Here is a 57671-nt window from a genome sequence, read left to right on the forward strand (position 1 = left end):
GTTTTGCAGACTATATTATAGCTCTGAAAGATGGTGAAGTCGTGAAAGCTGGAAATTGCGAAGAGGTTGTTAATCACGAAATATTAAAGGAAGTATTCAATATTAATGCTGAAATTGGTAGAGATCCTCGAACTAAAAAACCAATGTGTATAACATATGATCTATTAAAAGGAGAGTCAAAAAATGAAAAAAATATTAATTCCTATTATGATAATATTTGTTCTAATTACTAGTGCTTGCAGCAAACAATCAGCTGCAATAGAGAATAAATCACAAAATATAACATATCAATCTGAAAATGGACCTGTTCAAGTTCCTGCAAAACCAAAACGTATTGTTGTTTTAAATTCTTTTGTATCTGGAAGTGTTATGGCTTTGGATGGCAATATTGTTGGCATAGATTCGTGGTCTAAGACTAATCCACAATATGAAAAATATATTAAAAATGCTGTAGAAGTATCCGACGAAAATTTGGAAAAAATTATTCAGTTAGAACCGGATCTTATTATTGCTGCATCAACTAATAAAAACATTGATAAATTAAAGAAAATTGCGCCTACTGTCGTCTATACATATGGAAAGGTAAATTATCTAAATCAGTTCTTGGAAGTTGGTAAGCTGATGAGTAAAGAAAAAGAGGCACAAGCTTGGATTGACGATTTTAAAAAACGTGCGCAAAAGACTGGAGAAGAGATAAAAGAAAAAATTGGTGCTGATACAACTGTTTCAGTTATAGAAAGTTATGAAAAACAGCTTTATGTATTTGGCGACAATTGGGGTCGTGGTACAGAAATTCTTTATCAGGAAATGAAATTGAAAATGCCTGAAAAAGTAAGAGAAATGGCTTTGAAATCCGGTTATTATGCATTATCAACAGAGGTTCTTCCTGAATTTGCAGGGAACTATGTGATCCTCAGTAAAAATCCAGATGAAGATAACTCATTCCAGCAAACAGATACATACAAAAATATTCCTGCTGTAAAAAATAATCGTGTATTTGAAGTTAGTTCTAAAGAATTTTATTTTAATGATCCAATTACACTTGATTACCAACTAGACTTCTTTAAGAAAAATTTACTAGGTAACTAATCTTATGAGAGGAATTCTTACCTGAAGAGTTCCTCTTAATTTATTCTATAAAAAGAAAGGTGAGAGATTGAACATGAGAGAAAATCAGCAGTTAATTCCATTTGGATTGAAACTATTTTTGGCGATGATGACATTTATTTTAATGTTTGTTGTGTCAATGATTCTAGGGGCTGCAGATATCACAGTTAAAGATGTTTGGCTTGCTATTACTTCTAATCCAACGGAGAATAAAATTTTGATTATGCGTGAGATCCGTTTACCACGTGAAATTGCAGCAATTTTCGTTGGAGCTGCACTCTCTGTGTCTGGCGCTATCATGCAGGGTATAACTAAAAATCCACTTGCAGATCCCGGTTTGCTTGGATTAACAGCAGGGGCAAATGCTGCACTAGCAATTACAATTGCATTTTTCCCTTCAGCTAATTACTTTGTAATTATTATTACTTGTTTTATTGGTGCAGCTATTGGTGTTTTTCTCGTTTTTGGGATTAGTTTCATAAAAAAAGGTGGATTTTCAACATTTCGAATTGTTTTAGCCGGTGCGGCAGTTTCAACATTTCTATATGCGGTTGCAGAGGGAATTGGTATCTACTGCAAGATATCAAAGGAGGTGTCCATGTGGACTGCAGGAGGATTGATTGGCACTTCCTGGAGCCAACTTCAAATGATTGTCCCCTTTATTTCAGTTGGAATAATTGCTGCACTTATGCTTTCAAGACAGCTTACCATTCTTAGTTTAAGTGAAGAAATTGCGGTTGGGTTAGGGCAAAAAACAACACAGATAAAAATTATGCTTTTTATAATAATCATTTTGCTGGCAGGTGCTTCTGTTGCACTTGTTGGAAATATTGCCTTTATAGGTTTGATGATCCCTCATATAGCTCGTAGCATTGTTGGGACAGATTATAGGTTTGTCCTACCTATGTCGGCTTTTCTAGGAGCTACTTTAATGCTTTTTGCAGATACACTTGGCCGTACAATCAATGATCCATATGAAACGCCTGTAGCAGCCATTGTTGCAATGATGGGATTACCATTCTTCTTATTTATTGTACACAAAGGAGGGAAAGCATTTTCATGATTAATCCAGCTTTAATAAAAAGACAACGATTGATTTTATGTACTTTACTAACACTAACTATAATTACAATTATTATAGGAATGGGTATGGGATATTCATCTTTATCCTATGATAGACTTATTCCTGTCCTTCTTGGACAAGGCACTCTTAAAGAGAAATTTGTATTATTTTCTATCAGATTGCCTAGAATTATCATTACACTGCTAGCAGGTATGGCACTTTCGTTATCCGGTGCTATTTTACAAGGAATTACACAAAATGATTTAGCTGATCCTGGTATTATAGGAATTAACTCTGGAGCTGGCGTTGCCGTTACTATTTTCTTCTTGTTTTTTCCTTTAAATTCTGTCTCCTTTGTTTATTTACTTCCTATAGTTGCTTTTATTGGCGCTCTAATTACTACTAGTGTCATATACGCATTTTCCTATCGCAAGCATCAAGGACTCCAACCTATAAGATTGGTTCTTATTGGAGTTGGATTTTCCATGGCACTATCTGGACTTATGATTGTGCTTATTTCATCTACAGATCGTATAAAAGTAGAATTTATAGCAAAATGGTTATCTGGGAATGTTTGGGGTACGGATTGGCCTTTTATTTTGGCAATCCTTCCATGGCTAGCTGTTTTAATTCCATTTACATTATACAAAGCAAACTCTTTAAACCTTCTTCGACTTAGTGAATCCGTAGCAGTTGGAGTTGGAGTATCTGTTGAAAAAGAACGCATTCAGCTTCTATTAACAGCGGTGGCACTAGCAGCTTCAGCAGTTTCAGTTACAGGAGGAATTTCATTTATCGGATTAATGGCTCCTCATATCTCTAAGGCTTTAGTAGGTCAAAGAAATCAATTATTTATACCTGTTGCCCTTTTAATTGGAGGATGGCTGCTGTTATTTGCGGATACAATTGGACGTAATGTGTTTGAGCCCAATGGAATTCCAGCAGGTATTATGGTTGCTTTAATTGGTGCACCATATTTTATGTATCTATTATTGAAAAAATGATTGAGCTTATAGATAAATAGCTTCAGTCAAAAATTTCCCTAAGTTGAAAAACTGTTAAGTATTCAGTGTTTCAATTTAGGGAAGCTGAGTTTTCATATAAATTAACTTTCAGACTAGTAACCCTGTATATAGGGAACACCATTAATGTTAATAGTTAAATTAAGAATAGTTTACTTTCAAATAGTAATATAGAATTTTTATTACTCTATAATTGTAAGTCCCCACCTCTTCAATTCTATAAATACAGCTTCTAATTTTTTACCTTTTTCAGTTAATTCATATTCAACTTTTGGAGGAACTTCTGGATAAACGATTCTATTAACTAAACCGAATTTTTCTAATTCGCGAAGTCTAAGAGATAGGGTTTTTGGGCTTATTCCTTCTAGAGAACGTAACAAATCACCAAATCTTATTGTTCCGTCTATTAATAAATCTCTTATTATTAGAAATGTCCATTTGCTACCTATGATATCTATTGCCGCTTCTATAGGACATTTATCAGAAGGATTTCCACGCTCAAGTTTAATTTCTGACATAAATAAAATTCCTTTCATCTATTGATTTATCACATTACTTACTTTTTTGAAATTATATGAAAAAAATATCACTACTTTTCAAAGTATAGTATATAAAATATAATAGCAATAAGCAAGAAATTTAAATAAAAGGAGATTAAAATTATGAATACCTTCAAAAGTTATATTTTAAAAAATGCAAATTTAAAGAACAGGATTGTTATGCCACCGATGTGCATGTATTCTTCTGATGAGACTGGTAAAGCAAATGAATTTCATTACAATCATTATGTTACAAGAGCTATTGGCGGAGTTGGTCTTATAATAGTTGAAGCTACAGGAGTAGCTAAAAATGGAAGAATAACAGATAATGATTTAGGAATTTGGGATGATGCTCACGTAGATGGATTAAAAAACATTGTTCATGGTGTTAAGAAGTATGGTTCTAAAATTGCTATTCAATTAAATCATGGTGGAAGAAAATACGTAGGAACAGCTGGTGAAGTTGTGGCTCCAAGTGCAGTTAAATTTGATGAAAAAAGTTCATTACCTAAAGAATTAACTAAAGATAAAATAAAAGAAATTATACTAAGCTTTAAAGATGCAGCTAAAAGAGCTGATGAGGCAGGATTTGATGCTATAGAAATACATGCAGCTCATGGCTATTTGATACACCAATTCCTATCACCATTATCAAACTTAAGAGTAGACGAATATGGCGGAAATATAAAAAATAGAACAAGATTTCTTAAAGAAGTACTACAAGCGGTAGTTGAAGTATGGCCAAAGGAAAAACCAATTTTGCTTAGAGTGTCAGCTTATGATTATAAAAATGGTGGAATAAATTTACATGACATGATTGAAATTATAAATGATGTCAAAGAATATATTGACATGGTACATGTAAGTACGGGAGGATTGGTTCCAGCAGAAATAAATACGTACCCAGGATATCAAGTTAATTTTTCAAATACAATTAAGACTAAATGTAATATTCCTACAATAGCTGTTGGATTAATAACAGATGTTAATATGATGGAGGAAATAATATCAAATGATAGAGCAGACTTAGTTGCAGTTGGTAGGGAACTTTTAAGAAATCCATACTTTGTATTAAATGAAGCAAAAATTAGAAATATAGATATTGATTATCCAGATCAATATAAAGGTGCTTTTAAATAATATACTGATATCAAAAGTCTATCTTAAAATTAACTGCGGTAAATCTTACCATAAATTTTCTTGACCTAAAAATTCAATATTTAGCCCATAAGTAAAGATAGATTATTCTTATACCTTCTTATAATACCTTACCTCTTAGACTGTTATAAATTGGTGAGAAATATTAAATTAAGTCTTTACTTGCAAATACGTATAAAATTATGTATAATTAGGTTATAATATATATTAGGAAAACAGTGTTGATAAAAGCTATGATTTATAAATTTCTTCAGAGAGCCGATGGTTGGTGGGAATCGGTGAAAGGTTAAATCGTTCCACTTTTGGAGCTGTCGGTGATGAATCGAAAGGTTGGTAGCCTTTATACTACTGTCGAGTGGCTGGTTCTTATTATAGATCAGCAATTTGGGTGGCAACGCGGATTCCTTCCGTCCCATATATAAATGTTTATATATGGGACGGAAGTTTTTTTTATCTTATGGTTTAAGACAAAATAATATTTACATTTAACTTAGGAGGGAAAATTATGTTAGATTTAAGATTTGTAAGAGAAAACCCTGAAATTGTTAAGGAAAACATGAAGAAAAAATTTCAGGATAATAAGTTAGGTTTAGTAGATGAGGTAATCGCTCTAGACCTTGAACTTAGAAACGTAAAGACAGAAGCAGATGCTTTAAGAGCCGATAGAAACAAGATTTCAAAGGAAATCGGCGGATTAATGGCTCAAGGCAAAAAGAAGAAGCAGAAGAAATGAAGAAAAAAGTTACAGCAGAGTCTGAGCGTTTAGCACAGTTAGAAGCAAAAGAAGGCGAATTGGAAGAAAAAATCAAAAAGAATATGATGACTATTCCGAATATAATTGATCCAAGTGTTCCAATTGGTAAAGACGATAGTGAAAATGTTGAAGTTCAGCGTTATGGAGAGCCAGTTGTACCTGACTTTGAAATTCCATATCATACTGACATCATGGAAAAATTCAATGGAGTTGACTTAGACAGTGCTAGAAAGGTTGCTGGTAATGGTTTCTATTACCTAATGGGAGACATTGCTAGACTTCATTCTGCAGTAATTTCCTATGCTAGAGACTTTATGATAAACCGTGGTTTTACATATTGCATTCCACCTTTCATGATTCGTAGTGAAGTTGTAACTGGGGTTATGAGTTTTGCTGAAATGGATGCTATGATGTACAAAATAGAAGGTGAAGATTTATATTTAATAGGAACTAGTGAACATTCTATGATTGGTAAATTTATTGATACTATATTACCAGAAGAATCTTTACCACACACATTAACTAGTTACTCACCTTGCTTCAGAAAAGAAAAAGGAGCTCATGGTATTGAAGAAAGAGGAGTATACAGAATTCACCAATTTGAAAAGCAAGAAATGATTGTTGTATGTAAGCCAGAAGACAGCATGATGTGGTACGATAAATTATGGCAAAATACAGTAGATCTATTCCGTTCTTTAGATATACCAGTAAGAACTTTAGAATGCTGCTCAGGTGACTTAGCAGACTTAAAGGTAAAATCAGTAGACGTAGAAGCTTGGTCTCCTAGACAGAAAAAATACTTTGAAATAGGAAGCTGCTCTAACCTAGGTGATGCACAAGCACGTAGATTAAAAATTCGTGTAAATGGTGAAAATGGCAAATACTTTGCACATACATTAAATAATACAGTTGTTGCACCTCCAAGAATGTTGATTGCTTTCTTAGAGAACAACTTAAATGCAGATGGTTCTATAAACATTCCAGTTGCATTACAACCATATATGGGCGGAATGACAGTAATTAAATAATAATAAGGGCTGCGTATTGATACGCAGCCTTTATTGTTAATTTGTTCCAATAAATTTAAAATCTATTTTCTTATTAGGTTATTTTGAGTTTATTATACTCTCGGCCATTTGTGACATTTGTTCAAAAGTTAATAATTTATTATTTTGATCAGTAAGTTGATATACTGCGCCATTATCTATCCATCTTAATGCATGTGCAGTTTTAAATTCCTCATTAAGCTTTTTACCGCTATTATCTCCAACAATAACTAAAAGTTCTTTTCCACTCTCAGAAGCTTTATCAAGTTCATCCTTTTGCTGTTTTGACATTTTATCCAACATATCATTAGGTAATATATGCAATGTATATTCTGTCCAGTAAGCAGTAGTATTTCCAATAGTTACTTTCTTAGCATTTTTAAATATTGGCGAATCTTCTTTTGCCTCTACTTTGGAAGCATCTAATGCTACGAACTCTTTTGGGACTTATCTTTTGAATATATTGCACCTGCTGCCTTCTTATCATATTGTTTCTCAGGTGGTAGAGAGCCATCAATATGACCAGTTATGTTACTATCAACTAATTTATATCCTCCTGGAAGGGAAGCAGGCATTTTTATTGCGTATCCCAAATCTTTCTTTAGAGTATCTTTTGATGGTGCTTTATCGTAATTCCTTATACTTGTATAACCATTAACATTTTTATCTATGATTTGAAGAGCTGAAGCCCTAATACTAGGTGAAAATGTAAGAACTGATCCTGCAATTATAAAGATACCGCATGATGCAGTAATAATAGATTTTTTTAAATTTAAATTTAGTGGTAAAAACTTTTCTTTTAACATAAATCTTTTTTCACTCCTATTTGATTGAATTTCATATTTAATACTTTCAAACATGTTATCCGATTGAGACGCTTCTTCAGCCTTATTAAGCAAAGCTGCTTTTACTATATCTTTAAATTGTTGTTGGTTTGACATTTTTATCTTGCTCCTTTCTAATAGAGTTATCAGCAAAAGAGTAGCCTTCAAATTTTTTACTACGCAATTCTTTTTCAAGCAATTTTCTAGCATTACAAAGTCTTGATTTAACTGTGCCTTGAAAACAGCCTAAGATTTTTGATATTTCTCTAATGGATAGTTCATTATAATAATAAAGAATAACAGTTGTTTTTAAAGGCAAACTCAGTTTGTTAATAGCTTCATTTACAAATTCTTTAAGTTCATCTCGCTCTGCTATATCAGATAACACTAAACTATCCGCAATTGTATCCTTATTATCATTAATACTTTCTATGTATAAATGATTTTTTTCTTTTGAACAATAACGCCATACTATTCTTGTAAGTAGACGATAAAACCAAGCTTGAAATGTTTTAGGATTTTTTAAGCTTTTTATTTCGCTATAGCATTTTATAAAAGCTTCCTGTACCACATCTTCTGCTATATCATTTCGTCCACTTATAAGATACACTGTCCTAAGGGCCTGTTTATTATATTTTTTAAATAAATCGTTAAAGGCATCCATGTCGCCTTCTTTACAGCGCTGTATCAGACTAATCTCATCCACGTCATTACCTCCTTTTTTAGGTGCACCTATTATATAAGAGACATCAAATACAAAAAAGGTTCAAAAGATTTTAATTATGAATTTTATTTTATCATCATATTTACATACGCAACCATTATTTTTAGAATAATATACAACTAGACTAGTCTACTCTCATGAAGTTTAGACTATACAACTTCTGATGAATCGTTCATTTCTTCAGAGAGTAATTCAATAAAACAATCTACTGATTCTCTTTTCATCTATATCAAGAAAATAACCTGCTAATTGGAAATAGGATTAGCAGGTTATACTCTATTTTAAAATAAATCGGGTTTTATTGACTGTTGGAATTTAAATATATTATCCGGGTCATAGATTTTTTTTACCTTTTTAAGATAATAATAATTTTTGCCGTAGTAGGCATATCCATAGTTTTCAAGCTCAGCATAAGGAAAGTTTACATAGGATCCATTTGTAAGTGGTTTGACATATTGAAAAACCTCTGCAACCCAATCTCTATAGAGATCTGCATCATCATCCTTTTCCCAATCCGCTGTTATACCAACGATATATTTTGCATTTCTATAGTAATATGCTGAATAACTACTAGGCAATTCTTTTATTGCACCACCCAAAGAATATACTCTAATATAACAACTGTCTTCTCCAGGACTATTGTCTACATATTTAACTAAGCTTTTGATATTTCTTTTAGATAAAGGACTGTATACAAATCTTCCAGTAGACTTAAATCTATCTGGTGGTCCATAAAAAGAACCAATGGCTCGCACAGCATCAATAAAAGGTACATATTCTATTAAAGAAGTCTCTAGTAAACCAGGAAGTAATAAAAAACTTTTTAAAATTTCCTCAGCCTCTGATTTGTTACCATAGAAAAATCCATTTAAATATATGCCTTCCTTATTAAAACCAGCGAAACAACTGATCTTTCTATCGGCAGTTCTTAACCAGCATTGCCATAGGTCTAAGAACTTTTCTCTTGAAGTTTTATTCCACCTAAGTTGTATAAGAGTAATCTTATACACTTTATAAACCTTAAAGATATAGCTGATTGCTACTCCAAAATTTCCTCCACCAGCACCCCTACAAGCCCAGAACAATTCAGGATTAGTATATCTATTTGCAGTTATTAGGGTGCCCTTTCCATTTATCATTTTTATTTCTAACAGATTATCTGTTACTAAACCAAAATTTCTACAGGACAATCCTATTCCTCCACCTAATACTAAACCAGAAATTCCAACTGAAGGGCATGTCCCACCATTGAAAGCATAACCATGCTGAGCTAGTTTTGAGTATATACTCCATAATCTTGATCCTGCTTGAATTTTTACAATATCCTTTTTAATATCAATATAAACTTTGTTCATAGGAGTTATATCTATTACTAAAACGCCTGTATCCGTTGAATAGCCCTCGTAGTTATGACCGCCAGTACGAACCCGGAGTCCAACATGATTCTTTCTACACCACTTTATAGCGTTAGATACATCCGTAGGATTATAGCAATAAACAATAGCCAGAGGAAATTTGTTTATAGCTCTGTTATATTCAAGTCTTAAAGTGGCGTACTCCTTATCAGAAGGAGTTATAACCTTACCTGTTAATCCATGAAAATTCATATTCTCACTCCTTTGTAAAATTAGGGTTTTGTAGTACATACATATGCTGCTAGGTACTAATTTGACAAAAGGTTTAAATATATTTTGCAACTTTACTGATATGTATTTATAAAAATAAAAATATATAATTCATAACATGACAGATCGTTGTCAAGTCATGATAGTTACAATGAATTTATAATTAATGAATATATTTCAATTTAAATGAGAGATAACTGCGAGTTGAAGTATCAAAATACATTGCTGGTGTGTTGGAAACTGGAGCAGCTATATGCTATGGATACTGATAACTACATAATAGAAACATCGAGAATATGAAAGTTAAGCCTGCATCCACTGTAAAATGTATCCTATAGATCAGACTTTTTTTATGTCTACTCTATAGGGTACATTTTACTGAGGATACAGGCTTTTTAACTATCAAATAAAGTGTGTAATTTATTCTTTATGTTTGTCTATGTATATATCAAGTGCTTTTATTCCTCTGTGTGCAAGTTTAACAAATAATACAAATCCATAAATGCTCATACCTAATGCTGCTAATAAAATAATTAAATTAAATAAAGCAAATGTAGTAGCCATCATCATAATAATATCCCCCTAACGACTTTTATATACTAAATTATACAGTTTTTACCGATTTAAATAAAGGAAAATCACATGATTTATAGAATTTATAGTACAGACAGAAGACTATCAAAAATTTTTTTCAGGATCTAAGTCACTTTGGTTGTGCGGATATGTATGTGCAATTAGTATATTACAAGATAGAAAATAATATTGTGGGGAAATTAAAAAATGGGAGTCATTATATAAACTCCCATTTTTGATCGTCAGGTAAAAAGTTATTTTGATCACTCTAAATTTGTCTTGCTATTTCGTAAGCATCCCAAATTGCATACATTATATTTTTAACATTCTTAGCATCGCCTAAAAGATATACTTCATCCGCTAAATTTTCAACTTTTTCGTAAAGACTGTTATTAGATCTATATCCAACAGCAAAGATAATAGTATCTGCGTCTATAGGTTTCTCTCCATCTTTAGTTTCTATAATAGCACCTTTTTCAGTAATTTCTTTAACAAGAGAAGAAGTTATGGTATTAACCTTATTGTAGTTTAAAAGATCTTTAAGCATATCATAATTCATAAAAGGCATTCCGCCATGAGGTCCACCTAGAATTTCAGGAAGTGCTTCCACTATAGTTACATCCTTACCCATCTGTCTTAGCCAAAGGCCAGTTTCACATCCTACAAGGCCTGCGCCGATTATTGTTACTTTATTTCCTGCCTTAGATGGATCCAACAACACCTTGTCCGCAGTCAATACATTATTTTTTTCTACTCCTTTTATATTTAGAATTATAGGTGTAGAGCCGGTAGCTACAATTACAGCATCTGAATTAGTTGATTTTATCATATCTTCACTAACTTCAGTGTTAAGGTGAATATTTACTTTTAAATCGCAAAGTTCATTTTCATACCATCTAAGGAGAGCATGGTCATCCTTCTTAAAGGAAGGTACTCCGCCTGGAACAACATTTCCTCCAAGTTTGTCTGCTTTTTCATATAGATGAACCTCATGACCTCTTAGGGAAGCAACTCTGGAAGCTTCCATTCCAGCTATTCCGCCTCCTATTATAGTAATCTTCTTATTTTGAAGTGCAGGAGTTAAACCGTAAATTTCTTCTCTTCCGCAGGAGGGATTTACAGCACAGGAAAGCACATTGCTATTTGCAATTCTTCCCATACATCCTTCATGACAAGAAAGACATGGGCGAATTTTATTAGCTTTGCCTTTTTTTATTTTATTTGGAATATAAGGATCTGCAAGTAGTGGTCTGCCAAGGCCTACAATATCACAGAAACCTTCTTCTATTGCCTTTGTTGCTAAATCAGGATCTTCCATTCTTCCTGCCAGTATTATTGGAACATTAACTGCTTCCTTCAATGCCTTACCAAAAGGCATATACATACCACCTTCGCCAAAATACATTGGCGGATGATTCCAATACCAGGAGTCGTAGGTTCCAGCATCAACGTTTAGTGCGTTATAGCCAGCATCAACTAAAATTTTAGCAGCTTCTAAGCCTTCTTCTGTATCTCTTCCCAGTTCTTCAAATTCTTCTCCAGGAAGTGCTCCTTCACGTATGCCTTTAACATAACTTTTTAAACTGTATCTTAATGATACAGGGAAACTGTCACCACAAGCAGCTTTTATTGCTTGAACTATTTCTATAGGGAATTTTAATCTTCCCATTAGATCTCCGCCGTATTCATCGGTTCTTTTATTGTATAAGCTTATTGTAAATTGATCTAGTAAATATCCTTCGTGTACTGCATGAATTTCTACTCCATCAAAGCCAGCCTGTTTAGCAATTGCTGAAGCCTCCGCAAATTTTTTAACAAAGGTTTTTATTTCATCTATGGTCATTTCTTTATGTTCTATTCTAGGATCCCATCTGTTAGTAATTGCAGAAGGGGCAACTGGATTTTTTATAACATGAGGTAAACCAGCACGTCCAAAACCTGCAGTTAACTGTAAGAAAATCTTTGAACCATAAGCATGTACTCTTTCTGTCATTTCTTTAGCTGTAAGAATAAAAGCACCTGGATTTATAGTTGGACATGGTAGAGTAGGTGTTCCTAAACCTTCTATTTCGTTATAGACACTGCAGATACCTGTGATAATTAAACCGGTACCACCTTTAGCTCTTTCTACATAGTAGTCTACTCCTCTTTGGTTAAAGGCACCTTCTTTATCTGCAAAGCCTATTGGTCCCATAGGTGCCATAGAGAATCTGTTCTTAATTTCAAGGTTTCCAATTTTGATACTTTTAAAGAGAGATTGATATTTGTTCATAAACTTTCCTCCCGAAATCAAAATATATAAGAATTGACCGAATGCGTTATGTGAAATTCTTATGATTTTAATATAATACTTTGATATATTACTGTCAATATAAATCGTGTGAATAATGTGAATTTAATTTGAATTTACATAGTCAGTTGTATTATATTAATATTAGTTATAAATTAGGGTTAAGCTTAAGGGAGAAGCAGTAATGAGCGAAAATAAACTAACTAAAAGAAAAATTCAAGCAATAAATACTAAAGAACAAATATTAAAAACTTCAATTGAACTAATTGCAAAAAAGGTTATGACAACGTCAGTATTAATGAGATTTGTAAAGAGGTAGGAGTTTCTGTAGGGGCTTTTTATCATCATTTTGGTGGTAAGGAGGATATTATAGTGGAAACCTATAAGGAATTTGATAAGGCCTTTGAAGATTTTGCTGACCAAATTCCCAAAAACGTAAAAGCTGTAGATAAACTTTTAGAGTTTATTAAATATCAAGTAGAATATGCAGAAAAGAGAGGCCTAGATATAATTAGGCAAGTTTATAAAAGTCAGCTTTATGCAGGAAGAGAATTTTTCATATCTGAGGAGAGAACGCTTCCAAGGCTTTTAAATGAGGTTGTAGAGGAAGCGCAAAAAAATGATGAACTTATAGCTGATGTTTCCTCGAAAGAAATAACTAAACAGCTTTTAAGATTATCTAGAGGTACTATATATGACTGGTGCGTGCATAATGCAAGCTATGATATTGTTAAGGAAACCTTAGAAGCAGTAGAATATTTTTTGTCAGCATTTAAAAAGAAATAAAATACATTTAAGTTGCTATGGCATGCTTTATTGTACTAGGCTTTTCAATAAAATTTTTACTTGTCGAAAGATCTCTCAATAAGATGCAAATAAACAAATGGACGAAAGAAGTGAGTATTTCGCCCATTTGTTTAGGAATTAATAAAAGTTTATTAGATTTAAGAAATAGTCAGATAGACTTTCTTTTTCTAAATATTTAACACATAACAATAATCTCATATGGCGTGGTTTGGGCTGGTATACTCATTGTGGTAGTACCATAGATAACAATTAGATTTCGGTTTGCAGGGTTTTGGGTAAAAGTTTGATCATTCTCAAGTAATATCTGAGTAGATGGGCCAATATTTAATTTTAATTGGTTATCGCTGCTCACTAACTGACTGTTAAAATAGTCTACTTTCACATTTTCATATTGTATATCTTTTGCCATAACAATTGCTCTATATTGTGGCGGAAAAATGAGAGGAACAGGTGCATTTGCATCATAAAATCCCGTTACCATATCTCCTACTTCCATCGTTACATGGTCTACAAAGTAAGTATTTGGTGCCACTACAAAATTTACTGTATTTCCAAATCCGTCTTCCACAGACATTAATTTATAACATCCTGGATTTTTTTCATTTGTAGCTATTGAAAAATCATTAATCATGGTAATCATACCATGGAAAGGTTGAAATTTTTCCACTTTTATTTCTCCACTTCTAATCAAATACATATTCTATATAGCCTATGCATTCTTAAGATTTTGTGTTACATTTGTTATTAAATAAATTATCTTTGAATTAAAAAAACAAAAACAATTTATAAAGCTTATGATACAATATAGGAACTGATAAATTTTAAAACAGTAAGGAGAATATATGGATAAAGAAATAGTATTAAATGACATCGAATTTCAAAAATTAACTGCACATGAAACTTGGGAAAGGTTATATAATAAGGAGCTAAATTGTAAAAAGAATATTCTAGAGTATATTGATATAACAAAAGTGCTTAAAAAGGAAAACGTAAATGAGGAACAGATTAAAGATACATATAATTATATTTATGAGCACATAGAGGGGTTAAAGGATTCAGTAAAACCAAATACACTGATGTACTTAAAGAATAACCTAAAATCACAGCTTGGAAAGTATGTTAAAGAAAAAGATCCAAAGCCAGTAAATCATTTTATAGAGTTTTTTAAGGCGGCATATCCTGAAGATACTAGAAGAAAAGATTTTACGTGGGTTTTAATGAATATAAATAGTATTTCAGAGGAGCAGATATGGACTACTTTAACCTATATTAATAGAGAATGTTTAAATAACAATCTTATTCTGAATACTAGCCAAAAAAAGATATAGTAGAAATGATTGAAAAGTTAGTTAGTAAGAATAATATTAAGTATATAAATAATCTTAGAAGTCTCAAACAATTAACTAATATATTAAATATAAGCATTGTAGGTGTTGGTGAAGTATTTAAGGTAAGACATAAGTAAAAGTTTATTAGATTCTTCAATTTCTGCAAGGGGATTCCCCTTGCAAAAATTGAAATACAATTAATGGAGTACATTGCTAGTGTATATCTATTGGTTAAGTTCAATTTTAAATTTTAAGTCTTCTCTAAACTCAACATTACTCATGTCATTAGTGCATATAGTATATTTTTTACTTGAATCTAACAATGGAAGCTCTAGTGTAAATTCATTAGGTTTCTGTTCGTCTCTATGCAGATTATAACTTTTAGGTGTAACGAATTCTCCTTTATTATCTTTTATATGAAGCGCTGTTGCTTGAAAATAAGGTGCTTTACCAGCGGCTGTAAATTTAACTACAGTTTTATCTTTTTCATTTCTTACATTATTTATTATAATTTTTCCCATACTGCCTTGAGGAAGTTCCTTTGGATAAACTCCATCCATAACTTGACTTACTTCTACAGCTTTCTTTCCTTTTATAGCAGTATAAGTTTCTTTTCCGTCCTTATCTACACTTACACTACCGCCGCCAGAAGGAGTAATCTTACAAGGAACAATAGTTAAATATTTTGGGACATTTTTAGGCTTAGCATACTGCATTTCACTCTGGAAAATTCCCGTATTAGTATCATGACTTCCAGCACCAATACCTTTAGGTATGAGCTCTACCCCTTTATCATCAAAAGCGATCCAATATTCATAATCAAACAGAGAACCTCCATTTACCTCCTTTTTATATTTATCTTTTCCATTTAGGAAAATAGAAGTATCTATAGGAGATAAAACTACCTTATCTATAGTTACAGTACTATCTGGAAAATCAATTTTATTACCTGGTTTAAATACCTTACTATTTTTAGTTAATTCTTCTTTTGACACGCTGAAGGCAAATTTCCAGTTACCTTTTATGTCCATTATTTCATCAATATTTAAGTCGATATTAAATTTATCAGAGGTTTTTGGCAAATTAGTATGAAATTCTTCATTACCTACATAAGTATAAGCATCAATATTTTCTCCATAGCCAGTACCATGTCCACCGTCTTGTTTTCCATTTACTTTTAAAAATCTAGATAAGTTTATACCGTGAAATTCCTTGAGTTCTTTATTGCTCTTTACTGTATAGCCTATAATTAATTTTGAATCATCTGCTAAAACCTCATTTATAGTGAGGGTTATACCTTTATCAGTAATACTTTTGTTTATTATTTGAGAGTATTCAACATAATTTCCACCTAGTCCGAGTTTATCATTAAGGGTTTGTGTTATGGAACTTAAAACTGGAATATTCTGAGCTAAGGCTGGAGAAACTGTACCTATAGCTATAATACTTACTAAAGCTGCAGCTGCTGCTACGGAACCCCTTTGAACATTTTAAAATTATTTTTGCTTTTTATTTTTTTATTTAGATTTTTCTTTATTCTTTCCTTTTGCATGTCGTCTACTTCTTCATTCATATTATTAAACTCACTTTCCTCAAGTTTTATGTGATTAAATAACTTGTATATATCTTTTTCTTCTAAATTAAAATCCTTATTATTCATTACACTACATCTCCCTTCAAAAGAGTAAGCTTTTCCTTTAAAAATTTACGCCCTCTCGAAAGTCTCTTATCTATAAGATTTCTATTTACCCCAAAAACTTCTGCTATGTTGTCTACACCTTCATATAAAAAATATCTTCTTATAAATATTTCCTTGTCTTCATCCTTCATATGGTTTATTGCTTCTAAAAGTTCTTCTTTATTCTCCTTCGATATTATTATTTTCTCTGTATTGAATTCGTCTGGTAATGTGTAATCATCTATACATTCAACATTAGTACTTTGATTAAAGAGCTTTCTTTGGTAATCTATAGCTTTGTATTTAGCTACAGCAGCAATCCAATATTTAAAATCTCCTTTTTCTTCATCAAAGCTCTTAATATTATTCCATACAGACCAAAATACATCATTTACACATTCTTCTACATATTGAGCGTGAAAATTTGAATTTAAAACGCTCCGCACAACTTTAAAAACTAAATTACTATAGTTGTCAACTACAAAATCTAATGCTTTTGCATTTTTATTTTGTAGTTGATTTATAAAGTTTGTTTCATTTATATTCATATATATCTCTCCTTTGAGAAGCTTCTCATAGATTAATACGAAGTAACTATTACTTTTCTGACATTAGGTAGCTTAAAAAAATAACTAGCCAGTATGCTAGTCTATTTTGTACAACTATTATGATAAAGTAAATTTCTATTTAAGTATAGTTTTAGAAGCATCGCAATTAGCATATCTAGAAAGGATGCCTAGATTTTTTTAAAGATATAAAAAAGGTGAGTGTAGAGCTCAACTTAAATTAGTAGCGCATTACAGCTGGTGCGCGATACTCACCATTAAGCACTCTTTGTTTTGGCCAGTACATTCGAAGCGTTAGATTAAATGGACCTGTAGGTGCTGGTAAACAATTAGATTCTTTGGATATACCTGGTGAAGTGTTTTGTATAAAATTCTATAAAATTGTTGACATGGAAACAAAAATATATTAATATTGTGTCTGAGGAAACAAAAATATGATATTATTGTTTTGTTGAAAATAACAGGAAGGTGTTTGAAGTGGATAATATTAACAATATCATGGAGAGTTTAAAAGAAATATATGAAAAAGAAGAAACTCTAGGAAGGATAGCCTTTAAAGGTGAATATGAAAAGTATGGAGTTTCAGAAATACATTGTCTAGATTGTATAGGAAAAATAAAAGATCCTAACGTTACTAAAATATCTCAAAGTATGAATATGACAAGAAGTGCTATAAGTAAGATTACAAAAAAACTTTTGAATAGTAATCTTATTGATAAGTATAAGAAGCCTGAGAATGATAAGGAAATATATTTTAAGTTAACAGAATTAGGGGAAATGTTATATAAAGATCATGAAATAAAACATAAGAAGTGGGAAGAAAGAAATAATAAATTTTTTAAAGATATAGACAAAGAAGAGCAGGAAGTTGTAGCTAGTTTTTTAAAAAAGTTTAATAATTATTTAGATAAGATAATAGAATTGGAAGGAGATATATAATATGAATTTACATTTAAAGGAATTTAATATTCCTCAAGAAATATTAAAATGGGGAGATTCGCAGCCAGCACATCAAAGACAACATATAGGAACTCATATAGATTGCTACAATCTATCAAGAATAGAATTACCATCAGAAATAGATGTTACTGTAGTAGATGTTAGAAATCTAGATATTATAGATATTAATATATTAGATAATATATCGGTTAAAGAAGATTCTTTTATAATATTTAGAACTGGGTATTTGGAGAAGTATGGATACGGAAGCGAAGAATATTTTAATTCTAAACCAAGTCCATATTTAACTAATGAACTTGTAGATAAATTATTAGATTTTAATGTAAAATTAATAGGAATTGATTTAAGTGGAATACAGCATGGAAAAGATCACGTAGCAATAGATAAATATGTTGAAAATAGAGGAGCTTATGTTATAGAGAATATATGTAATTTAGATAAGGTTGATTCAAAATTTAAAGCAAATTTAAAATGGCTTCAATTAGAAGGTGCTACAGCAATAAAAGTTGAAATTGAAACTTTATGAATTTATAGATAAATGCTCTTAAAAGTTGACTTATTCTTGGCTAAATACATTGATATACAAGACTTCTAATGAAGGAATAAGTCAACTTTATGGTTAACAAATCTACATTATAAAGTACATAAAAAACTGTACTTAATACCTGCTACGGTTAATTGTAACATAAATGAAGTAGACTTTTCTGTAAATATATATTAAAACATTGAAATTATAAAATGTTTATGGTATAATCTGGTATATGAATTTTGGAAGGAGTGGTTGAACATGATTAAGATAAACAGTAGATTTGTAATTGAATTTTTATGTCCAACTACTTCAAGTGAAAGTTATTAAATATAATTTTGATTTGTAACTATTGTTATCGTTATGATCAACATTATAAAGGCGATTTTATTAACCTTGAAGTAGTTAGGACAACTATTTCAGGGCATTTTTGCGTCCGAATTTTGATTTGAAGAGGTGTTTTAAAATGTCAGAAAAAATGTTAAATGAAACCGTTTCTTTAAAACAATATATATCAGAAAAGGAGTATAAAGAAATAAACCAACTTGAAGAACTTTGCTGTGCACAGGATAAAACAAATCTAAAGCTAGAATTAGACTATAAGTTAAATATAAGGAGAAATTCTGAAATAGGACTAAAAGAGATTAATGAGTTTCTATATTATGTTGATGATATTTTAGTAGCCTACCTGGGTATTTCAAGTTTTGGAGGTAGTAATATTGGTGAAATCAATGGAATGACTCATCCCGACTTTCGAAGAAAGGGGTTATTTAAAAAGATCTTTGAACTTGCAATGGAGGAGTGTAAGAAGAGAAACTTTAATAAGGTATTGTTATTATCCGATAGTAATTCTAACTTAGGTGTTAGATTTATAAACTCTGTTTGCAGTGAATATGATTTTTCAGAGTATAGAATGAAGTTACTTAACAAAACTACTTTAGAAAGCACAAGTTCTATTAAACTAAGAAAAGCTGAAAAGTTGGATGGAAAAGAAATTGGGAGACAAAATGCAATATTTTTTAACCATTCAGAGGAATGTGAACCCTTTCTAGAAGAATACGAGGAAGAATTAGATAGAAACACATATATGGTTGAACTAAATGAAAGGGTTATTGGAAAAATTGCGGTAAGCTATAGTGATGATTCAGCTTTTATAAGCGGTTTTGGAATATTGCCTGATTTCCGAGGTAAAGGATATGGAAAAGCAGCATTAAAAGAAGCTTTACGCTTAATAAATGAAAAAAATATCTATGAGATAGAATTGGATGTAGAGTGTAAAAACAATACTGCACTTAATTTGTACAAAGCTTGTGGTTTTGAAGAGCTGTCTGCGATGAATTATTATAAGTTACAATATTTTAAATAGCGAACTTGTAATAAAGGATGCAAAAGGACTTACATTAGGAAGTTAAATGCAAAGAACACATTTTCATAGAGGGGATAGGATATCAATGTATGATAAGTATTAATTGGAAACCAAATAAAAATTCTTCTATTCCGTTATATAAGCAGATTGTTGATTACATCAAGGAAAAAATAGCAACAGGTGAATGGAGTATTTCGAGCAAGCTGCCAACTCAGAGAGAACTGGCAGAAAGATTTGAAGTAAACAGGAGTACTGTTGTGGAGGCTTTAGATGATCTGAAGGCAGAGGGGTTAATTGAAGGAAAAAGCGGTGGAGGAACAACTATAGTTAATAATACATGGTCTCTATTAGTATCAACACCACCACCCAACTGGCAGAGTTATATTTCAAGTGGAATACATAAACCTAATTTATCTATAATTCAAGCAATCAATAAATTTGAGTATAAAGAAAATATGATACGGTTAGGTACAGGAGAACTTTCTCCTGAGTTATTTCCTAAAGAAATGATGAAAGTAGTTTTAGATAGTGTTGGAAATAAGATAGAATCTTTAGGATACGAAGAGCCAAAAGGATCATTGTATTTAAGACAAATTATAAGCCAATATCTAAAGAAATATGAAATAAACGTTTCCCCAGATTCAATATTGATTGTGTCAGGTTCACTACAGGCATTGCAATTGATTTCTCTTGGTATCCTACACCCTGGTTCTACTGTGCTTTCAGAAAAACTATCTTATATAAAATCACTTCATGTATTCCAATCAGCAGGAATGAGGGTAAAGGGAATAGCAATGGATAGCCAGGGAATTAAAATAAGTGAAATTATGAATAGCTTAAATAGAACAACCACGCTGCTCTATACTATACCTACATTTCATAATCCTACTGGAATTGTTATGCCGCAGCATAAACGAAATGAACTACTAGAAGTATGTGAAAAAGCAAGGCTACCCATTATTGAGGATGATGCATATAGAGAGCTGTGGCTTGATGCAGAGCCGCCACTGCCTTTAAAAGCTAAAGATAAAAATGGCAGTGTACTATACATGGGGACTATTTCGAAATCCTTAGCAGCTGGAATTAGAATTGGTTGGTTAATTGGACCGGAGCCTGTTATAGAGCGGTTAGGAGATATAAAAATGCAGACGGATTATGGCTCAAGTTCGCTTTCACAATGGGCTTTAGCAGAATGGATCTCAAGCGGACTTTATGAAAAATATCTTGAAGAACTTAGAGAGAAGCTAAGGGTTAAAAGACAGGTGGCACTAAATGCTCTTGAAAAGTATTTTTCTGATATAGCTACATGGAATAAACCTAGTGGAGGATTTTATATATGGCTAAAATTAAAAAAACAGATAGCAATGGAAAAATTGTTTTACCTGTGTTGCGACAATGGTATATTAATTAATCCAGGAAACGTATATGATTTTTCTAAAAATCTAAACCTTAGAATTTCTTATTCATACTCCTCTTTATATGATTTAGAAAATGGATTAAAAAGACTTTCGCAAATGATTAGGCTGTTAAATTAAATTTTAACAGCTTTTTTGGTTGGGTTAAAAAAATTTTCTTGGTTGGAGACAGAGAGTTTTTTAATAATTATAATTAGGATCAGAGAGTGTAGGTAAAAGACAAATAATAAGGGGGAAGAGGTATGTTTAAATATGTTATACAGGGGTTTCTATTGGGAATTGCTTACGTTGCGCCGATAGGTATGCAAAATCTTTATGTAATTAATACAGCCATAAGCAAAAATAAAATAAGAGCATATCAGGTGGCTTTAATAACAAGTTTTTTTGATATTTCCTTAGCCTTAGGATGTTTTTACGGAATAGGAATCTTAATGGAAAAATCCAAGATGTTAAAATTAACGGTTATGCTAATTGGAGCCATTGTAGTTGTAAACATTGGAATCCAGCTTATACGAAGTACATCCAATATAAAACAAGAAGTAGATGTAAATCAATCTATGCTGCAAGTAATTGTGAATTGCTTTATGGTAACTTGGATTAATCCACAAGCCTTAATTGATGGCTCATTACTGCTTGGTGGCTTTAGGTTAGCATTACCATATGAGGCTTTAGGGTTGTTTATTATTGGAGTTTGCTTTGCTTCAATAGTGTGGTTTACGGGAATAACAACCATTGTAGCCACTCTTAAACATAATTTTAATAATAAAGTTATTAAAATTATAAACGTTATTTGTGGTGGAGTGCTCGTCTACTATGGACTAAAGCTTGGATATAGTTTTTTAATTAGTATACATTCATAATGCAAACATATAAAACTTTATTGACACTATTATGCAAACGTGTTATTATTTTGGTGAACATATGTTCTGATTATCGTAAATTTAGCTACAAAATTAGCATAGGCGATTAAAGAATTGAAGGAGCAATTTTTATGAACAAGGAGAAAAAATAATGGAATGTAAGATGAAAAATATATCTGTAAACTATGAAGTAATAGGTAGTGGAAAGCCAATTATTATAATACATGGTTATCACGTAGACCATAGATTAATGACAGGATGTATGGAGCCTATATTTAATAATAGAGATGGATATAAGAGGATATATATTGACTTACCGGGAATGGGAAAAACCAAAGGTGAAGATTGGATTACAAATTCTGATACAATGCTGGACATTTTAATTAATTTTATTGAAAAAGTTATTCCAAATGAAAACTTTTTACTTGCAGGTGAATCCTACGGTGGATATTTAGCAAGAGGAATAGTACATAAAATGAAAGATAGAGTAGATGGGTTATTTTTATTATGTCCTGTTATTATTGCAGATTTTAAGAAACGTAACGTTCCATCACATATTATTTTAAAGAGAGATGATGAATTATTATCGCAGCTTGAACCATCTGATACGAAAGGTTTTTCTTCAATACAAGTAATACAAAGTAGAGAAGTTTGGGATAGGTATAGAGATGAAATTTTACCTGGTATAAGACAGGCAGATAGTAATTTTTTACTCAATCTTCAACAAAAAGGATATGCGTTTTCATTCGATGTAGATAGAATGAATGAAAAGTTTAATAAGCCAACTCTTATACTATTAGGACGTCAAGATTCAACTGTAGGTTATAAAGATACTTGGAGTATTTTAGACAACTATCCGAGAGCAACTTTTGCTGTATTGGATAGAGCAGGACATAATTTGCAGATAGAACAGGTACAGCTATTTAATTCATTAGTTAATGAATGGCTTGAAAGGGTTAATGAAGCATAATTAAGTTGTAAATAATTTGTTTTTCTATCTATTAATAGAAAAGGTTATTAATATAAATTATGATAAAGGAGATTGAATATGAAAAAAATAGGTATTATAAACTGTTATAATGAGAGTAAAAAGTGTCCAGGCACAGGTTGTTTTAATGCATTTAATGATAGAGCAGCTTCCTTTAAAGACTATGATTTAGAGTATGTTGTTTCGGGTTTTGTACATTGTAATGGTTGCAGTAAAGATTCAGCAGAATTAGTTTTGGAAAGAGCTAAGACAATGAAAGAAGCTGGGATTGAAGTAATTCATTTATCTACTTGTATGAAGAAAATGTGCCCTAGATATGATGAACACCTAAAAGTACTGTCAAAAGATTTTGAAGTTGTTGGATATACTCACGACTAAAGAGTGTGTTTAATAAAATTCATTGAAATATATTAGAAAGCCATAAAATTGCCGTCCTTTTTAGGATGGTCTAAAATTATCTTTATTAAATGGTTGTTGACAATAATAGGGTTTTATTATAAGATTAACTAGGAATTTAATTATAGAAAAAGGAGATTTAATCAGATGATCATAGTTGTTCTTAACTAAACTATTAAAATTAAATAGTTTGCATTGCTTTAAAAGTTCTAGAACAGAACTTTATTTAATCATGCATTTTAAGAACAATATTTTCTATTAAACTCTTTTCTATATAAACAAGATAACTACAAATACACACATATAAAAATATATGTTTATATTAGTTGCAATTAAAATATAGGCTATATATATTGTGTATTAAGTTTAATTTAAATATAATAAAAGAGCTTTATGTAAATAAAATCCCCGTGGATGATATTGTTCATCTGTGGGGATTTTTAATTTTTAAATTTAAGAAGAATTTAATTGCTAAGGAGATGATATATATGAATAAATTTGGACCAAATCCAGATAGTATTTACCCTAATGAAAATATAAAAAGCATTTGCTATATAAAAAATGTTATTAAAAATCCTAATATTAAGATTGGAGAATACACTTATTATAGTGATATAAATGGAGCAGAAAAGTTTGAAGAGCATGTTACTCATCATTATGAATTTATAGGAGATAAACTTATTATAGGTAAGTTTTGTGCCATTGCAAAAGGAATAGAGTTTGTTATGAATGGTGCAAATCATAGGATGAAATCCGTAACTACATATCCTTTTAACATTATGGGGAATGGATGGGAGAAAGTCACACCTACCCTTGAAGATTTACCCTTTAAAGGTGATACTGTAGTTGGAAATGATGTATGGATTGGACAGAATGTTACAGTAATGCCTGGCGTGCATGTTGGAGATGGTTCAATTATTGCTGCTAATTCCGTAGTAACAAAAGATATTCCTCCATACCATATCGCTGGAGGTAATCCGTGTAAAATTATAAAAAAGAGATTTAATGATGAATTAATTGATTATTTATTAAAATTAAAATGGTGGGATTGGTCAGAAGAAAAGATATTTAAAAATATTGAAGCACTTTGTAGTGCAGACTTAGATAAAATTAAGTCTATCAAATAACTTTTTAAAGTGAGTATAATTTTGATAGGAGAAATTATAGCAGAAAAAAGGAGGTAAGTAGTTATGAGAAAACTTATTATTAACGCATAGCAAAGGCTATTGTGTTAATAACATAATCAAGAAAATAGCCTTTGTTTAATCCTAAGTAAGAAAGTTAAATTTAGGAGGAACATAATGTGCTATATTAAAGCTGAAGATATATTTCCCCAAGAGATAATTGACCTAATCCATCAGTATGTGGATGGAGAATATATATATATTCCTAAAAAAGAAGGTAATAAAAAGAAATGGGGAGAAACAACTAATATAAGAAAAGAAATTGAAGTTAGAAATGCAGCTATTTACGAAGAGTTTAATAGAGGTATAGGTAAAGAGTATCTTGCTAACCAGTATTTTTTATCAAGAAAAAGTATAGACAGAATTATTTTACAGCAAAAAAGAAAATAACTAGGTCAATGAGTCATAAATTAATCTTATATAGTTTATGGCTCATTTTTATTTAGTAAAAGTTATTAAGGTTGTTCCATAAAAAATGCTAAGATAAGATATAAGGAGATAATGTAAATATAGGAAAGGAGAAGCCAAAAATGAGTGAAATTTTATCAATTAATAATAAAAAATATATTTATAGATGTAATTATAAAGATGACAGTGTGTTAAGAAATAGTTTTAATAGTTTAACAGAAAAAACTTATGGTTTTAATTTTAAACAATGGTATGAGGATGGGTATTGGGAGGACAAATATATACCATATTCTTTGTTAGATGGAGACAAAGTCGTAGCTAATGTTTCAGTAAATATCATGGATTTTTTGATTTTAGGGGAGCAAAAGAAATATATACAAATTGGAACGGTCATGACAGATGAGGAGTATAGAGGACAAGGATTAAGCAGAGCACTTATGGAGGCAGTATTAAAGGAGTGGGAGGATAGATGTGATCTTATTTATCTTTTTGCTAATGATAGTGTTCTTGATTTTTATCCGAAATTTGGATTTGATGTGTGCAATGAATATCAATACTCAATAAACAAAATTAAAGAGGACAAGTCAGAAAAAATAAGAAAGATGAGCATGGATAATTATAATGATAGAGAATTTGTTTACAATATTGTTTGTAATACAATATCTTTCTCAAAGGTCTCTATGAAAAATAATGCATCTCTTATAATGTTTTATTGTACATATTTTATGAAGGACAGTATTTATTATATTGAAGACTATGATGCTGTCCTTATTTGTGATTTTAATGAAGATGTTTTATATGTGCAGGATGTGTTTGCAATAAGAGAGATAAAGTTAGATAAAATTATTAATGCAATGATGAGCGAAAAAACTAAGAAAGTAGTTTTAGGATTTACTCCAAACAATATTTCTCATTATGAGAAATATTTGAAAAATGAGAAGGATACTACTCTTTTTACTAAGACGGGGAAAGATAATCCATTTAAAATAAGAGACTTAATGTTCCCAGTATTGTCTCATGCATAATGATAAATAAAAGGGGAAAGGATTCGATTTGTGTAAAGATTGTTTATGCTTTAGGAAAAAAGGTAGCTGGATTGCTGCCTTTTTCCAACTTTAAAATTGAATTTAGGCAACATCATACAAGAACTGTTAAATTATTTATGTTATCCTTAAACACAAATAGAAAGAAAGGATGAGAATTAATGCAAAACGAAATTCGGAATATTTGTTTTGATACAGAGTTGAATATAGAAGCTTATAATTTTAAAGGCATTATGCAGAAGTTCCCAAATCATTTTCATGAGTACTATGTAGTTGGCTTTATTGAAAGCGGGCGGAGATATTTATCTTGTAAAAATAAAAAGTATACCATAGAAACAGGTGATTTAATCTTGTTTAATCCTGGTGACAATCATACATGTAAACAGATTGACGGCAGAACACTTGATTACCGCTGTATTAACATTCAGCAGGAGGTAATGAGAAAAGCTGTGTTTGAAATAACAGGCAAGGATTATTTGCCTTATTTTAAAGAACCTGTCCTATTTCACAATGATCTTGTGTCTACTTTGCGTGAGTTGCATCTTATGGTGATGATGGAGGAAAAAGAGTTCAAAAAGAGGAGACATTTTTATTCATAATTCAACAGTTGATAACCGAATATGCCGATGCGGTTTCTGTAGCTGCTTCACAGGAGGCAAACTCAGAGATAAAGGCTGTGTGTGATTATTTAGAAAACAATTATATGAAAAATATTGCACTAAATGACCTAAGTGATTTAGCAGGAATAAATAAATATTATTTGATACGCTCTTTTACAAAACAAAAAGGGATATCCCCTTATAGTTATCTTGAAACCATCCGTATTGGCAAGGCGAAGAAACTATTGGAACAGGGGATTGCTCCAATAGACGTAGCGTTACAAACAGGCTTTACGGACCAAAGCCATTTCACAAACTTTTTTAAAAAGCTAATTGGACTGACACCGAAGCAATACATGAACATTTTTATAGATGACAAGGAGTGAAATAAATGATAACAGAACAGGATACAAAATGTGTTATGATCATAGATGAAAATCTTCCTTTAGGGATTCTTGCAAATACCGCCGCAATACTGGGTATTACATTAGGAAAGCATGCTCCTGAACTAGTGGGCAAAGATGCTACTGATGCTTCGGGGCAAAGTCATTTAGGTATTATTACAATACCTGTGCCAATTCTCAAAGGGAACAAGGAAATTCTTAGAGAATTAAGAGAAAAACTATACACTTCTGGCTATGACGATATTATTGTGGCTGACTTTTCTGATGTTGCACAAAGCTGCAATATTTACAGCGAATATTTACAGAAGGCATCAACCATATTAGAAACGGAGCATACCTATTTTGGTCTTGTCATCTACGGTAATAAGAAAAAAGTCAACAAGCTAACGGGGAGTATACCTTTATTAAGATAATGAGTATGATGTATAGTTATGTTTAATTTTTATATCTCTTATAAAGCGATGCAACTAGCATAATTGAAAGTACAAACGATGCTTTTGAAAATTGAATAATTCGGTGTTAGAAAATAGAAATATGTATATTTTATACAAGTGATAATATGATATATATGTTATAATTTTTATAGAAATTAGGTTGAAGCTGCAATTTAATTTAAAACAATAGTAAATAATGAATTTATCAAGGTTATATTTTATAAAATTATTAAATAATTAAAAGGAGGTAAAACATTGAATTGGGAACTAAAAAAATTTGAAGAATTAAAAGTTGAAGAAATATACAAAATTTTAAAAATAAGAAATGAAGTATTTATTGTAGAACAGCAGTGTGCTTACCAAGATTGTGACAGTAAAGACGAAAATTCATATCATTTATACCTTGAAAATAATGGTGAGATTATTGCATATTTAAGAATCTTAAAAAAAGGAGTTTCATATGATGAAATATCTATTGGACGAGTATTGGTACATAAAAAGTATCGAGGCAAAGGTATATCAAGAGAAATGATGTTAAAAGCAATCAAGTTCATAGAACTAAATTTAAATGAAAAAGAGATTAAGATTCAAGCACAATCATATTTGGTTAATTTTTATGGAAGTCTTGGTTTTAAGGAAACTTCAAATGAGTATTTAGAAGATAATATTCCACATATAGATATGCTATATAAAAAATAGAATAATATAATATGCTATAAAATAAAAATTGTATTATTCTTATTTTGTTGAATTTATACCTGTAATGATGTAATTAAATAGCTCTATATAAGGAGTGAATAATATGAGTCAAATCTTAAATTTAAGACCATCTGAAGAAGATATATTAAAAATTCGAAGAAAATTACAAGAATATAATTCCGATTTTTTTGAAATAAAAGATGAACCGTGTTTTACAATTTCAGAAATTAATGAATATAACGAATTAGTTGGAGGAATTGTATGTACTATTGTTGGACAATGGTTAGAAATTGACTTTTTATGGATTAGAGATGAGCAGCGTGGAAAAGGTTTAGGTAAAAAACTATTGTATGAAGCCGAAAGAATAGGAATGGAAAATAAGTGTAAGAAAGCATTTTTAACTACTATGAATTTTCAGGCACAACCATTCTATTTAAAATATGGATATAAAACAGTATATATACAAAAGGAATATCCAATAATAAATGAAAAGTATTTTATGGAAAAGGAATTAAATAAAAATGTATAAAATGGAAGGAAGTGAACTTTAGTGAGGGCTTGGTAGTTATGATATACTATCTCACTAAATATAAATAATGATTAAGGAATTAGAAAAATTTGAAATAGAAGAAGTTATGAATATATGGTTGAAAACCAACATTACTGCTCATAGATTCATACCAGAACAATATTGGACTAAAAATTATGATCTTGTTAAAAATGAATATATGCCTGTTTCTAAAACCTTTGTTTATAAAGAAAAGGATGTAATTAAAGGATTTATAAGCATCATAAACAATTCATTTATTGGTGCATTATTTGTTTTAGAAGAGTATCATGGACAAGGTATTGGCAAAGAACTAATAAATTATTGTAAATCTCTATATTCAAGTTTAGAATTAGGAGTTTATGTTGAAAATGTGTCCGCAGTTGATTTCTATAAGCATTGTGGTTTTAAGGTAAAAGAAGAGCAGATCAGTGAAGATTCTGGTTTTAGAGAATATATAATGTCATGGATAAAATAAATATAGAATGAGAGATGGTGAAATTTATTTAATATTCATCATCTCTCTATTTTTGAGGACAATCTTTAGAAATTCTTTAGATTTATCACAAGATTATCTTTAAAAAGTAAGTGTATTATGAAGGCAGATAAATGAGGGGAGCAGCAGAAAATGACTATGGAGTGAAAATTAACTATGATATTATATAATTTGGAACAATTTTATAGAAAGAGGTATGTGAATAAATGAATATATATAATATTTTAGTTGTGGAAGATGAAATAGACATAGCAATTGCAATAGAAGCTTATCTAGTGAATCAAGGTTATAAGGTTTTCATCGGACATAATGGATTTGAAGGTTTAGAAATAATAGAAAAAGAGGAAATACATCTAGCAATTATAGATGTAATGATGCCCAAAATGGATGGTATAACATTTATCATGAAGCTTAGAGAAAATTATGATTTCCCAGTAATAATGTTATCTGCAAAATCTGAGGAGGTAGACAAGATAATGGGACTAAACATTGGAGCAGATGATTATGTAACAAAACCCTTTAGACCTCTTGAACTTTTGGCAAGAGTAAATTCTCAGCTTAGAAGGTATACTAAGTTTTTAAATATGGTTAAGGGGACAAGTACTGCAGATAATGTCTATGTAATCGGTGGACTAGAGCTTAATATAGATACAAAAGAAGTAACTATAGATGGAAATTTTATAAAAACTACCCCCAGCGAGTTTAAGATTCTTACATTGCTTATGAAAAATCCAGGAAGGGTTTTTCCTGCAGAAGAAATATATGAAAGAGTTTGGAAGGAACAAGCCATAAACACAGATACGATAATGGTTCATGTAAGAAACATAAGAGAAAAAATAGAGATAAATCCTAAAAGTCCAAAATATTTAAAGGTGGTGTGGGGTGTTGGATACAAAATTGAAAAACAGTAAAAGTAAATATATTATAAACATAATTATTCTACTAGTGCTACTAGCTTCTTCCGTAGGAATGTATTCTACATATCCTATAATAAAGGAAGGTAGCAAAAAATATGAAGAAAATGTTTTTGAAAGAGGTGGGTTTTTTTCAAGTTATATAGCAAATAGCAATTATTGTATATATGTTGATATTTTAAATAAAAAAGAAAATAAAGATATTGAACCATCAAATATCTTGTTAAACCTTGATAAAAAATATGATAATTACACACAGGAAAGTGTAGAAGTTTATAAAGATACATTTAATAAAGAGATAAGTGAATATAAAAGAAACTTAGATGAAGGTTTAAAGAATTTAGAGTATTATGCAATAGAAAAAGATAGTAAATTAGTATTAAGAAGAAGTCAAGATGGCATAAACTCTCTGATAGAGGATAATGTTGTCATTAATCCTATTGAGCAAAGCCTTAATAAAAAATATAGCTTCTATATAGTTATTGACTATGATAATCAAGGGAATAGAACAATTAAAAAGCTTTATGGTGCAGATATGTTAAGCTTATCAAACCAGTTTAAAAATGATGAAGCAAACATCAGAAGTGCTTTAGAAATTAAGCCTATTAAGAATATGACTTATGTTTATGCTATTCCAAAAGAGTTAAAATATAAAGATTTAATATTTTCTCATATAGAGAATAGTGAAAGATACTCTTACCAAAATAAATTAACATTTTGTACGATTATAGCCTTTTTTATCTGCATAGCAATAGTTGCTTTCATGACTCCATATAAAATATCAAAGGAGTTAATTGGATTTAAAAAGATTGCTAAATTACCTATAGAGATAATTGGTTTTGTAATTTTTATGATATCTCTACTGACATGTGCAGCACCTGAGCTTATTACTATCAGCATAATAAATAAAGAATTACCTAAACTTTTACCAATAGATGTGAGTCAAGAACTTGTTTACAGGTCAATAAATATTCTTTATTGGTTCATATGCTTTGGGGCAGCGTTTGTTTCAATTATTATTATAAAGCATATTTTTAAAACTGGAATTAGAGAATATATAAAAGGAAATTCCTTGATATATAAAATTTTAAGAAGCATTTGGAGAGCTAGTGGGAGAGTCAATAAAAAGTTCTGCGGTTATCTAAGAAATATAGACTTAAAAGAAAAAAATACTAAAAAACTTGCAATATTATTAGGAATAAATTTAATTATAGTATCAATAATAAGCTGCTTTTGGTTTTTGGGAATTATAGTAGCAGTAATATACACTGTTATATTATTTGTAATAGTAAGAAAACATTATAATAATATAAGTAGTAAATATAATAAGCTCCTTGAAGCTGCAAACAAAATAGCAGAAGGTAATTTGGATATAATTGTTGAAGATGACTTAGGAGTGTTTAATGCTTTTAAGAAAGAAATAGAAAGTATACAGAAGGGCTTTAAGAAGGCTGTAAACGAAGAAGTAAAAAGCCAAAGAATGAAGACAGAGCTTATTACCAATGTTTCTCACGATCTAAAAACGCCTTTAACAGCTATTATTACTTATGTAGATTTGCTAAAAGATGAAAATCTCTCAGTGGAAAAACGTAAGGAATATTTAAATACATTAGATAGAAAATCACAAAGATTGCAAGAATTAATAGAGGATTTATTTGAAGTGAGCAAAGCCACAAGTGGGAACATAAATTTGAATATTGTAGATGTAGATGTAGTGGACTTAATGAAGCAAACCTTACTTGAATTAGATGATAAAATATTAAAAGCATCACTTATAATAAAAACAAACTACCCAAAATCAAAGATAATATTGCATTTAGACAGCCAACGTATCTTTAGAGTCTTCGAGAATTTAATAATTAATATAACTAAGTATGCCATGAAAGGTTCAAGGGTATATATAGATATTGTATCTAAAGAAGATAAGGTAGAAATAACACTAAAAAATATGGCAGCCAATGAAATAGATTTTAATGTAGACGAGATAGCGGAACGATTTGTAAGAGGAGATAAAGCACGTACTGCAGATGGGTCAGGCCTAGGACTAGCTATAGCGAAAAGCTTTGTAGAACTTCAAGGTGGAGAGCTAAATATAAGTGTTGATGGGGATTTATTTAAGGTTACTATAACTTTTCCGAAATAGATATATAATATAGCTGAATGAAATAAATAGTATAGTGTTGATTATTATAAGTTACCCTAAGCTAACTTTAATATAATTTATGCTTATAGTTCTAAAAGGGTGCTAATATAAATAAAATAATAAGTTAACCTGTTATGCCAATTAAATAAACGAATTCTGTTCATAATAGGAATTTATGATGAGACACAAGTCTCATCTTTTTTGTTTTTAATTTTAATTTTATCAATGTTATATCTTAAATATTTCATAAAAAATATTATTTTTTTGTAATGCATTGAAAGAAAATGTCTAAAATTATATAATTAATATATAAAATTTAGCGTTATTTGTAATATGTAGAAATTTAAGATATTTATTTGACGTTTTATGGTAAAAATAGAATTGCATTTGAAACAAAGGGGGACTGGGCTCGTGAATTTTAATTACGAAATAGAAAAAATAAATCCTATAAATATTAGTGATGAGGAATTTAACGTATATAAAATTCCCAATAATGTTCGAAAATCCATAGCCCTATATAACAAATCCGTTATAAATTTTAAAATAAGTTGTGTGGATTTAGCTATAACCGATCTAAAAAAGTCATTATCTCTTAATCCTGATTTTTCTGAAGCAATAAAGCTTTTAGGACTCTGTTATGTTTATAAAAAGGATTTTGACAAAGCTGAAAAGTTGTTCGAAAAACTAGCTAAATATGATATATATACTGTGGAGGCAAATAAGTATTTAAAGGAAATGAAAACTGACAGAACTGTCTCAAAGGCTCTTGATACCATAAAAAATGCTAGTTCAACTTCAGCTAATGACATGAAGAGAGAGAGTATTGCAAAATTGTCTGCATATAGAGATAAAATAAAGAAGACTAAAAAGTTTATTGTACCATTCTTAGCAGCTACTATAATAATTGCTATTGCAGGAGTGGCTTATTGTAATCGTTCTAATATCCAAAGTATGTTTAATAAATCTCAAAAGGTTGAGCTTGAAAAAAACAAAGAACTTGAACAGCAAAAAGCAATAAGTGACAAAAACAAGGAAATGGATGAGAAGCAGAAGAGATTGCAAAAGAACATAGAAGCTACAAAAGCAGAGCTTGACAATTATAAAAATAAAAATAATACTATTTCAATTCTTAACGATGCTGAGAAATTTTATTCTGAGGGGAATTACGAAGGGTCATTGGACAATTTGATAACGTTAAAGTCTTTAAAAATGGATGATGCAGAAAAATCAAGGTTTGATAAACTATGGAATAGAATAAAAACAAATGATGTATGGACTATATATAACCAGGGAAATAAATTGTATAAACAGGGAAATTACCGAGAGGCATTGCCAAAACTTTTAAAAGTTCAACAAGTTGCACCGGAATTAAATGTTATGCCATGGACTCTTTATCAGATAGGAAATTGTTATAAACAAACTAATGATACTAAAAATGCGATTGTATATTTTGAAAAAGTTAAAAATGATTATCCAAATACTGAATATGCAAGATACTCTGAAGGTATGATTAATGAAATAAATAGCAAGAAATAGCTAGCCTCCAAACTTGTAAGTTATATTATAAATCTATTGATATCACTAAGGATAATAAACACTATCCTTAGTTGGTAGCAATAGGTTTTTATATGTTATAATAATTTATATTGTTAATAAGTAGCTCCAAGAGCTTTAAAACTAACATAGAAATTGCAGAAGTATGAACTATTATGAAACGGAGTGAAAAAATGCTGCAGGTTATAATTTGTGACGACAATTTAGCTTATAGGGATAAGCTAAAAAAAATCATAGAAAATACTATTTTAAGAGGGAACTTAGATTTAGATACAACTCTTTGTACAGGGGAACCACAGGAGGTAATAAATTATATCGAGAAAAATAGCATTACCGGTATATATTTTTTAGATGTTGATTTGAAAAGCAATATAAATGGCATAAGGCTTGGTGAAAAAATTAGGGATTTGGACCCACAGGGATTTATAATATTTACAACTATACATATGGAAATGAGTTATTTAGCATTTAAATATAAAGTAGAAGCTATGGATTATGTGATTAAGGATGATGATGATTTTAAGTATAGAATAAATAGTTGCCTTATTAAGGCCTACAATGCTTACTATAAAAATAATTCTGCAGAAGAGTGCATAATAGTAAATGAAGATTCAAGAATAGTATACATAAAACTTTCTGATATTTTGTTTATAGAAACTACAGGTACAGCTCATAAAATAAGGGTTCATGAAGAAAACAGACAAATTGAGTTTTATGGTAATCTCAAAGATATGCAAAAAAGCTTACTTCTAATTTTTATAGATGTCATAAATCCTACATTGTAAATAAAGATAAAATTCATGAAATAGATAGAAAAAGCAATAAAATTATTATGACAAATGGAGAAGAATGTTATGTTTCTTTTAGGTATATGAGAGGGCTTTTGTTTTGAAATCCACAGTTTCTGTACATGCATTTCTAAGTTACATATTTGTTCCATCTGTATTAATGAGTATTTTATATAAAAATATAGTCAAAATAAGTGATATGAGAAAATATTTTTTTATATCATTTTTAACGGGAATAGTACTTTCAACTGGTTCATACCTTATAATACTTCCGTTACTCTCTATTATTACTATTGTTCAGTTAAACGCAGATGAGAACAAAATTAAGATATTAATAACTATTTATGCTATATATTTTGCAAATACAATATACACTTTTATATATACCTTTTATGGTGGAAAATTACAAAATATACCTTTTGGAGCTATATTGATACAGTTTATGATAATGTCATGTATTATTATTATGGTATCTCTAATAATAAATAAAATTAGTTCTATGAAAAGAGTACAAAGGAAATCTTCTTCATCTCAGATAAGACTTAAAATGATTTTAATAATAAATATACCACTAACAGTAATTATATATGGAATTTTTCTACTTACATATCCATCTCCAATAGGTAAGGAAAAGATGGATTTTATAGTGGGCAATTTTATTCCAGAAGCACTGCCTTTAATATCAATAATACTTACAAGTATCATAGTTTATAATCATGATAAGAGTGTTGAATATAGGGTAAGGTTAAAAAGAGAAATTGAAGAAAAACATGAAATAGAGGAATATTCACGTATAGTAGAAAATATGTATGCTGAAACTAGAAAATTCAAGCATGACTATATAAACATGCTTTTACCCCTTAAAGAATATATAGATAATAATGATAATGAGGCACTACGTGAATTTTTCTATAGCAATGTTATTGACATAGACAAAGATATAAAGTGGAGTGATAGTAATATAGACAAACTTAAATATGTTAAAATTTTAGGTTTAAAGGCATTACTATCTACAAAACTTATAAAAGCTGCATCTATGAGTATAGATATAAAAGTTGATATCGTTGAGGACATACAGTATATATCTATGAATATAATGGACCTATGTAGAATAATAGGAATACTGATGGATAACGCCATTGAAGCGGCAGAACCATGTGAACATCCTAAGATCTACATTTGTGTTGTAAACAAAAATGGTTATGTAATCATAGCCCTGCAAAATAATTTTAGTGGAGAAAAGCCAGTGATTTATAAGATATATAAGGAAGGGTTCTCTACTAAAGGTAGTGGAAGGGGACTAGGTCTTTATACTGTTAAAAGTATTATAGATAAAAAATATGATAATGTATTTCTAAATACCTCTATAGAAGAGAGTATGTTTATACAGGAACTATGGATTAAGAATATGTAAAGGGCATCCTAAAAATAGGGTGCCTTTTTCCTAACCGTAAATTTTTTAATCCTGAGCGTAAATAGTAATATTATTTAGGATTTTATAAACATGACTTAGGAAGTAGGAGCAAATAGCGTGAAAAAATCCTGCTAATATAAAATAAACAAAATGTTTTAGAAAAGCTGTTAAATTGATTTACTACTTATATAGAAAAGATAGCGTATTGTTTATTAAAATTCCTAAGGAAAGGATGAATATTAGATGGAACCAATTTTAGAGGTAAGGAATTTGAGCAAAGAATATAAAAGCAAGAAAATAATAAATGATATCAATATGAAGGTATTTAAAGGAGATATATATGGATTTATAGGACCTAATGGTGCAGGAAAAACTACTACAATTAAAACAGTTTTAGGATTATTAAAGGCATCTAAAGGCGAGATTTATATAGAAGGAAAAAGAATTCTTAATGATAATAATCCTTCAGATATTGGGGCAATGATAGAATATCCAAGCTTTTATCCATATTTATCAGGATATAAAAATCTATTGTTGTATGCAAATGTTTTAGATTTAGGTAAAAAAAGAGTAGAAGAGGTTTTAGAACTAGTTAAGCTATCAAATGATAAAAATAAAAAAGTAAGTGAGTATTCTATGGGCATGAAACAGCGACTAGCAGTGGCCAGGGCCTTTTTAAACCAACCTAAAATTGCCATACTGGATGAACCTACCAATGGGTTAGATCCAGAAGGAGTTAGAGATATGAGAGATTTAATAAAACACTTGGCAAAGGAAGATGGTACAACTTTTATATATTGTTCTCATATCTTAAACGAAGTCCAAAACCTGTGTAATAGAGTGGCTATTATAAATAAAGGGAAAATACTTGTGGAAGATTCCGTAAATAATTTATTGGGCAAAAATAATCATAGCTCATTAGAAGAGTACTTTATGAAAAAGGTTGGGCTTTAATATGATAAAAAACGAATTAATAAAATTTTTCACACCTTTAAAAGTATCAATATATGGAGGATTTATATTAGCATTTATATTGATATCTGATGTGATATTCGCGGATAAACCAGTTAAAGTGCAGGCCTTAGATGGGTTTTTAAATGATAATATGAAGATGTTAATATTTGTGCTCCCTTTAATTTTAGCAGCGATAATATCGGAGATTTTTACCTACGACTATGAATCAGGCTGTATGAAATTCTTTATTATTTATAAAAGGAGAGAAAGTGTATTTTTTTCTAAAATATTTGCTGGAATCATAATAACAGCATTACTCATTATTGTTACTTTCATTATTTTAATTTTAGTTTATGCTATTCAGAATCCAAATCAAATTAGTATATTAGAAAATGAAGCATCATTAATTTTGAAAATGATGGTAATATTTTTGGCTACTCTGCTGCCTATTTTACTTATATATATATTAATTTCTATAATCTATAAGAATAGTACAATGATATCGGTATTGACCTTCCTTCTAGTAATAATGTCTGATTTTTTTCCTAAATTCGTTGGAGATATAACTCCTAGAAGATTTTTTGTGGTATTTTTACTAAAAGATAAGCAGGTTGATAAATTTTCTATTATTTTATTTTTGTTATATCTAATAGCTTTTACAGTGATAGATACAAAATTATTTTCAAAAAGGAGATGATACATTGACAATTAAATTTTTAAAAAATGAAATTATTAAAATAATGCATTCAAAGAAAATTTATATATTATTGTCCTTTGTGATATTTATGGTTTTAGCTATCTCATATATTATGTATTCAGAAAAAAATAACATAATAAATAACGTACCTCGTACTCTAAAGTATAGTGAACAATTCAAAATGGAAGTTCTGCATATGAATAGTACTACATTCTTAAAACAGTATAGTATCGAATTCATTTTTAGAACGGTTGTACCATATTTTATATTTTTTATGGTGGCATTTTCGGTAGAGATCTTTGGTGAAGATTTTTTTAGTGGAAACATGAAGTATTTTGCAAGATTAGATAAGAATACTGATAGTATATTTAAAGCTAAAGTGCTAAGTCTAATTGTCTATTCATTTTTAATTGTAGTTATTAATATAATTTTAGGTTTTGTTATTAGTTCTTTTATTTTTGGAGTAAGTTTTTATGGACTAGCTAGAGTTATATTTATTTATTCGTCAGCGGTTATCCCGGCTGCTTCTTTTGGATTGATTATTGGGATAATATCCTTGTTTATAAAGAATAGAACTGTTAGTTTAACTTTAGGAATTGTTTTTTCTATATTTTTAACTATTACTGATAGATTGGCAATTACAAGCAAGTTTTCACCTATTGGGATATTAGGGATTATGGACAAAGCTAGAATAGAAAATATAACTGCAAAAACTTTAATTATAGCCAATATAACTTCTTGCATTTATCTAGTTGTAGCTTATTTTATAGGAAAAAGGATTTTTAAAACTAAAGAATTTTATTATTAGATCATCTTGGAAACTTCCTTCTACAGCATCTTTTATTACATAAACAAAGGTAATTTAAATAATATAGATAAACAGCTCAAGATATAAAAATGTTTTCAAGTATTCTTACAAATAAAGGTATTTTGATAAGAATGAAGAATATTTAAGTTGGGGGTGTTACTATGTTTAATTATCTTGAAGATAAGTTGAAAAGTTTTGATGGTACTGAAATATTTTACAGAAAGGATATGGTTGAGAATTCAAAAGCTGTGGTAGTTATAGTTCATGGCTTGTGTGAACATTTAGGTCGTTATGATTACTTTACTAAAAGACTAAATGAAGCAGGTTATACAGTTTATAGATTTGACAATAGGGGTCATGGTAAATCTTCAGGGGAAAGAGGTTATGTAGATAACTTCCAAGATTTTTTGAGGATGCAGATAAGATAGTTAATATGGCTATAGAAGAAAATAAACATGTTCCTGTATTTATGTTTGGTCACAGCATGGGAGGATTTATTACTGCTGGTTATGGTATGAAGTATACGAATAAATTAAAAGGTCAAATATTATCTGGAGCTGCAGTAATTGAACTTCCTATATTTGAGGACTTAAAGAGGAATAACTATTTTGAAGGTCATCCTTTGGAGAAGTCTCCAAATGCTCTTTCTAGTTTAATATGTAGAGATAAAAAAGTTGTAGAGGATTACGATAATGATCCGCTGGTATTAAAAGAAACTAACCTTAAACTTTTGGGAGAGGTTTTTGTAAAAGGGCCTATTTGGATTAAGAAAAATGTTGAAAATTACACTTATCCTTGTTTAATACTACATGGAGAAAATGATCAAATAGTTATAAAGGAAGCATCGAAATGGCTATTTGAAAATATAAGTTCCAAGGACAAAAATATAAAAATATATTCTAAGTGTTATCATGAAATACTAAATGAAAAAGAAGAGAAACACATTGTTATAGATGATATTTTGAATTGGATTGAAGCTAAATTATAAATATTGGTTATGTTAATAAATATTGTTGATAATATAGTGATTTTTAAGGGAAGTCATTTTGGACTTTCCTTAATTTATATCTCATATAAAAATGCAAATTAAAGATATTTTTAATTTACACGATTTAATACATACCTATGTTACTCATTTAGTTTAGGATAGCATAGATATCGGAGTAGGAATATTTTAATTAGAGGTGAAGAAAATGAAAAATAATATATCTAAAGATGATGTGTTGGTATAATTGCATAATAACAGTAATTCTCAATATTGTGGTAAGAAGTTTAAGTTAGAATTATAAGATGAAGGGGATTGTAAAATGAGATTTATGAAAAGTATTAATGCTATAGATACACATACAATGGGAGAGCCAACACGAATAATAGTAAACGGGATTCCTAAAATCATAGGAAGTACAATGTCTGAAAAAAAAGATTATATTGCTAAAAATATGGATTACATTAGAACTTCAACCATGCTAGAACCTAGAGGACACAAAGATATGTTTGGTTGCATTATTACTGAGCCAACTATGCCAGAGGCTGATATTGGGGTTATATTCATGGATGGTAGAGGTTATATGAATATGTGTGGTCACAGCATCATAGGCGTTGCTACAATTGCCGTAGAAACAGGTATTGTAGATGTAAGAGAACCTTATACTGAAATTAAAATTGAATCACCAGCAGGTCTTGTAATTGCAAAAGCTAAAGTAGAGAATGGTAAAGCAAAGGAAGTATCCTTTGTTAACGTTCCTGCATTTATATATAAGAGAGAGGCAAAAATTGATTTAGTAGATGTTGGAACTATTACTTTTAACATAGCTTTTGGAGGTAATTTTATTGCTGTTATAAAAGCAGAAGAGATTGGAATAGAGATTAATAAAAAAAATATAGGTCAGCTTATTGAAAAAGCAATGATATTGTTAAAGATTATCAATGAAAAGATACCTGTGGAACATCCTGAGAAAAAACATATTAAGTCTGTTGATTCAATTGAATTTTATGGCCCGCCAAAAACTCCTGAAGCCAATAGTCAAAATGTTGTTATTTTTGGAGCAGGTCAGTTTGATAGATCGCCTTGTGGAACAGGAACTTGTGCAAAAATAGCAATGATTTATGAGCAAGGAGAATTAAAAGCTGGTGAGACTTTTGTAAATGAAAGTATAACAGGTACTACTTTTAAAGGAAGAATCATTGAGGAAACAAAAGTGGGAGAACATAATGCAATTGTTGTTGAAATCACTGGAAGTGCATATATTATAGGATTCAATCATTTAGTTATTGATGAAGAAGATCCTGTTAAATTTGGATTTCAAATAGAATAGATTAAATTTAGTATAGTAAAAAGATAAAAATACTCTATTATTTAGAATTGAAAGAAATAGTCTTATTTCAAAGGCATTAGAAGATCTTAAGTAAAAATTCAAGTGTGTTTTATCTTCCCTCAAACTAAGAGTTTGAGGGCATTTTTCTTATAAAGAAATATAATAAATGCACAGAACTAAGGGGAAGCTGCGTAAATGCTTTGGGGTTTGCGTTGTTTTTTAGGCAATATAAGAATTTAAAGCTCTTATTACAAGATGGGAATGAAAGGGATTGAGTTTTTCTCTTAAAAAAGTAGAGTGAAAAGTAGAAATATATTGCAATTTTGTAATTAAATAAATTAAGGATTATTTAATGTTGAAGTTATTATCAGTTAAGGTTGTATATTTATAATAAAAGTAAATGATAATTAAAGAGATGACAATAAATAAAAGAAAAAATGCATTTATAATATGTTTATCTACTATATTTACCAGTAGAACTTATCCTTAAAGGGTTATTCTTTGAAAATTACAAGTGGATGATTATTTTTGCAGCAGCACTATTCTAATTGTATTTCTTAAATTGCTGAATATTGAGGAGGATTTTTATGCAAGAATATTTGTTACCTATAAAATATGCTTTTATCACATTCCCGTTTATAGCTTTACTTTTTACTTTTCCATTTGCGATTTATCAATATAAAAAGTACGGATATATAAACAAATTTAGAATTTTTATTTTATATTCTTTTTTATTATATTTAATTGCAGCTTATTATTTAGTAATATTACCTCTGCCAAAAACAAGAGATATAAAAAGTTTGCAAAGACCTGGTACTCAATATTATAGCCTAGTACCTTTTAGGTTTATTTGTAACATATTTAAAGAAACAAATGTAGTTCTAACTAAGCCCTCAACATATAAATATCTATTAACGGAAAGGGCTTTTTTACAGGCAGTTTTTAATGGAATTTTACTTACTCCACTGGGTATTTATTTGAGATACTATTTTAAAAAAGATTTGAAAAGAACCTTAGCTATTACTTTTCTAGTTTCACTATTTTTGAAATAACACAACTTACCGCATTATACGGTATTTACAATGCCCCTTATAGAATTTTTGATATTGATGATTTGTTTTTAAATACTCTTAGTGGTTATATTGGGTATTTGATAACTCCAATCTTTGCTTTTTTTCTTCCAGATACAAATGAAATTGATAACAATGTAAACTTTGAAGAAATAAGAGTAAGCTATTTTAGAAGAATTTTAGCATTTTCCATAGATATGTTTATAATTGGTTTAGTTCCAAACATAAAAGAAAATATTATTTTCGAAGGATTAATATATTTTATATACTTCATTTTAATTGTTTATTTTACTAATGGTAAAACCATTGGTAAATGGCTTACAAGTACAAGAGTAAAAGGACGAGAAAATAAGTTAAGCTTTAAAGAAGTATTTAAGAGATATGGTATTTTGTATTTTGGGGTATTTGGTTTAAACAAAGCTCTACTTACTGCATCTACATTAAATCTAAATAGTGCAATCAGTTATGTATTTGTTGTTATAACTCTAATACAATTTGTAATAATCTTCTTAATTTTAGTTCATGCAGTACTTTGTGTTATTAAGAAAAATAGATTTTTTTATGAAAAAATTAGCAATACTCGCATTGTTGTATCAAAATAATAATCTAAATAATAAAGGTGGATTGATTTACAATCTGCCTTTATTATTTTGTGAAATATCATCAATTAATAGGCGGTTTGTAATTGTAAGCTTTAATTAAGGTTAATGTTATCAAGAGGTAAGGATGGAGAGTTAAAATATTTTTGTAGTCAAGAAAATACAGGAGGAAGAAATAATGATTAACTGGGAAATAAAAAAAATATTTAAATCAAAAAATGGAATAATTGCTTTAATATTATTCTTTATCCTCTCTATGTCTATGGTATTTATGAAACCACAATTAGGAGGGGGAGGTGGTTATAAAGATATTACCTTTTGGAAGGTATTTAATTATAGGGCATTTCATCCACTTATGACCTCTATTATGCTTATTATAATAATAATAATTTTTTCTAATATCTATACAGATGAGGTCATATCAACTGTTGATAATTTAATTTTATCATCAAGAAATAAAAACAAGGTTTTATATTCAAAGTTAGCCTTAAGCATAGGAGTTCCAACATTTCTTTATACTGTGTATTTAGCAGTACAATTTATAATCACCAATATACAATATGGAAAACCAATTAATGGAGAATTACAGGCTATAAGAATATTTAATAATCCATTATTACTTAAAGATGGTTATACCATATACAAATTTGTATTACTTAAAATAGGTGTTATGCTTATAATCCTTATTTCATTAGGAGTATTAGCAAGCTTATTTTCATTCATTACCACAAATTCTATCCAATCTACAAGCGGATTTTTAATCTTTATATTTTTGGGTAAAGTAATAACTTTAATTAAATTTTTGCCAAAAGAAGTATTGCTTATATTTTCAAAAATTAATTTTATAGATTTGATATTTAATTTCAATGAATTTGCTGGAATGTATTCTGGGAGATTAAAAGTATTTACTATGAGTTTAGATGTAACAAATCTATGCTTGGGGATTATGATAGTTACTTTATTTATAGGAATATTTTCGTGTACAAGTATCTTTAGAAAATTTTTAACAAGATAAATTAGGAGGAGTTAATTATGAATAGACTTGAAATGAAAAATTTAACAAAAAGTTATGGAAATAAAAAGGCAAATAACAACATAACACTTACATTGGAAAATGGAGTATATGGACTTTTAGGGCCTAATGGAGCAGGTAAAACAACATTAATGAAGCAAATTGCTACATTAACTAAGCCTACAAGTGGAGAGATAATCTATAATGGTAAAAGCATTTATAGTATAGAAGATGAATATAGAGGGGTTATAGGTTACTTGCCACAAGAGTTTGGAGCTTATAAGAACTTTTCGGCTAAGAAGTTTTTGCAGTATGTATCAGCATTAAAAGGCATAGATAAAAGGGAGGCAAATGGAAAAGTAGATGAATTATTAAACTTAGTTGGATTGTACGATGTAAGAAATAAAGCTGTTGGAAAGTTTTCAGGAGGAATGAAAAGAAGAGTGGGAATTGCTCAGGTGTTATTAAATGACCCTAAAATTATAATATTAGATGAGCCAACGGCAGGGTTAGATCCTCAAGAGAGAACAAGATTTAGAAATCTATTATCAGAGATATCAAAAGACAAGATAATAATACTTTCAACTCATATAATTTCTGACATAGAGTCTATAGCAAAGGAAACTATTATGATAAAAGATGGCGGAATAATTATGAAGGGAAGCCATAGGGAAATTCTATCTGATATGAATGGAAAAGTATATAGAATAAGAACTAATGATGAAAATCAATTGGCTGAAATACAGAGTAAATATAAAGTAGTAAATCTCCAAAGGGGAATAGATTTTACTGAGCTTAGAATTGTAAGCGATAAAACCATATCATATGAAAATGCAGAGGTTATAGAGCCTAAATTTGAGGACGTTTATATGTTTTATTTCGATTTAGAAAATACAAAGGAGGTATAATAAATGGGTACACTTATAAAAGCAGAATTAAGAAAGATGCTATTTAAAAAAAGTATTTTGATAACTTGGGTAGCAGCCTTATTGCTAGGAAGCTTATTAGTTCACAATGGTACTGTAAATGATGTTTATGCAGATATTTTTTATAAAAGCTACGGATATACACCTATAATGGGGCTAATTATGTTTATGATTTTGTCTGGAGCCTATACCTTAGAGTATAATTCCAACATGCGTGATTTAATAAACACCACAAAGAATGGAAAGAAAAAACTAGTTATTGCCAAGGGAATAGGAGCTGGTATAGCCACTTCCATAGTAAATCTATCTATAGTAATTACAATATATTTGGATGGACTTAGAAAAGTAAACTTCAAAGGTTTGGACATGCCGTTAAAAAACCTTTGGTACTTTAAAGGAATAGATTCAAATTTAAATGTACTGCAAATGATGATAATAGTGATTATTACAGTAGTTATAGCTTCTTTTTTCTTTTCACAGATAGGTTTATATTTATCATCAATAAGTAAATCAGCCTCTATGCCGTTTATTTTTGGCGGTTTGATTATGGGAATTCCATATCTATTGGAAGCTATTATACCTAGTAAATTTATTGTTATGACTCCACTATGGGGAATGATGTCTTCACAGTTAATTAAGTATAATGCAAGCTCATCAATAATGGTAATTCAAGGAGTTATATTAATAGTGGGGTGTTTGATCTTCCTCAAACCCACATATACTGCATTTACTAAAGAAAGTAAAAGATAAAGTTTAAAATAAGAGTCAAATTAAAAATATTATTTGACTCTTATTTTATTTGGATATAATTAATATTAGAATATAATTAATATATAGTAGTGGGATATTGGACAAATAACAGGAAAATGTGATGGGAGTGTTTAATATGGAAACGTCATTAAGTAAAAAAAAGATATTAATAATAGATGATGAAGAAGATATATTAAAGTTATTATCTATGGTTTTAAGAAAAGAAGGCTTTGAAAATATATATACAGCTGAGGATGCAGAAAGTGGATTTAATTTGTTTGGAAGAGTTAATCCAGATATTATTCTTTTAGACATTATGTTACCTGATGAGGAGGGATATGAGGTTTGTAAAAAAATTAGAAAAACCTCCAATGTTCCTATTCTGTTTATATCAGCAAAAACTGAAGAAATTGATAGAGTGCTAGGCTTTGCCTTAGGAGGAGATGACTATATAACAAAACCCTTTAGCACTAAGGAAGTAGCCTATAGAATAAAAGCTCAGCTAAGAAGAAGCGGTTATAATGATGAAGAGGAAAATAAGAATACGGTACTTAATTTTGGAGCTTTTCAAATAGATGAGGAAAAAATAGAAGTTAGGAAAAATGGAGAACTAATAGAATTGAAACCAAAGGAATATAAAATGTTTTTGTACATGGCAAAGCATCCTAATCAAATTATGAGTAAGGAAAAATTGTGCAGTGAAGTTTGGGGAGAAGATTATATAGGCTTTGACAACACTATAATGGTACATATAAGAAGGTTAAGAGAGAAAATTGAAGAGGATGCGTCTAATCCGAAATATATTGTTAATGTAAAAGGTTTAGGATATAAGTTTGTTTTAAAGGATGAATAGATATGAATTGGAAAATAACAGGCAGGTTTATTATAACTGTAGTTTCAGTTGCCATTATTGTAATAGTTATTAATATCATTGGAGGGGCTGTTCTTATATTTAGTGGGGGTAGAAATAATATTGGTATAACAAAGGATATTAGCTATTCTTCGGCAGAGGATTTCACAAGGGAATTCCAAGAATATTTAATAGAAAACAACAATAAAATATATATCAATAGTAATGGAGAAAAAATTTTGAGAGAAAAAAAGGCTTGGATACAGGTTTTAGATGAAGAAGGAAATGAAATTTATAATTACCAAAAACCTGCTAAAGCTAAAAGCCACTATACACCTGCGGAACTAATAGATACATATAAATATATTTCAATTGATACTATGTCCACTATATTTGTATCAGAAAAGAAGCTTGGAAATAAAAATTACAGCTATATTATAGGATTTCCAGCTAAAAAGATACGGAGAAATATTATTTCTTATGATGTTTATAATTTAGGTAATGAATTAAAATTTGGAATATATATGATTTTGTTTATTGATACCATTATAGCTTTATTGTTTGGATATTTATTTAGTAGAAGGCTTACAAAACCATTGGTAAATATTATAAAGGACGTTAAAAACCTTTCAGAGGGAGAGTATAATTTAAAGAGAGAAGAAAGAGGAATTTATAAAGAAGTTTACTATAATATAAATAACTTATCTTCAAAGCTTAGAAGCAATGAAGAAGAAAGAAAAAAGTTAGATAAAATGAGGGAAGAATGGATATCAAATATCTCTCACGATATAAAAACACCATTAGTTTCAATAAAAGGATATGCTGAGATTTTATCCAGTGAAGATTATGAGTATACAAAAGAAGAAGTGAAAGAATACAGCAAAATAATAGAAGATAAGTCTAACTATATAAAAGATCTTATAGATGATTTAAATCTAAGTACCAGATTAAAGAATAAAGCTCTTGCGTTAAATTTAAAAAACACCAATATTGTAAGCTTAGCAAGGGGAGTTATAATAGATATTTTGAATAATCCTCAAACTAGCAATGTAAATATTGATTTTTCAACCTCAAGGGAAGTAATTGAAAGGGATGTAGATGAAATATTAATAAAAAGAGTTATTACTAATATTTTATATAATGCTATAGTTCACAATGATAAAAATGTTAATATTGAAGTTAAAGTAGAAAAAAGAGATAGAGTTCATATATCTATAATAGATAATGGAAAGGGCATTAAAGAAAAAGAGCTAAAACATATTTTTGAAAGATATTATAGAGGGACAAATACAGGAAAAAGACATAAAGGTTCTGGACTTGGAATGGCTATAGCAAAGGATATTGTAAAAGCACATAATGGTATTATAAATATTGAGAGCCAGCTTGGAGTAGGGACTAAAATTGAAATAATCCTTTAATCTGCTGCCAAGAACTCTGTTTATGTGAAAAATAGAAACTAAATATTCAACAATATGAAATCCAGTAGAAAGCTATTAACAAGGCTTACTACTGGATTTGTCATATCAAAGGGAGCTTAATGGTTTTATATAGGAATTTTTAACGCTTATGTAATTACTGAGCTAAACATAGTATATCTATAATTCTATCCTTATCTAATGGTAAATAGTGACCTACAGTACATGTATTGTTTTGAGTAGCTCTAAGAGCCATTTCTTCAAAGTGTTCATTTGTAATATTTAACTCTGTAAGGGTTGTCTTTAAATTAAGAGATTGGAAAAACTCTTTTAACTTCTTAGATAATATTAATGCCATTTCCTCTTCAGTATAGTCGTGATAGTCTATATTAAAGACACGATTAGCAAGTTGAGCCAGTTTTTTTGGTTTATGAGCTGTTGAAGCCATATAACGAGTCCAAGCAACGAGAACAACAGACATACCTTCACCATGAGTAATTCCATATTGGGCACTTAATTCATGTTCTATTCTGTGAGAGCCCCAATCGCTAACTCTTCCTGTATCAAGGAGATTGTTATGAGCAATGGATGCTAACCATTGAACTTCAGCACGTGCATTATAGTTATTTGGATCTTTCATAAGACGATAAGCATTTAAAATTAAAGCTTTTATAGCACCTTCTAATAAAAAGTCAGTTGTATCTACATTTTCTATATCTGTAAAATATCTTTCTAATAAATGTGAAAGAATATCTGCTAGTCCACATGATGTTTGATATGGAGGCAGCTCAATGGTGAATCTTGGATTCATAATAGCAAATTTAGGAATGATTAAATCACTTTCTACTCCAACTTTTAAAATACCATTAGAAATAATTGAACAGTTTGAGGTTTCAGAACCGCTGGAAGGCAAGGTAGTAATAACACCTATTGGCAGTGCTTTTTCTACATTATTTGTTCCATCAAAGAAATCCCATACATCTCCTTCATAAGGAATTCCAATGGATACAGCCTTGGCAGTATCTATTGAGCTACCACCACCTACAGCCAATATAAAGTCTACTTCTTTGGATTTTCCTAAGGATACTAAATCACGAACAAGCTCTATTTTAGGATTAGGGACTACGTTTCCTTCTTCATGAAAAGCAATATTTAATTTTTGACAAGCAGAATGTACAGTATCCCATATTCCTAGCTTCTTTATAAAGTCACCACTATAAACTAAAAGTAATGAGCTGACTTTATACTCTTTTAATAGATTCTCGATTTCATTTTCCGCACCATCACCAAATATAACTTTTGCGGGATTATTGTATTTAAAATTTATCATATATAAACCTCCTATAATTAAGATTGCAAAACTATGCTAACGAATACCTATATTAAATATAATCTACTTTAATATTCAACTCTGAGCATTTTCTTTCCCATTCAGAAGTAAGTTTTTTATCAGTAACTATAACATCTATGCTTCTTAAATCAGCAAATATAACATTTGTAGATTCTGAAAACTTTGTATGGTCAACAATTAAAAAACGCTCACGAGATTGTTTTAACATATAGGACCTAACCATTCCCTCATCGCTATTGTTATCTACAAGACCATGATTTATATCAATAGAAGGACAGCTGATAAAGCTTTTGTCCGCGATAAATGATTGCAATGTATCAATGGTTTTGTAGTCCACGAAAGAACTGTTTCTTGTACTTAGTGTTCCACCGGGACATATCAATTTAATATTTGAAGGTGTGTCATTACATAGATTACAAATCCTTAATGAATTTGTTATAATCGTAAGACTCATATTAGTTGACAATAATTCTTTAGCAAGTGTTAAACAGGTACTGCTGGAATCTAACATTATGAAGTCCTTCTCTTTTATGTAAGATTTAATAACATGCCTTGCCATAAGTTCCTTTTCTTTTACGAAATAGATTTCACGAAGTTGTATGGGAATTCCTTTAGTGTAGGTTTCAGGTAAATATGCGCCTCCATGAATTCTACATAGCTTGTTTGCTTGTTCCATTTCCTTTAAATCACGTCTTATAGTTTCTTCACTTACAGATAATTTTTCACTTAGGTGAGATATTAAGACACTACCCTTAGACTTAAGTTCCTCTTCAATTTTATTATGTCTATCAATTTTCAACATGTGTATCTTCTCCTTTATAAAGTGTTGTTAATTAGCCTATTTTAGAATGCTGTAATTTATAGATTAACCTCATTTATAATGTAGTATATTACTATTATAAATTGAATAACCTAATATTTTAAGTAAGTATGTGAATTAAATTTAAGTCATATATAAAATTTTGAGGCTTAAAGCAAAATTAAAAAACAATTCTAAAACATTTATGTTGAAATCAATAAACAAAAATTTCAAAATCAACCCATATTTTAAAATTTAAGAACTTACTAATTGAAAAAGAATACAACAACATTATACAACATTAAAAAAAATAAAACAACATATTCGTTCAAAAAACAAACAAAATTGCCGCAATTGTGTTGACTTTTGAGTGGATGTGTTGTATATTGTTATTATTGTAAGATATCTATTAGGAGGATTGACGATGAGAGAAACAGAAGTAGTATTAAATGCCGCTAAAGGTTTATATGAAGAAAAATTGGTAGCAGGAACAAGCGGAAATATAAGTATGAGGAAATTTGATGGAGATAATGAAAGTTTTTTAATTACACCAAGCGGATTTCCTTATCGCTTAATGACAGAGGAGGATATTGTAGAAATTGATGTAAACGGTATACCTAAAAAACCAGGGCAAAAGCCATCATCAGAATGGAGAATGCACTTAGAGGTATATAAAAAATACCCTAATATTAATGCCATTGTTCATACACATTCACCTTTTGCTACAGGGTTTGCAGTAAATAGACAAGACATTCCTTTAATTTTAATTGAGATGAAGCCTTTCTTAGGTGGAGAAATTAAGGTAGCACCATTTAAACCTGCAGGTTCCCTTGAATTAGGGCAAGCTATAATTCCTTATTTGGAAAAATCTAATTCATGTCTTTTGGCAAACCACGGTACTATTAGTTGTGGTAAAACTATGGAAGAAGCCTATACTGCAAGTGTATATGTAGAAGATGCTGCAAAAATATACTATTATGCAAAAACCTCAGGTAATCCAGTAATAATCGAATAATATTCGATTATTACAAAGAAGAGTTCTAGAGCATAAACATTTTTTCAAAAGGAAAAGGCAATAACGGATAAGACTAATTTCATTAATAATAGCGAGAAGTACAAGTAAATACAGCAAATAATAGAACAGAACCTTTAGTAACCCAGTATTATTTATGAATCCTTAATAATTGTTAAATGAATACAATAATTTTATATAAAAAGGAGAGTTATATTATGAATAATGATTTAAAGGGAAAAGGTAACTTTTTAGGACTAGTACCACTTATTGCTTTCTTAATTATTTACATGAGCACAGGAATTTTCACCAAGAGCTTTGACAATATGCCTCTTATGGTAGCAATTTTAATTGCATCAGGTATTGGATTAGCTTTAAAGAAACCTGGAGAAAAGAAACCAACAACCTTTGATGAAAGAGTTAATATGTACTGCAAGGGCGGTGGAGAACAAACACTTATTTTAATGGTAATTATCTTTATATTAGCAGGAGCCTTTTATGGGGTAGCAAATGCTATGCATGCTGTAGAATCTGTAACAAATTTTGGTCTTGCAATATTACCTACTAATATGATTTTGCCGGGATTATTTATAATAGGATGTATATTAAGCTTTGCTATGGGAACATCCATGGGAACTGTAGCAGCATTAACTCCTATAGCTGTTGATATTGCGCATAAAACTGGATTTGGGTTACCGTTGGTATGTGGTATAGTTATAGGTGGAGCGATGTTTGGTGATAATCTTTCATTTATTTCAGATACTACTATAGCTGCAACTCGTACACAGGATGTACCTATGAAAGCAAAGTTCAAAGCCAATATACTTATGGTGTTGCCTGCCGTTGTGATTAATTTAATTCTTTTATCTATGCAGCATGCACCAAATCTTAATTTAGCAGCTACACACAATTATAACATTGTAAACGTTATCCCATATATTTTAGTTATTATACTTTCATTAATTGGCATGAACGTTATGTTTGTTATGACTTTAGGTGTTGTTTCAGGTGTAATTATAGGAGTTATTCACGGAGACTTTACTTTAGTAGGATCTTTTACAGTTATTCACACAGGTATGACATGGATGGAGGATATGTCTATTATTGCTATACTTGTAGGAGGGATGGTAGCCTTAATGAATTACTTAGGTGGAATTGATTGGCTGCTTGAAAAGTTAACGAAAAAAACTAAAACAGCACGTGGTGGAGAGCTAAGTATAGCAGCTTTAGTAAGCTTAATGGATATTGCTACTACAAACAATACAATTTCCATAATTGCAACTGGCCCTATTGCAAAGGATATATCTGATCAATTTGGAATTGCAAGAGAAAGAGTAGCAAGTATTCTTGACTTATTCTCATCAGGATTTAACGGACTGCTTCCTTACGCAGGTCAAATGTTAGTTGCAGGTGGACTTGCAAAGATATCGCCAATGTCTATTATGCCTTATGTGTGGTATTGTATACTTATGCTTGTATTTGGAACTTTTTTCATATTAATTGGATGGCCTAAATTTCAATCAAGAGGTAAAAGTCCACAAGTAGAAGAAGGTATAGAGGTAGGAGGAATGTAAGATGAGTAGATATTCTAAACACTTTTTAATGGATACTGAGGAAGCAAAAATTTATTCTAAAGAGGTAGCAAAGTATTTCACCGCTGAAGAAGAACTAGAAGCTGTAGAAATCGGAGATGGAAATATCAACTACGTATTTAAGGTTTGGAATCCTAAGACTGGTAAATCATTAATTATAAAACAAGCTGATAAGTTTTTAAGATCCTCTGGAAGACCTTTAGACATTAATCGTAATAGAATTGAAGCTGAAATTTTAAAAATAGAAGGAACTTTAGCTCAATCTTTTGTACCTGAGATTTATCATTATGACGAAACTATGTGTGCTCTTTGTATGGAGGATATATCAGAATATAAGAATTTAAGAACAGAGCTCTTGAGCGGAAAAAACTTTCACCATTTAGCTGATAACATATCTACTTTTTTAGCAGATACTCTACTTCCAACTACAGATTTAGTAATTGACAGAGCAGAGAAAAAGGATAGGGTTAGTAGATTTACAAATAAGGAACTTTGTGATATTACTGAAGACTTAGTATTCACAGAACCCTATTACAATTATAAAAATAGAAATATAATTTTAAAGGAAAATGGAAGTTTCGTTGAAAACAACTTGTATAATAATGAAAGGTTAAAGGCTGAAGTTGGCATTTTAAGAGACAGATTTATGAACCATGCACAAGCACTAATTCATGGAGACCTTCATTCAGGTTCAATTTTTGCAAATGAAAAAGGAATTAAAGTAATTGACCCGGAGTTTGCCTTTTATGGACCAATGGGATATGATGTGGGAAATGTAATAGGTAATTTATTCTTCTCATGGGCTAATAAATACTATACTGAAGGCAGAAATTCAGAATTCTTATGCTGGATTGAAGAAGCAATAAGAGATACCTATGATCTTTTTGTGAAAAAGCTTTCAGAAAAGTATGACGCTATAGTTAAATTTAATTTATATAATTCTTATTTTAAAGAGCATTACATAAAAGAAGTATTAGCGGACTCTCTTGGCTATGCTGGCACAGAAATAATTAGACGAGTTGTAGGGGACTCTAAAGTTCTTGAGGTAACTAGTGTAAAAAATTTAGAGCAAAGAATTCCTATGGAAAGAGCTTTAATTAAAATTGGTATTAGTTTAATAATGAACAGATACAGATTTACTAAAGGAAGCGATATAACTGAGGAGTTTAAATTGATACTGTCTTAAGAATATAAATATAATAAAACTTCAAGGCAGCTTAATAGCTGCCTTGAAAGATAAAAAAGGTGATGTAAAATGGAAAGAATGGATCAAGACTTGGCTTTTATGCTGCAGTATGAAAATGTAGCTTGGTATGAAAATGGTACGGTAAGGATTTTAGATAGAAGAATTTATCCAAGAGAAATTAAATTTGTTGTTTGTAATACCTATAAAGAGGTAGCAAAGGCAATTAAAGATATGGTAACTCAGAGTGCAGGTCCTTATACCGCTGCAGGTATGGGTATGGCACTTGCAGCCTTTGAGGTAAGAGAAAAGAATGAGGCTGCACAGCTAGAATTTCTTGAAAAGGCAGCCTATGATATTTCTCATGCTAGACCTACTACGGCAAATCGTATGAGCATTGTAACAAAAGGCTGTTTAGAGGCTGCTAAAAAAGCTTTATCAGAAGGCAAAGATGCCTCAGAGGCTATTTTTAATACAACCATAGACTCTTTAAACAGACGTTACTCTACCATGGAGATGGTAGGAGAATATCTTGCTGATATGTTCCCTAAGAATGGAAGCATTATGACTCAATGTTTTGGAGAGACAATCATAGGGATGATGCTGAGGGCAGCAAGAAAACGAAATAATCAAATAAAAATTTACTGTGCAGAGACGAGGCCTTATTTGCAGGGAGCTAGATTAACTGCTAGCTGTTGTAGCGGAATGGGTTTTGACACAACAGTCATAACTGATAATATGGTTGCATATACTATGCAGCATAAAAATATAGACCTATTTACTTCTGCTGCAGATACCATAGCTAAAGATGGTCATATTGCAAATAAAATTGGAACCTTCCAAATTGCTATTTTAGCAAAGCACTTTGGAATACCTTATTTTGTAACAGGAATTCCAGATGCGGATAAAGAAAAAGGTTCTGACATTGTAATAGAGGAAAGAGATCCTAAGGAAGTACTATCCTATGGTGGTATGAAAAACACATTAGATGAAGTTAAGGGTATATATCCTTCATTTGATATTACACCACCTCACTTAATTAGTGGTATTGTAACGGATAAAGGAATCTTTTCAAGTTATGATTTAAAAAGATACTTCGAAACGAAAACTGAGAAGTTTTACTAGGATATATAATTTATATTTCAGACTGCTGACAAGCGTATTTTGTCAGTAGTTTTTTGCGCAACAGAGTTGAACATTTATATATTTAAATCTTAGACACAGAGCAAGAATTTAAAAAATACAACGTAAAATATGGAAAAATGGAAAAAGCAGAGATATAATGTATATAAATGTTAATGAATTAAATAAGAATTCCTTTTATTTAAATAGTTTTATGGGAAATGAGAGGGTTAATTATGGACTTAAAAAATGATTTTTTAATAAATGAACTGCAGAGGGTTGGGAAACTTGGAGTTTTCATATATGATATAAAAAAAGATATATGGACGAGTTCAGAGGAACTTGACAAATTAGCTGAGATTAGTGATAACCACGTGAAGAATAATGAAGGATGGTTAGATACTGTTCACCCAAGTCAGAGAGCAGAAATGGAGTCATATGCCAATGAAATAACTAAAACGGGCAAAGATTTTTATAAAGAGTATAGGTTAGCGTGTCAAAATGATGTAATTGAAAAATGGGTAGTAGCAAAAGGAAAAGTATTTTTTGATGAGCACGGTATGCCAGAAAAATTAGCGGGCACTATTCAAGATATTAGTGAACTTAAGAAAAGCGAAGAAAGATATAAAAAACTTTATGAGCAATTTCAGCAAAAACAAACCTTTTTAGTATCCCTTACTAATTTAATTCCGGACCTGATTTTCTATAAGGACGTTAATAGTGCATACTTAGGCTGTAATAAGGCTTTTGAAGCCTTTGTAGGAATTGAGGAAAAAGATATTATTGGGAAAACTGATTTTGATATTATGGATAAAGAAGCGGCAGAATATTTTAGAACAATGGATTTAAGAACGATGAAGCAAGGAATACACCTTAGAAAAGAAGAATGGATTAAGTATCCTAATGGTAAACGTGTTCTGGTAGATACAATAAAAACACCTTATTATGATGCCCAAGGCAAAATTTTAGGGCTTATAGGGGTGAGCAGGGATATTACGGAAAGAAGTAAAAAGGAAGAATTACAAAAAAGTATAGAAGAGGAAAGAAGAAGGCTAAATGAATTAGAAGAGACGGATAGAATTAAAACGGAATTTTTTACGAATATTTCCCATGAATTAAGAACACCAATAAATGTTATTTTTTCAGCACTACAGATGGAAGAGTTTATGCTGAAAGAGTATTCAAATAAGAATGTTTCTATAGATAAATTTAAATATATTAAGATGATGAAACAAAATTGTTATCGCCTTTTAAGATTGATTAACAATTTAATTGATATAACAAAGATAGATAATGGTTATTTTAATATAAATAAACGCAATAATGATATTGTAAATTTAACTGAAAGTGTTACTTTGTCTGTAGCGGATTATATTGAAAACAAAGGTATTTCTATTACATTTGATACTGATATTGAGGAAAAAATTATTGCCTATGATTCAGAAAAGATGGAGAGAATTATCCTCAATTTATTATCAAATGCGGTAAAGTTTACTCCACGAGATGGCAGCATAATCGTTAAAATAGAAGATAATATTAGTGATATATGTATAAGAGTAAAAGATACTGGGAGAGGTATACCAAATAACAAACTGAATTCTATATTTGAACGTTTTGTACAAGTTGACAAGTCTCTTACAAGGAATCATGAAGGAAGTGGAATAGGGCTCTCAATTGTTAAATCATTAGTTGAGTTACATGGTGGAAAAATATCTGTAAAAAGCAAAGAAGGACAAGGAACTGAGTTTATTATATATATCCCATGTAAATTAGTTGAAAATGAAGCTTATGATGAAAGTGCCTGTGATTCTCAAGCAGATAAAAGTTACATTGAAAAAATCAATATAGAATTTTCAGATATATATAATTAAAAATAGTAAGAAGTAGGCAAATAGATATAACAAGATTAAAAAGGTGTCTATTTGCCTACTTTTTGCTAACTATTGCTTGAATTTCATAGATCCATTTAAACATTCCCGTAAAAATAACCGATTGAACAATATATTGAACATCTATATCATAATTATCTTTGCAATAATGAATGATATTTTGGATGGTAGAATCTCTCTGCTGTTCGGAGCAATATGAGCAAATATATGTTCCTTTTGGAAGAAAGGTTATACAATTTGAGTTTTTGGGACAATCCTTACATTCAGCAAAAAAAGTGGACTGACTACATGAGGAATTCATTGTTGTGAGGATGCTTACTTTATTGTCAAAAACAAAATCGTCTATCGAATCTCTCCCAATCTGCTCATACAGGATATCGAACATCTTATTAAAGTTTTCGATGCTTGCCTTTTCAAGAGAATTAATTTTAACGATTGCACGTTCTTCTAAATTCTTTTTGGTAAAAATTATCTTTGATAAATCTACATTGTGCAAAGATGGTTGTCTCAAAAATTCCATTTTTAATCTATTAATATGTTGCTTGGTACTTTTAAGCCTATCTATCTCCTTGTCTATCTCCAGTTCTTTTTCTTGTAAAAAACCTACTATATATTCGAAGTTATCATTCTCAAAAACTTTTTTTATGCTTTCAAGAGACATATTCTTTTGCTTACAAAAATTAATTACATTTAAATAAACCAGCTCATTATCCTGAATAGTACCGGTATCCAGAATGTTCATCTATCTTAGCAGGTTTTAAAAGTCCAATTTTATCATAATAGTGTAGTGTAGCAATGGTGGTTCTTGCTAATTTTGAGGTTTCACCTGCAGAATATAATTTTTTCATTTTTATATAATCTCCTATTGACCCTCATGTTACATGATGGTTTATATTTGGTATTGTACCATGATACCTATATAGAAAACAATAGAAAGCTGTGTAGAGGAGGGATACTTAAGTTCTTAAGCAAGTGGTACTAAGGCTGAGTTTATATTTGAAGACTTAAGATTCTGAAAGTACTGGAGGAAAAGGAATGAAAAAAAAGGATTTAAATCTTCTGGAGGATAAAATACCAAAATTATT

55 protein-coding genes, 7 pseudogenes and 1 other annotated feature (2 of these 63 only partly in view) are annotated in these 57671 nt (G+C 30.0%); of the genes and pseudogenes, 47 read left to right on the top strand and 15 right to left on the bottom strand.

The features are described from left to right. The 4 genes from RCG18_RS16070 to RCG18_RS16085 all read left to right on the top strand — a co-directional run. On the top strand, positions 1–233 hold the end of the coding sequence (locus tag RCG18_RS16070; RefSeq protein WP_308037045.1) for an ABC transporter ATP-binding protein. The gene continues 613 nt to the left of window position 1, outside the view; 233 of the gene's 846 nt are visible here — the last part of the coding sequence; the start codon falls outside the window, past its left edge; the stop codon is at positions 231–233. Beyond that, positions 184–1089 carry an iron-hydroxamate ABC transporter substrate-binding protein gene (locus RCG18_RS16075; RefSeq protein ID WP_308037046.1) on the top strand — a complete coding sequence of 302 codons (906 nt, stop codon included), beginning with the start codon at positions 184–186 and terminating at the stop codon, positions 1087–1089. Before RCG18_RS16070 ends, RCG18_RS16075 begins: the two co-directional genes overlap by 50 nt. A 73-nt stretch (positions 1090–1162) precedes the next feature. After that, complete coding sequence (locus tag RCG18_RS16080) at positions 1163–2170, top strand: iron ABC transporter permease (RefSeq protein ID WP_308037047.1); 1008 nt, start codon at positions 1163–1165, stop codon at positions 2168–2170. Next, positions 2167–3174, top strand: coding sequence for an iron ABC transporter permease (locus RCG18_RS16085; protein WP_308037048.1), 1008 nt, complete (start codon positions 2167–2169; stop codon positions 3172–3174). Before RCG18_RS16080 ends, RCG18_RS16085 begins: the two co-directional genes overlap by 4 nt. Positions 3175–3374: 200 nt before the next feature. Here the strand turns inward: RCG18_RS16085 and RCG18_RS16090 are convergent, their stop codons facing one another. Further along, on the bottom strand, positions 3375–3710 hold the full coding sequence (locus RCG18_RS16090) for a helix-turn-helix domain-containing protein (RefSeq protein WP_308037049.1): 336 nt from the start codon (positions 3708–3710) through the stop codon (positions 3375–3377). 144 nt (positions 3711–3854) lie between these two features. Between RCG18_RS16090 and namA the strand changes: the two genes are divergently transcribed. Both namA and serS read left to right on the top strand, forming a co-directional pair. Further along, complete coding sequence (gene namA, locus RCG18_RS16095; protein WP_308037050.1) at positions 3855–4871, top strand: NADPH dehydrogenase NamA; 1017 nt, start codon at positions 3855–3857, stop codon at positions 4869–4871. Positions 4872–5101: 230 nt separating this feature from the next. Beyond that, positions 5102–5307, top strand: a binding site (T-box leader). Positions 5308–5394: 87 nt separating this feature from the next. After that, a pseudogene (serS, locus tag RCG18_RS16100) lies at positions 5395–6671 on the top strand (serine--tRNA ligase). A 78-nt stretch (positions 6672–6749) separates the two neighbouring features. On the opposite strand, the gene RCG18_RS16105 reads toward serS, so the two are convergent. The 6 genes from RCG18_RS16105 to RCG18_RS16130 form a co-directional block, all read right to left on the bottom strand. Next, a complete protein-coding gene (locus RCG18_RS16105; protein WP_308037051.1) occupies positions 6750–6992 on the bottom strand; it encodes a hypothetical protein in 243 nt (80 codons plus the stop codon). 125 nt (positions 6993–7117) lie between these two features. Beyond that, on the bottom strand, positions 7118–7630 hold the full coding sequence (locus RCG18_RS16110) for a hypothetical protein (RefSeq protein WP_308037052.1): 513 nt from the start codon (positions 7628–7630) through the stop codon (positions 7118–7120). Next, positions 7608–8219 (bottom strand): sigma-70 family RNA polymerase sigma factor, encoded by a 612-nt coding sequence (locus RCG18_RS16115; RefSeq protein WP_308037053.1) that lies wholly within the window; start codon positions 8217–8219, stop codon positions 7608–7610. Before RCG18_RS16115 ends, RCG18_RS16110 begins: the two co-directional genes overlap by 23 nt. Positions 8220–8518: 299 nt before the next feature. Then, positions 8519–9844 (bottom strand): FAD-binding oxidoreductase, encoded by a 1326-nt coding sequence (locus RCG18_RS16120; RefSeq protein WP_308037054.1) that lies wholly within the window; start codon positions 9842–9844, stop codon positions 8519–8521. 438 nt (positions 9845–10282) lie between these two features. Next, on the bottom strand, positions 10283–10432 hold the full coding sequence (locus RCG18_RS16125; protein ID WP_308037055.1) for a hypothetical protein: 150 nt from the start codon (positions 10430–10432) through the stop codon (positions 10283–10285). A gap of 271 nt (positions 10433–10703) precedes the next feature. Next, positions 10704–12707 (bottom strand): FAD-dependent oxidoreductase, encoded by a 2004-nt coding sequence (locus tag RCG18_RS16130; protein ID WP_308037056.1) that lies wholly within the window; start codon positions 12705–12707, stop codon positions 10704–10706. 202 nt (positions 12708–12909) lie between these two features. Here RCG18_RS16130 and RCG18_RS16135 point away from each other — a divergent pair, with 202 nt between their 5' ends. Then, positions 12910–13044 (top strand): hypothetical protein, encoded by a 135-nt coding sequence (locus RCG18_RS16135; RefSeq protein ID WP_308037057.1) that lies wholly within the window; start codon positions 12910–12912, stop codon positions 13042–13044. A 53-nt stretch (positions 13045–13097) separates the two neighbouring features. Further along, entirely contained in the window at positions 13098–13511 is a 414-nt protein-coding gene (locus RCG18_RS16140; RefSeq protein WP_308037058.1) for a hypothetical protein, read from the top strand. Between the two features lie 196 nt (positions 13512–13707). On the opposite strand, the gene RCG18_RS16145 is transcribed toward RCG18_RS16140, so the two are convergent. Next, positions 13708–14199: a hypothetical protein gene (locus RCG18_RS16145; protein ID WP_308037059.1), complete on the bottom strand. Its 492-nt coding sequence runs from the start codon at positions 14197–14199 to the stop codon at positions 13708–13710. Positions 14200–14374: 175 nt separating this feature from the next. On the opposite strand from RCG18_RS16145, the pseudogene RCG18_RS16150 reads away from it, so the two are divergent. After that, positions 14375–14997, top strand: a pseudogene (locus tag RCG18_RS16150) (hypothetical protein). A gap of 87 nt (positions 14998–15084) precedes the next feature. Here the strand turns inward: RCG18_RS16150 and RCG18_RS29105 are convergent. The 3 genes and pseudogenes from RCG18_RS29105 to RCG18_RS29110 all read right to left on the bottom strand — a co-directional run bounded on the left by RCG18_RS29105 (position 15085) and on the right by RCG18_RS29110 (position 17471). Beyond that, positions 15085–16520, bottom strand: a pseudogene (locus RCG18_RS29105) (DUF4179 domain-containing protein). Then, the gene (locus RCG18_RS16170) at positions 16520–17086 is read right to left on the bottom strand and encodes a sigma-70 family RNA polymerase sigma factor (RefSeq protein ID WP_308037062.1); all 567 of its coding nucleotides are present in this window, start codon (positions 17084–17086) and stop codon (positions 16520–16522) included. Before RCG18_RS16170 ends, RCG18_RS29105 begins: the two are co-directional and overlap by 1 nt. A gap of 238 nt (positions 17087–17324) precedes the next feature. After that, a complete protein-coding gene (locus tag RCG18_RS29110; protein ID WP_374119146.1) occupies positions 17325–17471 on the bottom strand; it encodes a hypothetical protein in 147 nt (48 codons plus the stop codon). A gap of 101 nt (positions 17472–17572) precedes the next feature. Here RCG18_RS29110 and RCG18_RS16175 point away from each other — a divergent pair, with 101 nt between their 5' ends. From RCG18_RS16175 to RCG18_RS16330, 32 genes and pseudogenes are all read left to right on the top strand, one after another. Further along, a complete protein-coding gene (locus tag RCG18_RS16175; RefSeq protein ID WP_308037063.1) occupies positions 17573–18043 on the top strand; it encodes a MarR family transcriptional regulator in 471 nt (156 codons plus the stop codon). Position 18044: 1 nt separating this feature from the next. Then, entirely contained in the window at positions 18045–18590 is a 546-nt protein-coding gene (locus tag RCG18_RS16180) for a cyclase family protein (protein ID WP_308037064.1), read from the top strand. 466 nt (positions 18591–19056) lie between these two features. After that, a complete protein-coding gene (locus tag RCG18_RS16185) occupies positions 19057–19956 on the top strand; it encodes a GNAT family N-acetyltransferase (protein ID WP_308037065.1) in 900 nt (299 codons plus the stop codon). 89 nt (positions 19957–20045) lie between these two features. After that, positions 20046–21491: a PLP-dependent aminotransferase family protein gene (locus tag RCG18_RS16190; RefSeq protein WP_308037066.1), complete on the top strand. Its 1446-nt coding sequence runs from the start codon at positions 20046–20048 to the stop codon at positions 21489–21491. 122 nt (positions 21492–21613) lie between these two features. Continuing rightward, positions 21614–22231, top strand: a complete 618-nt coding sequence (locus RCG18_RS16195) for a LysE family transporter (RefSeq protein WP_308037067.1) — start codon at positions 21614–21616, stop codon at positions 22229–22231. 151 nt (positions 22232–22382) lie between these two features. Then, positions 22383–23201, top strand: coding sequence for an alpha/beta hydrolase (locus RCG18_RS16200; RefSeq protein ID WP_308037068.1), 819 nt, complete (start codon positions 22383–22385; stop codon positions 23199–23201). 78 nt (positions 23202–23279) lie between these two features. Then, complete coding sequence (locus RCG18_RS16205; RefSeq protein ID WP_308037069.1) at positions 23280–23597, top strand: CGGC domain-containing protein; 318 nt, start codon at positions 23280–23282, stop codon at positions 23595–23597. Between the two features lie 497 nt (positions 23598–24094). Next, positions 24095–24742 carry a Vat family streptogramin A O-acetyltransferase gene (locus tag RCG18_RS16210; RefSeq protein WP_374119147.1) on the top strand — a complete coding sequence of 216 codons (648 nt, stop codon included), beginning with the start codon at positions 24095–24097 and terminating at the stop codon, positions 24740–24742. A gap of 174 nt (positions 24743–24916) precedes the next feature. Beyond that, positions 24917–25189 carry a CD3324 family protein gene (locus RCG18_RS16215; RefSeq protein ID WP_308037071.1) on the top strand — a complete coding sequence of 91 codons (273 nt, stop codon included), beginning with the start codon at positions 24917–24919 and terminating at the stop codon, positions 25187–25189. 140 nt (positions 25190–25329) lie between these two features. Continuing rightward, on the top strand, positions 25330–26232 hold the full coding sequence (locus tag RCG18_RS16220; RefSeq protein WP_308037072.1) for a GNAT family N-acetyltransferase: 903 nt from the start codon (positions 25330–25332) through the stop codon (positions 26230–26232). A 179-nt stretch (positions 26233–26411) separates the two neighbouring features. Next, positions 26412–27235, top strand: a pseudogene (locus RCG18_RS16225) (AraC family ligand binding domain-containing protein). An 8-nt stretch (positions 27236–27243) separates the two neighbouring features. Beyond that, entirely contained in the window at positions 27244–27666 is a 423-nt protein-coding gene (locus RCG18_RS16230) for a DUF2000 domain-containing protein (RefSeq protein ID WP_308042049.1), read from the top strand. Between the two features lie 276 nt (positions 27667–27942). Further along, positions 27943–28386 (top strand): GNAT family N-acetyltransferase, encoded by a 444-nt coding sequence (locus RCG18_RS16235; RefSeq protein ID WP_308037073.1) that lies wholly within the window; start codon positions 27943–27945, stop codon positions 28384–28386. A 103-nt stretch (positions 28387–28489) separates the two neighbouring features. Further along, positions 28490–28915: a GNAT family N-acetyltransferase gene (locus RCG18_RS16240; RefSeq protein WP_308037074.1), complete on the top strand. Its 426-nt coding sequence runs from the start codon at positions 28490–28492 to the stop codon at positions 28913–28915. Between the two features lie 67 nt (positions 28916–28982). After that, a complete protein-coding gene (locus tag RCG18_RS16245) occupies positions 28983–29411 on the top strand; it encodes an N-acetyltransferase (RefSeq protein WP_308037075.1) in 429 nt (142 codons plus the stop codon). Positions 29412–29635: 224 nt separating this feature from the next. Next, the gene (locus RCG18_RS16250) at positions 29636–30340 is read left to right on the top strand and encodes a response regulator transcription factor (protein WP_308037076.1); all 705 of its coding nucleotides are present in this window, start codon (positions 29636–29638) and stop codon (positions 30338–30340) included. After that, positions 30312–32486: a HAMP domain-containing sensor histidine kinase gene (locus RCG18_RS16255; RefSeq protein WP_308037077.1), complete on the top strand. Its 2175-nt coding sequence runs from the start codon at positions 30312–30314 to the stop codon at positions 32484–32486. Before RCG18_RS16250 ends, RCG18_RS16255 begins: the two co-directional genes overlap by 29 nt. Before the next feature lie 411 nt (positions 32487–32897). Further along, complete coding sequence (locus RCG18_RS16260; protein ID WP_308037078.1) at positions 32898–34022, top strand: tetratricopeptide repeat protein; 1125 nt, start codon at positions 32898–32900, stop codon at positions 34020–34022. Between the two features lie 191 nt (positions 34023–34213). Further along, a pseudogene (locus tag RCG18_RS16265) lies at positions 34214–34932 on the top strand (LytR/AlgR family response regulator transcription factor). Then, positions 34929–36242 carry a GHKL domain-containing protein gene (locus tag RCG18_RS16270; protein WP_308037079.1) on the top strand — a complete coding sequence of 438 codons (1314 nt, stop codon included), beginning with the start codon at positions 34929–34931 and terminating at the stop codon, positions 36240–36242. Before RCG18_RS16265 ends, RCG18_RS16270 begins: the two are co-directional and overlap by 4 nt. A gap of 243 nt (positions 36243–36485) precedes the next feature. After that, entirely contained in the window at positions 36486–37196 is a 711-nt protein-coding gene (locus tag RCG18_RS16275) for an ATP-binding cassette domain-containing protein (protein ID WP_308037080.1), read from the top strand. 1 nt (position 37197) lies between these two features. Continuing rightward, positions 37198–37893: an ABC transporter permease gene (locus tag RCG18_RS16280; RefSeq protein WP_308037081.1), complete on the top strand. Its 696-nt coding sequence runs from the start codon at positions 37198–37200 to the stop codon at positions 37891–37893. A gap of 4 nt (positions 37894–37897) precedes the next feature. Then, positions 37898–38701 (top strand): hypothetical protein, encoded by an 804-nt coding sequence (locus RCG18_RS16285; RefSeq protein WP_308037082.1) that lies wholly within the window; start codon positions 37898–37900, stop codon positions 38699–38701. Between the two features lie 227 nt (positions 38702–38928). Next, positions 38929–39689: pseudogene (locus RCG18_RS16290) on the top strand (lysophospholipase). A gap of 319 nt (positions 39690–40008) precedes the next feature. Then, the gene (locus RCG18_RS16295; protein WP_308037083.1) at positions 40009–41016 is read left to right on the top strand and encodes a proline racemase family protein; all 1008 of its coding nucleotides are present in this window, start codon (positions 40009–40011) and stop codon (positions 41014–41016) included. 587 nt (positions 41017–41603) lie between these two features. After that, positions 41604–42124, top strand: a pseudogene (locus tag RCG18_RS16300) (VanZ family protein); the annotation flags it as partial. Between the two features lie 6 nt (positions 42125–42130). Further along, positions 42131–42688 (top strand): RDD family protein, encoded by a 558-nt coding sequence (locus RCG18_RS16305; RefSeq protein ID WP_308037085.1) that lies wholly within the window; start codon positions 42131–42133, stop codon positions 42686–42688. Between the two features lie 175 nt (positions 42689–42863). Further along, positions 42864–43700 (top strand): hypothetical protein, encoded by an 837-nt coding sequence (locus tag RCG18_RS16310; RefSeq protein WP_308037086.1) that lies wholly within the window; start codon positions 42864–42866, stop codon positions 43698–43700. Positions 43701–43717: 17 nt separating this feature from the next. Further along, on the top strand, positions 43718–44605 hold the full coding sequence (locus tag RCG18_RS16315; protein WP_308037087.1) for an ABC transporter ATP-binding protein: 888 nt from the start codon (positions 43718–43720) through the stop codon (positions 44603–44605). Positions 44606–44608: 3 nt separating this feature from the next. Beyond that, positions 44609–45373: a hypothetical protein gene (locus RCG18_RS16320; RefSeq protein ID WP_308037088.1), complete on the top strand. Its 765-nt coding sequence runs from the start codon at positions 44609–44611 to the stop codon at positions 45371–45373. A 136-nt stretch (positions 45374–45509) separates the two neighbouring features. Then, complete coding sequence (locus RCG18_RS16325; protein ID WP_308037089.1) at positions 45510–46226, top strand: response regulator transcription factor; 717 nt, start codon at positions 45510–45512, stop codon at positions 46224–46226. A 2-nt stretch (positions 46227–46228) separates the two neighbouring features. Then, positions 46229–47641, top strand: coding sequence for a HAMP domain-containing sensor histidine kinase (locus RCG18_RS16330; protein WP_308037090.1), 1413 nt, complete (start codon positions 46229–46231; stop codon positions 47639–47641). Positions 47642–47795: 154 nt separating this feature from the next. Here the strand turns inward: RCG18_RS16330 and RCG18_RS16335 are convergent, their stop codons facing one another. Further along, a complete protein-coding gene (locus RCG18_RS16335) occupies positions 47796–48968 on the bottom strand; it encodes an iron-containing alcohol dehydrogenase (RefSeq protein ID WP_308037091.1) in 1173 nt (390 codons plus the stop codon). A 52-nt stretch (positions 48969–49020) separates the two neighbouring features. Then, the gene (locus RCG18_RS16340; protein WP_308037092.1) at positions 49021–49791 is read right to left on the bottom strand and encodes a DeoR/GlpR family DNA-binding transcription regulator; all 771 of its coding nucleotides are present in this window, start codon (positions 49789–49791) and stop codon (positions 49021–49023) included. A 421-nt stretch (positions 49792–50212) separates the two neighbouring features. Here RCG18_RS16340 and RCG18_RS16345 point away from each other — a divergent pair, with 421 nt between their 5' ends. From RCG18_RS16345 to RCG18_RS16365, 5 genes are all read left to right on the top strand, one after another. Further along, on the top strand, positions 50213–50803 hold the full coding sequence (locus RCG18_RS16345) for a class II aldolase/adducin family protein (protein ID WP_308037093.1): 591 nt from the start codon (positions 50213–50215) through the stop codon (positions 50801–50803). Between the two features lie 215 nt (positions 50804–51018). Further along, positions 51019–52374 (top strand): Na+/H+ antiporter NhaC family protein, encoded by a 1356-nt coding sequence (locus RCG18_RS16350; RefSeq protein WP_308037094.1) that lies wholly within the window; start codon positions 51019–51021, stop codon positions 52372–52374. 1 nt (position 52375) lies between these two features. After that, on the top strand, positions 52376–53578 hold the full coding sequence (gene mtnK / locus RCG18_RS16355; protein ID WP_308037095.1) for an S-methyl-5-thioribose kinase: 1203 nt from the start codon (positions 52376–52378) through the stop codon (positions 53576–53578). A gap of 69 nt (positions 53579–53647) precedes the next feature. Next, the gene (locus tag RCG18_RS16360) at positions 53648–54700 is read left to right on the top strand and encodes an S-methyl-5-thioribose-1-phosphate isomerase (protein WP_308037096.1); all 1053 of its coding nucleotides are present in this window, start codon (positions 53648–53650) and stop codon (positions 54698–54700) included. A 233-nt stretch (positions 54701–54933) separates the two neighbouring features. Beyond that, on the top strand, positions 54934–56568 hold the full coding sequence (locus tag RCG18_RS16365) for an ATP-binding protein (protein WP_308037097.1): 1635 nt from the start codon (positions 54934–54936) through the stop codon (positions 56566–56568). Between the two features lie 55 nt (positions 56569–56623). Here RCG18_RS16365 and RCG18_RS16370 read toward each other — a convergent pair whose 3' ends face one another. Together RCG18_RS16370 and RCG18_RS16375 are read right to left on the bottom strand one after the other, a co-directional pair. Further along, a complete protein-coding gene (locus RCG18_RS16370; protein WP_308037098.1) occupies positions 56624–57328 on the bottom strand; it encodes a hypothetical protein in 705 nt (234 codons plus the stop codon). Beyond that, positions 57294–57434 (bottom strand): MerR family DNA-binding transcriptional regulator, encoded by a 141-nt coding sequence (locus tag RCG18_RS16375; protein ID WP_308037099.1) that lies wholly within the window; start codon positions 57432–57434, stop codon positions 57294–57296. The genes RCG18_RS16370 and RCG18_RS16375 overlap by 35 nt, the downstream gene beginning before the upstream one ends. Before the next feature lie 187 nt (positions 57435–57621). Here RCG18_RS16375 and RCG18_RS16380 point away from each other — a divergent pair, with 187 nt between their 5' ends. After that, a protein-coding gene (locus RCG18_RS16380) for an MATE family efflux transporter (RefSeq protein ID WP_308037100.1) crosses the window boundary here: on the top strand, positions 57622–57671 show its 5' portion. The gene runs 1285 nt beyond the window's last position; 50 of the gene's 1335 nt are visible here — the first part of the coding sequence; the start codon lies at positions 57622–57624; its stop codon lies beyond the right edge, outside the window.

Origin of the sequence: Clostridium sp. OS1-26 (assembly GCF_030915445.1) — a bacterium.
Lineage (GTDB): Bacteria > Bacillota > Clostridia > Clostridiales > Clostridiaceae > Clostridium_AM.

Coding starts and splice junctions, on each gene's coding strand:
- RCG18_RS16080 (WP_308037047.1), top strand. CDS start 1,163: ATGAGAGAAAATCAGCAGTTAATTCCATTTGGATTGAAACTATTTTTG.
- RCG18_RS16340 (WP_308037092.1), bottom strand. CDS start 49,791: ATGTTGAAAATTGATAGACATAATAAAATTGAAGAGGAACTTAAGTCT.
- RCG18_RS16360 (WP_308037096.1), top strand. CDS start 53,648: ATGGAAAGAATGGATCAAGACTTGGCTTTTATGCTGCAGTATGAAAAT.
- RCG18_RS16210 (WP_374119147.1), top strand. CDS start 24,095: ATGATATATATGAATAAATTTGGACCAAATCCAGATAGTATTTACCCT.
- RCG18_RS16180 (WP_308037064.1), top strand. CDS start 18,045: ATGAATTTACATTTAAAGGAATTTAATATTCCTCAAGAAATATTAAAA.
- RCG18_RS16280 (WP_308037081.1), top strand. CDS start 37,198: ATGATAAAAAACGAATTAATAAAATTTTTCACACCTTTAAAAGTATCA.
- RCG18_RS16250 (WP_308037076.1), top strand. CDS start 29,636: ATGAATATATATAATATTTTAGTTGTGGAAGATGAAATAGACATAGCA.
- RCG18_RS16220 (WP_308037072.1), top strand. CDS start 25,330: ATGAGTGAAATTTTATCAATTAATAATAAAAAATATATTTATAGATGT.
- RCG18_RS16195 (WP_308037067.1), top strand. CDS start 21,614: ATGTTTAAATATGTTATACAGGGGTTTCTATTGGGAATTGCTTACGTT.
- RCG18_RS16295 (WP_308037083.1), top strand. CDS start 40,009: ATGAGATTTATGAAAAGTATTAATGCTATAGATACACATACAATGGGA.
- RCG18_RS16370 (WP_308037098.1), bottom strand. CDS start 57,328: ATGAACATTCTGGATACCGGTACTATTCAGGATAATGAGCTGGTTTAT.
- namA (WP_308037050.1), top strand. CDS start 3,855: ATGAATACCTTCAAAAGTTATATTTTAAAAAATGCAAATTTAAAGAAC.
- RCG18_RS16105 (WP_308037051.1), bottom strand. CDS start 6,992: ATGTTGGATAAAATGTCAAAACAGCAAAAGGATGAACTTGATAAAGCT.
- RCG18_RS16185 (WP_308037065.1), top strand. CDS start 19,057: ATGTCAGAAAAAATGTTAAATGAAACCGTTTCTTTAAAACAATATATA.
- RCG18_RS16205 (WP_308037069.1), top strand. CDS start 23,280: ATGAAAAAAATAGGTATTATAAACTGTTATAATGAGAGTAAAAAGTGT.
- RCG18_RS16240 (WP_308037074.1), top strand. CDS start 28,490: ATGAGTCAAATCTTAAATTTAAGACCATCTGAAGAAGATATATTAAAA.
- RCG18_RS16310 (WP_308037086.1), top strand. CDS start 42,864: ATGATTAACTGGGAAATAAAAAAAATATTTAAATCAAAAAATGGAATA.
- RCG18_RS16345 (WP_308037093.1), top strand. CDS start 50,213: ATGAGAGAAACAGAAGTAGTATTAAATGCCGCTAAAGGTTTATATGAA.
- RCG18_RS16085 (WP_308037048.1), top strand. CDS start 2,167: ATGATTAATCCAGCTTTAATAAAAAGACAACGATTGATTTTATGTACT.
- RCG18_RS16125 (WP_308037055.1), bottom strand. CDS start 10,432: ATGATGATGGCTACTACATTTGCTTTATTTAATTTAATTATTTTATTA.
- RCG18_RS16365 (WP_308037097.1), top strand. CDS start 54,934: ATGGACTTAAAAAATGATTTTTTAATAAATGAACTGCAGAGGGTTGGG.
- RCG18_RS16135 (WP_308037057.1), top strand. CDS start 12,910: ATGAGCGAAAATAAACTAACTAAAAGAAAAATTCAAGCAATAAATACT.
- RCG18_RS16200 (WP_308037068.1), top strand. CDS start 22,383: ATGGAATGTAAGATGAAAAATATATCTGTAAACTATGAAGTAATAGGT.
- RCG18_RS16325 (WP_308037089.1), top strand. CDS start 45,510: ATGGAAACGTCATTAAGTAAAAAAAAGATATTAATAATAGATGATGAA.
- RCG18_RS16190 (WP_308037066.1), top strand. CDS start 20,046: ATGATAAGTATTAATTGGAAACCAAATAAAAATTCTTCTATTCCGTTA.
- RCG18_RS16315 (WP_308037087.1), top strand. CDS start 43,718: ATGAATAGACTTGAAATGAAAAATTTAACAAAAAGTTATGGAAATAAA.
- RCG18_RS16120 (WP_308037054.1), bottom strand. CDS start 9,844: ATGAATTTTCATGGATTAACAGGTAAGGTTATAACTCCTTCTGATAAG.
- RCG18_RS16215 (WP_308037071.1), top strand. CDS start 24,917: ATGTGCTATATTAAAGCTGAAGATATATTTCCCCAAGAGATAATTGAC.
- RCG18_RS16320 (WP_308037088.1), top strand. CDS start 44,609: ATGGGTACACTTATAAAAGCAGAATTAAGAAAGATGCTATTTAAAAAA.
- RCG18_RS16275 (WP_308037080.1), top strand. CDS start 36,486: ATGGAACCAATTTTAGAGGTAAGGAATTTGAGCAAAGAATATAAAAGC.
- RCG18_RS16090 (WP_308037049.1), bottom strand. CDS start 3,710: ATGTCAGAAATTAAACTTGAGCGTGGAAATCCTTCTGATAAATGTCCT.
- RCG18_RS16130 (WP_308037056.1), bottom strand. CDS start 12,707: ATGAACAAATATCAATCTCTCTTTAAAAGTATCAAAATTGGAAACCTT.
- RCG18_RS16350 (WP_308037094.1), top strand. CDS start 51,019: ATGAATAATGATTTAAAGGGAAAAGGTAACTTTTTAGGACTAGTACCA.
- RCG18_RS16110 (WP_308037052.1), bottom strand. CDS start 7,630: ATGTCAAACCAACAACAATTTAAAGATATAGTAAAAGCAGCTTTGCTT.
- RCG18_RS16170 (WP_308037062.1), bottom strand. CDS start 17,086: ATGAATATAAATGAAACAAACTTTATAAATCAACTACAAAATAAAAAT.
- mtnK (WP_308037095.1), top strand. CDS start 52,376: ATGAGTAGATATTCTAAACACTTTTTAATGGATACTGAGGAAGCAAAA.
- RCG18_RS16375 (WP_308037099.1), bottom strand. CDS start 57,434: ATGAAAAAATTATATTCTGCAGGTGAAACCTCAAAATTAGCAAGAACC.
- RCG18_RS16330 (WP_308037090.1), top strand. CDS start 46,229: ATGAATTGGAAAATAACAGGCAGGTTTATTATAACTGTAGTTTCAGTT.
- RCG18_RS16335 (WP_308037091.1), bottom strand. CDS start 48,968: ATGATAAATTTTAAATACAATAATCCCGCAAAAGTTATATTTGGTGAT.
- RCG18_RS16075 (WP_308037046.1), top strand. CDS start 184: ATGAAAAAAATATTAATTCCTATTATGATAATATTTGTTCTAATTACT.
- RCG18_RS16245 (WP_308037075.1), top strand. CDS start 28,983: ATGATTAAGGAATTAGAAAAATTTGAAATAGAAGAAGTTATGAATATA.